This window comes from Streptomyces rimosus (assembly GCF_008704655.1).
GTDB lineage: Bacteria > Actinomycetota > Actinomycetes > Streptomycetales > Streptomycetaceae > Streptomyces > Streptomyces rimosus.
In genome coordinates this window covers 1-57671 of sequence record NZ_CP023688.1, presented here as the reverse complement: position 1 = coordinate 57671, position 57671 = coordinate 1, and the positions used below count along the sequence as shown (strand labels likewise).

Genomic DNA, 57671 nt, shown 5'->3' with positions numbered 1-57671 from the left:
TGACGGGCCGGGCGCGTTGGTCGCCGGGGCAAGGCTGCTCGCCGCGGCCCCCATCCGTACGGTGTGGCTCGGTGCACTGGGATCGGGACCGTCGGAACGCGCGGGCGGGCTGATCTATCAGGCGGTGATGCGGATGGCCGTCGGCGCGGAACTGACGGAGAAGGCCGAGGCCGACCAGGTCGCCTTGGCGGCCGGCGCCACGGTGTTTCATGCTCCGGACCTGAAGGACGGACCCCTCAGCCCCGGACGCCGTCTTGTGCGGCTCCCCGACCTGCGGCGTCCCCTGCTGCCGCCCAGGATCTCCCGCGCTACCGTCGCCGCGCTCATGCTGGACGAGGCGGAGGCGGGGAACCACGGGGGAGAAATAGTCGTACCCCTGAGCTGATCACTGGTTGCGTCGTGACGCTCCCTGGGGCAGTCAGTGGTGCGCATGTGCGGATCGCCGCCCGCCCTGGTCCACGACACTGTGCCCGCGTCCTGGACCAGGGCGGGCCCTTGGTCCAGCACGTGAAAAGGCGTCACCACCGCCTCCTCCTAGAAGCACAGCCCAGCAGTCAGCCCCGTCAGCTCTCCGATGCGCGGCGTGGCATATGCCGATGGCAGCTCAGCGGACCAGCCGGAAGAACGCCCGGACGTCATCGACGAGCAGTTCCGGTACCTCCATGGCAGGGAAATGTCCGCCGCGGTCGAATTCCGACCAGTGCACCACCTTGTGCTCCCGCTCGGCTATGCGGCGGACACCGGCGTCGCCGGGGAAGACCGCGACGCCGTGCGGCACCGTGGACGCCGTTACGGCCGAGCCCCATGCCTGCGCGCTCTCCTTGTAGAGCCGGGCGGAGGAGGCGGCGGTGCGGGTCAGCCAGTAGATGCTCACGTCGGTGAGCAACTGGTCGCGGTCGACGGCGTGCTCGGGGAGTTCGTGGGCGGGGTCGGTCCACTCCTTGAACTTCTCCGCGATCCAGGCCAGTTGCGCGGCGGGCGAGTCGGTCAGCCCGAACGCGAGGGTCTGCGGCCGGGTCGCCTGGATGACCGCGTAACCGCTGCGGTCCTGGTCCTGGTACTGCCCGAGCCGCTTCAGTTCGGCCGCCGACAGTCCGTCGAACTCGGCCGGGTCGCCGGTCGGAAAGCCCAGCGCACCGTTGACGTGTACGCCGACGACGTGCTCGGGATCGATGCGGCCGACCTCGGGCGAGATCACGGCGCCGCTGTCACCGCCCTGGGCGCCGTACCGCTCGTATCCCAGCCGGCGCATCAGCTCGGCCCAGGCCCGCGCGACCCGGTGCAGGTTCCAGCCCGGCTCCGTCGTCGGCCCGGAGAAGCCGAAGCCGGGGATGGAGGGGGCCACCACGTGGAAGGCGTCGGCGGGGTCGCCGCCGTGCGCCCGCGGGTCGGTGAGCGGGCCGATGACCTTCATGAACTCGGCGATCGAGCCGGGCCAGCCGTGCGTCAGGAGCAGCGGAAGCGCGCCGGGCTCGGGGGACCGGACGTGCAGGAAGTGGATGTTCTGGCCGTCGATCTCGGTGGTGAACTGGTCGAACCGGTTGAGCGCCGCCTCCTGCGCGCGCCAGTCGAAGCCGGAGCGCCAGTATGCGGCGAGCTCTCTCGCGTACGTCACCGGGACGCCGTACGACCAGCCGACGCCGGAGAGTTCGTCGGGCCAGCGGGTGCGCGCCAGCCGCTCGCGCAGATCGTCCAGGTCGGCCTGGGGGATGTCGATGCGGAAGGGGCGGATGGCGATATCGGCAGACGTGGTGGCTTCGATGTCGGTTGCGACGTTCCCTGCGGTGGCGATGTTCGTCGTGCTGTTCATGGAAAGAACGTTACGAGCAAGTGAGGACAGTTACGGTCCTAGGCGTGCGAGAGACTTGACCGTATGCGGGAAACTTCTGCACGTCTCTTGAAACTTCTGTCCCTCCTTCAGACCCATCGCGACTGGTCCGGTACGGAACTCGCCGAACGGCTCGGCGTGACCCCGCGCACGGTGCGCCGGGACGTGGACCGGCTCCGTACGCTGGGCTACCCGGTCAGCGCCAGTGCCGGGGTAGCCGGTTACCGGCTCGGCGCCGGCACGCAACTGCCGCCGTTGCTGCTCGACGACGAAGAGGCGGTGGCGGTGGCCGTGGGGCTGCGTACGGCGGCGGGCGCAACCGTGGCCGGGATCGCCGAGACGTCCGTACGCGCGCTGGTCAAGCTCGAAAGCGTCCTGCCGTCCCGTCTACGGCACCGCGTCCAAGCGCTCCAGTCGGCGACGGTACCGCTGGCGCAGGGCGGACCGGTGGTCGCGCCGGACACCCTGACGGCAATCGCGGCGGCCTGCCGGGACCATGAGACCCTGCGCTTCTCCTACCGGTCCCATGACGCCACCGAAACCCGGCGCGAAGCCGAGCCGCACCGGCTGGTGTTCTCCGGGCGCCGCTGGTACCTCCTGGCCTACGACACGGGGCGCGCCGACTGGCGCACCTTCCGCGTCGACCGCCTGGCCCTGCGTACCCCCAACGGCCCCCGCTTCACCCCGCGCCAGGCACCCGCCCCCGACCTCGCCGACTACGCCTCCCGCGCTCTGTCCACCGCCCCCTACCACCACCAGGCCCGCTTCACCGTCCACGCCCCGGCCGCCCAGGTACAAGAGCGCATGCCCGCCACGGCGGCCACGGTCGAACCGCGGGACGCCCAGTCCTGCACGGTGACGGCCGGTGCCCACTCACTGGACGAACTGGCCCTGTGGGTGGGTCTGCTGGGGGTGCCCTTCACCGTGCACGAGCCACCTGAACTGGTGGAACACGTGCGGGGGCTTGCGGCTCGACTGGCGGCGTCGGCGGGTGACTGATGGGCGGGCCCCGCCCCGTCACCCGGTCAGACAGCCGCCCGGCCAGTCGGTCAGGCGTGACCGCCAACGGTGACCGGCCCGAACGTGAGCCGCGGTGTGGCCTCCAGAATCTCGCCGATCCGGGCCACCCGGTGCTCGACCTCGGTGCGCTGCGCGGCGCCGAGCGGCACCAGGGCCTCCACGGTGACGTCGAGCTTGCGGCCGGAGCGCCGCTGATGCCAGAGACCGCCGACCACGCCGTCCACGATCAGCACCTGGAAATTGCCGGGCAGCACCCGTTCACGGGCGCGGCCCGGGTACAGAAGCTCCGGTACCTGGTTGCCGACCCGGTACGCGTAGCCGTCGAAGTAGGGCAGCAGGTGCAGTCCGCGCGGCGGCGCGTCGGGCATGGCGGTGTCACCCGCGGCCACCCAAGCCGGCTTTCCCTCGACCTCGACCGGCTGGAGTTCGTCGGCCAGGGACGCGAACAGTTCGTTGGCCCAGAGGACCGGCGCGTTCAGCCAGTGCGCGAACTGCTGTGGGGTGGCCGGCCCGTAGGCGTGCAGATAGCTGGTCAGAACATGGGTCAGGGCGGCCCGGGGGTCGGCCGGCGCGAGGCCGGGTAGCCAGCGGGCCGGGTTGGTGTAGGTGACCTTGCGACCGCGATTGGGGCCGAAGCACAGCTTCCCTCGCAGCCCGGCCAGGTGCAGCGCCTGACGCCAGCGCGGCCACAGGCCCTGGAACCCGGGTATGACGAGATCGCCGGCCCAGGCGCCGGTCCTGCGGATCACTTCCTCGCTGAGTTCGTCGATGGTGAGCTCGGCGTCCCGCAGGGCGTCGCCGATGGCCGCGACCACCTCAGCGGTCTGTTCCTCGGTGAACCGGATGTGCGCCGGATGCGAGTGCTTCGGCTCGGGAACGGCGGAGAAGGCCGCGATCCACAGCGGCAGGTCGCGGGTCGGGAACAGGTGTACGGTACCCCGTTGTCCGAACGTCTTGACCAGGCTCTGCTCCGCCCAGAGCGCTTTGCGCACGTCCATCCGGGTGGCGTCGGACATCCGCAGCCCGATGGCGAGTTCGGCGGCCGACAGTACCTGGGCATGGGTACCGGCCATGGCACCGACGATGTCGTCGGGCCGGGCGGTTACCGAGGGGGTGCTCAGGCTGTGGCGTTCCAGACGGCGCGCGCATACCTGCGACCAGGTGAAACGCGGGATCTGCGACGAACGTGCGGACATGCGGGTGGGCTCCTTGGGGGATGGGCGGTTCGTGGGGATGCGGGGTGGGATTGGGTCGGGGCGGTGACGGTGGGTCCGGAAGTGGTTGATCTGGCGGTGGTAGGCCCGGTTGTGCCGTGGTTACCGCGTTCAACGGTGACTGTATTGGCGATATAGGTCAGGAACGGTCCTAGGTCGTCATTGGGCCTAGCGGGTCTGGTCCGCGGGGGCACTCCTTTGGCTCAGGTGGAGTCATTTTGTGAGTGGTGCGCGCTGCGGGAATGTGCAGAGTATTGGTGTCCGGTCGGTATGGCTGATGGTTGGTGACCCAGGCGGCTGTGGCGATGTGTACGGCGTCGGCTCATATCCTGAGGAGGCCGGGTGATCGGCGAATTCCCTGCATTGCTGGCGGGTAAGCGGGCGCTGGCTCTGATTGACGGGGAGCATTACCCGGAGGTGGTGCGCGAGGCATTGCGTTCGCTGCCGTGCCGGGTCGCCGGTGCCTTGCTGGTGGGAGGTAAGGAGAAGCTGCGCGGGTCGCCGGATTTTGGCGTGCGGCTGTTGTCGGGTGGTTTGGCGGACGCGGTGGCGGCTTGCGGGGCCGAGTTGGTGGTGGACCTGTCGGACGAGCCGGTGGTCGGTGGGCGTGAACGGATGCATTTCGTGGCCGAGGCATTGGCGTGCGGCGTCGCGTATGCCGGGGCGGACTTCTACTTCGCGCCCCCGCGACCGGCCGCGTACGACCTTCCGTCGATCAGTATTGCCGGGACCGGAAAGCGAATTGGCAAAACAGCGGTCGGCGGACATACCGCACGGTTGCTGGCGCGCCGGTGGAAGGTCGTGGTCGTGGCAATGGGCCGGGGCGGACCGGCCGAGCCCGTGGTGATGACCTCGTCCCCGGATGTGGCCGGGCTACTGGAGCTGTCCCGCTCGGGCCGGCACGCCGCGTCGGACTATGTCGAGGACGCGGTGTTCGCGCGCGTGCACACGGTGGGGGCGCGGCGCTGCGGCGGGGGATTCGCGGCCACGCCGTTGACCTCGAACGTCGAAGCGGCCGCCGCGGTGGCGGCCGGCCTCTCGCCGGATCTGGTCCTGTTCGAAGGCAGTGGCACCGTGCTGCCCCCGGTGCAGACGCGTCGGCGGATCCTGGTGGTCGGGGGCGGCCAGTGCCCCGAACGGGTCCTGGGGTACGCCGGCGCGTACCGGGTGCTCGTATCCGACCTGGTGGTCCTTACGCTCGCCGATCCACACCTCGACGTCCGGCCACTGCGCCAGGCGATCGAGCAGGTACGTGAGGTGCCGCTGATCGCGGCCGCCCTGCGTCCAAGGCCGGTCTCGGACATCACGGGACGGCGCGTCGCCTTCTTCACCACCGCGTCCGCCGCCGCCGTGCCCGGCATGGTCGAGCATCTGACCACGTCCTACGGGGCGCGCGTCGTACACGCGAGCACTGCCCTCGCCGACCGCGGCCGGCTCGGTGCCGAGCTCCGGGAAGTCGATGCGGAGGTCTTTCTGGTGGAGCTCAAGGCGGCCGCCATCGACATGGTGGCCGAGCACGCCGAGCGGCGGGGCGTTCCCGTGGTGCTGTGTGACACCCAAGTGGTTTCCCTGCCGGGCGAGCCCTGCCTCGATCAGGCGCTCCTCGACCTGGGGCAGGAAGCGGTTGCCTCCTGATCTTGCCGGGGCCAGAAAGGGCCAGGGGTGGTGAAGGCGTGTTACTGGTTGGGGGAGTGGCTGTCGATGATGGCGAAGGCGGCGCCGTGGGGGTCGAGGAACATGGCCATGCGGCCCATGCCGGGAACGTCCATGGGCGGGATGAGGACGATGGCGCCGGCTTCGCCGGCTTGGGCGACGGTGCTTTCGCAGTCGCGTACTTCGAAGTACGGGTGCCATTCGGCGGTGGCTCCGGCGTCGAGGTTGGCCTGGGGGAGCTGCATCAGCCCGCCGTGTGCCGCGTCCTGGCCGGTACCCGACGGGTACAGGACCGTATAGGTCAGGCCCGGACCCATCTCCAGGTCGGTGGATTCCCAGGCGAAGACGGAGCGGTAGAAGGCTTTGGCTGCTGGAGCGTCGGTCGTGTACAGCTCGACGCGGCACAGGGTGTGGGGTGCGGCGACGAGTTCCAAACCGTTGGTGTCGCCGGGTTGCCAGACGGCGAAGTCGGCACCGGTGGGGTCGGTGAAGGCCGCCATCCGCCCGTAGGTGAAGACGTCCGCCGGGTTTACGCGGACGCTGCCGCCGGCGTCTTGGACGGCGCGGGCGGTGGCGTCGGCGTCCGGGCTGTGGAAGTACACCGTCCACGAGGGGCTCGCGCCGTCTTCGGCCAGCGGGCCGAGGCCCGCCACCACCTTGCCGTCGTACAGGAAAAAGCCGTAGCCGCCCGCTTGCGGCCCGGCGGACTGGTGGTCCCATCCCAGGACCGCGGAGTAGAAGGCGATGCTGGCCTCGGTATCGGGGCTGCCCAGGTCCAGCCAGTTGGGGGCGCCGGGGACGTACGCGGTCGTCAGCATCAGGTGGCCCTTCGTCAGGGGAGTGCGGATCGGGGGGGGCTGGTGTAGCGCCCCGGCTCGGACGGACCGCGCGGTGGCTCTGCCTCCCGTGCCGGGGAGCGGCATGGGGCCCGGCGGCTGTCACAGCGAGATCCTTGCAGCGGCTCCGGTCTTTCCGCGAGCCTTGGCGGTTCGAGCCTGGTGACCATCACTCGGCTGGGTGTGGTGGCTGCGGGCGCGGACGGTTTCGGTGGGCGGGTGGCCCTTGGCGTTGGCGTTGACGTACTACGGCCGGGATCCACTTTCTCCGCGTACGTACGCCGGCTGTTCGATGTCTGTGAACGGGGCACTTTAGCGCGAGCTTGTTTCTCAGGCATGGACGGTCGCCGTTTCCTGAGCACATAAGGTCGGGGGATGACTGAAAGGCGCGAGAGGCTGGACCCGGCCCGGGCGTTCGGTGCCGCGGCCACCTCGCGAGCGGCGGTGTGGGAGTTCGTGGAGGCGTTCGCGGAATCGTGGATGGCGCCTCTGTCACCGGCGGACGGTATTCCGCCGAGCGAGGTGCGGCGTGCCGAGGAGCGGCTCGGGTATCCGCTTCCGGCGCCGTTGTCCGAGGCGTACGCGCTCTTCGGCCGCCGGGCGGATCTGGTCGCCGTGCACAATCCTTTGCTGGCGCCTGAGGAACTGCTGCTTGATCCCTCAGGTGAATTGCTGGTATTCCGTAGCGAGAATCAGGGATGCGCCGGCTGGGGCGTTCCGCTCGACCGGCTGGGGGACGACGACCCGCCGGTGGGTTTGTTCTCGGACCACCTGCCCGGCGTGGCCTGGAAGCCGTACCTCGATCGACTGTCGCGGGCCTTCGCCGAACTGGTCCTCAGTGAGGCGGTCATGGCTCGCCGGTACGGCCCGTGTGGACGTGAGTGCCCGGCGCCCGCGGAGGTCATCGCGGCCGTCGAGGCGACCTACCAGCCGATCGCATTGCCGCCTTGCCCGGCTTGGTACCACCCAGAGGGAGAACCGACACGTTGGTTCTCCGCGCCAGGGAAGCTGTTGTGCCTGGAGCCGGATCCGGTTGAACCGGTCCTGGTAGTTGTCGGCCAGTCGGAGACCGAGGTGCTGGAAATCTTGGCGGCAGTCCCCGGCGCATGGTCCGCTGTCGAGCCCGTACCGTACGAGTACGAAGAGGACGCGCCGCCCTTCGGCTGATCGGGACGCGAATGTGCTCGCGCGAAGCCGTCCGGTACCGGTACCGCGGTGTCGCTCCGGACTCGCCGGTGCACGGTCAGGCCCGAGGACGACCGAAGCGCGGTGGGTTTTGAGCGGAGGTATGCCGAGCAAAGACCGGCGTAGAGCCTGTTCCAAGCGGTTCCGGAACCCAAGTGGTCGGATGCCGAAGCCCTTCGGGGTTGACGCGGCCAGCTGTTGTCGTGTGCGTGGTCTTGTCAGGTTCAGGGGACGGCGAGATGGAGCGGAACGAGTGCCCTCCCCCTTACGGGTGAGGGGGAGGTACAGATCTCCATCCTGGGCCGGTCGGAAAGCTCATCCCCGGAACCGACGTTGTGACGGCGGCACGCCGACAGGATGGCGCACATGACCACCGCTGTGCTCGCTCCCGCCGTTCCGCCTCCGCCCCGCTGGGCGATTCGGGCCGCCCATGCTGCCGCGCTCGTTACCCTGCCGACCGGGATCTGGCGCCTCCTGCCTGCTGGCGGCCGGCCACCCGGCCGGGTACACCGACGTCGGCTATGCGGCAATGGGTTGCACCGGCTGGAGCGCGGTGTACGTAGTCGGCCTCAGTGTGGCCAGTGAGGCACTCGCACTGCTTACGCTCGGCTTTGTCCGACCCTGGGGCGTGATACTCCCGCGCTGGATCCCCCTGCTCGGCGGACGCCGGATCCACCCCATGGCGGCCGTCGTCCCGGCCGGCTTCGGCGCGCTGACGCTGACCGTTCTGTGGATGCCGTTCGTCGCCTGGTGGGCCACCCCTCACCCTGACATGACCGCACTTGGCAACGTCATCGTCGGATTCCTCTACCTGCCCTTGGTCGCCTGGGGTCCGCTGCTCGGTGCCGTCACTCTCTCGTACCACCGGCGACGTCGCGTGGAGCGGCCGGAGTAGTCGTCGCCCGAGGGCTGGAGAGCGGACACGGCAGGCTATGGGCCTGTCGTGATCTTTGCTCCGGTCGGCCTTCGTCCATGCCGGTTGCTGTAGTCCCTCAGACAGCCCCGACAGCTGTCGAGCACAAGCGACCGAAGAAGATGGCGTACGGTTACCAGATCGAGCACCGCCGGCGCCTGCGTGCACAGACCGTCCTGAACGCGGCGCGCGAATGCTCCCATGCGCGTATCGCCCGCGAGACCGGTCTGCATGTGAGCACCGTGCGCACCTGGCAGAGCCGGTTCGCCGAGCACCCGGCCGAGCGTAGCGACCAACCGCCGGCCTTCGCTCCCGTGCAGGCCGCCCAAGTAACGGCTCTGGTCTGCCAACTTCCCGTCGAGACCGCGGCGTACCGCTATCCCGCTGGTCAGCGCCGGAGCTGGCCTGTGAGGGCCCTGGCGCGAGGCATCGTCACCTTCGTGTCGGCCTCCACCGTGCGCCGATGGCTGGACCAGGACGTGCTCAAGCCCTGGCAGCATCGCTCCTGGATCTTCATCACCGACCCCGGCTTCCGCACCAAAGCCGAACGCATCCTCGACCCGTACGCCCGCACCTTCGACGGCGTCGTGCTGGGTGAGGACGAGTACGTCATCAGCGCGGACGAGAAAACCTCCATCCAGGCCCGCTGCCATCCCACCCTCGTTCTTGGCAAGGCCCGTGCGGTGCGCGCCAACCATACCTAGAGCCGAGGCGGCTCCCTGGCTGCCTATGACATCCACCAAGCGAGGGTCGACCGAACCACGCACCGGCAACGCGCGCCGAACGGCGTCGCGCAAAGCGAGACGCCCCCACGCACCTCGTGGGTCAACTGGCGTAGGGGCAGACCCAGTCGGGCTCCTGGGGCTGCCCGGATGGTGCGCCGAGCCGCGCGTCAGCAGGCTGGTCCCTGCTGCCCCAGCCGCGTACACGAGGAAGGGCTCACCATGCCGAAGCGTTCCCATCGCCGCCGGATCACGGCGGCGGCCGTGTTGGCCGCCACCGCCCTGGCCCTGGCGGGCCCACTCCCCGCGTCCGCCGACCAGGCCCGGGCCGTGGGCCCGGTACAGCGCGGGCTGGACCGGTTGGTGCACGAGGACGGCTACCCCGCCGCGCTGGCCGCCGCCACCGGCCGCGATGGGCGCACCCGTAATGCCGCCGCAGGCGTCGCGGACCTGCGGACCGGGGAAAAGGTGCCGGTCGACGGGCAGGTACGGGGCGCGAGCATCACCAAATCCTTCACCGCCGCCGTCGTCCTGCAACTCGTCGGCGAGGGCAAGGTCGCGCTGGGTGCCCCGGTCGAGACCTACCTCCCGAGGCTGCTGCGCGGCGACGGCATCGACGGCCGCCGCATCACGGTGCGCCAATTGCTCCAGCAAACCAGCGGGCTGCCCGACTACACCACGTACATGGACGACCTGGTCAGCAACCGCCACCGCTACTACGAGCCCCGCACGCTGCTCGACCTCGCACTCCAGCACAAGGCGGGGTTCCCACCCGGCAAGGGCTGGCGGTACAGCAACACCGACTACGTGGTGGCCGGGCTGCTCATCGAGCGGGTCACCGGCCGCCCGGTGGGCGAGGAGATCACCCGCCGGGTGATCGACCGCATCGGGCTGCGGCACACCTACTTCCCGACCGTGGGCGATCAGAACATACGCGGCCCCCATCCGCACGGCTATGTCTCGCTGAAGTCCGGCGCACCGCTGCTGGACGTCACCGAGATGGACCCGTCCGCGGCCTGGGCCGGCGGCGCCCTGATCACCACCCCCAGCGACTCGAACCGATTCTTCGGCGCTCTGCTCGGCGGCAGGCTGCTGAAGCCCGCGCAGCTCGCCCAGATGCGGACGACCGTGGCGATCCCGGCCAACGCCGGTTATCCGAAAGGCACCCGGTTCGGACTGGGCCTGATCAGCCAACCGCTGAGCTGCGGCGGCCTGATGTGGGGGCACGACGGCGACTTCCTCGGCTACGCGACGTACTCGGCCGCGACCGACGACGGCCGCGCCGCCACCATCGCCGCCACCGCCGATCCGGGCCCCGTCAAGAAGGGCCGCCACGACATCGAGCACCTGCTGGACACCGCCCTTTGCGGGTGACCCGCCGAGCCGTACTGGTAGTCGTGCCGTTTGGGGGCGCCGTACGGCTCGATGAGGTCGCACGTGATTGTGGTGCGGTGGTCGTCGGGCGTTTCGACGGTGTTCTGCCCGTTCTGGCATGGGCCGCGCGTGAACTGGTACGCGTACGGTGGTCCGCCGAGCCCATGAGCGGCCTCCCGATGGCGCGGTGCGGGTGGCGCGAGACGAGCCCACCGTGTCGGTGACCGGCCCAGGCCCCGACGGCGTCGCTCCGACGACGGTTCCCCAAGCGCACGCTCTCACCAACCCCGAGCGGCCGAGCCCTTGAATGCCGGTCGCCGTGTTCCCGACGGCGGCCAAACAGGACGACCGACGGACGGGGCGCATCCCGGCGACACAACCACGTCCCCCCTCACAGCAGCGGAGTCCCAACGGGGGAGTGGCCCGGCCACTCAGGGGAGGGCCCGGCCACCTTGCCAGGCCGCCCTGAGGACAACCCCCGCCCGCCAACCGGGCTGTCCCCACCCGAATCCGGTGGCCTGCCCCAGTGCCCCGAAAAGCCACGTGCAGTGGAATACCGCATACCCACCGTCACTCATCACTTGCGGACCACCATGCGCATCTTGCGGCCTGTGCTCACCTCCCTTCTCACCCTCGCGGTCGGTATGCCGGCCCTTCCGGCGTACGCCACGCCCTCGAGCCATACGTCCCAAACCAGCAGCAGCGGGCGTGAACGGATCCACCGGCATCTTCAGGACCTCACCCGCGGCGGCGCTGTCGGCGCCCAGGTGCAGGTGACGGACCAGAACGGCACCTGGACGGCACGGGCGGGGACAGCCCGGGCAGGCGCCAGCGCCCCTGTACCGGAGGGGGCCGCTTCCGCGCCGGGAGCGCCACCAAGATGTTCACTGCCGTCGTCGTGCTGCAACTGGCCGCAGAAGGCCAGGCTGTCGCTGGACGCCCCACTGGACCGCTACCTGCCGTCAGAACTCGTCCCGGGAGCCGTGCACATCACGGTGCGGATGCTCCTGCAGCACACCAGCGGCCTCCACGACCTCGCGCGTGACCTGCCGCAGGGTAAGGATCTGGTCCGCACTCGTTTCCGTCACTACGACTGGGCCGCACTGGTACGTGAAGCCGTAGCCCGGCCCGCCGAATTCCCGCCCGGCACGAATTACGGATACTCCAATACCAACTACCTCATCGCCGGCCTCATCATCGACCGCGTCACGGGTCATTCCTATGCTGACGAAGTACGAAGCCGGATCATCGAACCTCTGCACCTTCGGCACACCATCGTCCCCGGGGACAAGACCTCCATTCCAGGCCCGCACGCGCATGGATACCTCACGCTCCACGGAACGAGCACTCACCGGGGCCACGCACAGCAGGTGGACATCACGCAGCTGACCCCCTCAATGGCAGGCCCCGCCGGAGAATCATCTCGACCACGAGCGACATGGACACCTTCCTCACCTCACTCGCCTCGGGAGAACTCTTGCACCCGGCCGAGTGGAAGGAAATGACCCGCACGGTGGCCACGGACGACCCCGGCACCCGGTACGGAATCGGCCTGAAGCGGGTGCGGTTGAGCTGCGGCCGCCTGGCCGTCGGCCACACCGGCGGCATACCCGGCTACGCGACGCTCGCCTTCACGACACCCGACCGCTCACACCGGGTCGTCCTGTCCGCCAGCCTCGCCGACTGGCCCGCCGACCCGCGCATCGGCGACCCCATCGACAAAATACTGGACGACGCCATCTGCGACTGAGCTCGTACCACCACCTTGGGCAGAGCCCTGCGCCATCCCTCGGGCGGTGCCCCATAAAGCACACGTGTTTACGGAGTACGGACGCGAAACTCTTGCGGACCTGGTGCCGCGTCAGGGCTACAACACCTCGCGCCCGAAAGCGCTCTTCTCGCCACTGCCAAGTCCAAACACCGCGCCGCCCAACGCCGTCACCCGCCCCCGCGCGGATCACTGATCACCCCGCCGGGTTGTACGCCTCCAGACGCATTGACCCACCCGAAGACGATGCGCTTGCATCCTTCTGGCCTCCGGCGCAGGGCCGGGGCACACAGGTCGAGGTCACCCGGGGGAAGCATGTCCGCCGCCGCTCCGTACCGTACGCGTACCTACGAGACCTACCGCACCGCCGCACCTGCCAGGCGCGCCACCGCAGGGCGCGCCGCCCGTCACGGCGTCACCGCGCTGGTCGGCGCACTCGCCCTCGCCCTCCTGTCAGGCACCGCTGCCACCGCGAATCCGGCCAACTCCCCGACCAGGCCCGGCACGGAGACACAGAGACCCCACGCGGAGCAAGCCCCACACACCACATCCAAGCCCCGCATCGAGCGCGCCAGCCTCACCGCCGACGGCACCGAGGCCAACGACGCCTCCTGGGGCGCGGTGATCAGCGCCGACGGCCGGTACGTCGCCTTCATCTCGAAAGCGACCAACCTGACACCGGACCCGAACAACCCCTACCTCCCCGACACGTACGTCAAGGACCTGCGCACCGGCGCCGTCACCTTCCTCCGCGACGGCCTGGGTGGCGTACGGATCAGCGCGGACGGCCGCTGCGTGGGCACCAACGCCTTCGGGGCGCACGACCTCCAGGGCTTCGTCCACGACCTGAAGACCGGCACCAGGCAAGCCCTCGGGTCCGCCCGCGGCGGCAGCCAGATCACCGGGCTCAGCGGCGACTGCCGCTACGCCGTCTACACCGCGAACCCGCTCCACCCCGCCGACCCGCAACGCATCTACCTGCACGACCGCACCACCGGCCAGGACACCCTCGTCAGCCGGCCGCCGACATCCGAGCAGTACGACATGTCCGACGGATCGCTCAGCGCCGACGGCCGCATCCTCGCCTACCGCGCCCACCGCCGCCTCGGCGACGGCCCCGACCGCGACGACATCATCGTCACCAACCTGCGCACCGGCGAACACCGGCAGCTCGACGGCTCGCAGGACGACGCCACCGCCGCTCTCGTCCAGCTCAGCGCCAACGGGCGGACGGTGGCCTACACCGTCGGCCTCGACACCTACGTGCACGATCTGCGCACCGGCCGTACGATTCGGCTCAACAAAATTCAGGGCCGCGCCCTGAGCCCGGACGGCGGGCACCTCCTCTACACGGACGGCAACACCGAAGCCCTGCGCCTGCGCAACCTGCGTTCCGGCGCCGACCACCTGGTCGCCACACAGGGAGGCGCCGAGCCCGGCGCACTGACCGCGCACGCCCACACCACCGTCTTCGCCACCCCCGCCGGCGACCTGGTGCCCTCGGACACCAACAACGCGGCGGACGTCTTCGTACGCCGCGGGCGATGAGCCGCCTCCGGGCACAGCATGCCGTCGTTGCAGTAGGCATTGCTCGGCTTCGCAGAGATCACCGATAAATCGGTGATCTCTGTCTGACCTGATTTCGACCTCAGCAGTGCACGTCTACCTTGATGACCGTGTTGTTGCCGTCCAGCGGTCGTTCGGTCCATGCCTCGACCCGGTCCCACGTGCCATTCACGTAGGTGACGGTGAAGGAGTTGCCGTGGGCCTTACCCCAAGAGTAGCGGTCATTGATGGGGTTGTAGCCGCAGTTGTTCATGTTCCACCACCGCCCTGCGTCCGATGCGAGGCGAATGCAGGCTTTCCCCCAGTCGCACTGAGGCGACCAGCCCTTGGTGCTGACCGAGGCTGCGGCCGGGCCGCTGGCAAGGGTGATGGCGGCTCCGAAGGCGGTCGCCAGGACAGTGGCCCGGGACATCAACCGGGTGATCGACTGCATCTCAGATCCCTTTCTGTACGGACCGTCCTTGCGGTACGAGAGTGACAGATTGGGCAGGCATCGGTAACCGATCCGAGTGCGAATGGCCAGCATGTGACGCCGAACGCTCGTTGCTGTTTCCGGGCATTGAGTGGCGTACGCGGTGAAAATGCAGGTCATGGGGCTGATGCGCGTGAGGTTCAGAATGTTGATGATGGTGGCAGACGTATGGCTCCGGTCAAGATCTGCGGTCAGTGGGCGACCGGCGTACCCCGAGGTCGCTGCCGTGGGCCAGGTGCGCGGCGGTAGCGACAACTGCGGGGCCGGGTGTGAGGGTTTCCGCGCCGACGCTGAGGGGCTGGGCTCGGGCCTTGAGACCTACGACGATCGCAGAAGCTGGAAGCCTGCCCTCGAGGGCCGGGCCGACGGTTTGCGGCTCTTCGCCCCGGCCTTCACCGGAACGAGCGGCGGGGTGCCGGGGGGGGCCGGCGTCCGGTCCTGGGTGTCGGAGGAACAGTAGGCTTCGGCACGTCGGCTGTTCGGCCCGCCACCCGGCGCGGGGGACCAGCCCTCGCCGGGAGTAGAAAAAGGGGGCAGCCGCCCGCCGGACCGAAGTTGTGTCAGACGTTGGCGGTCATCGCTGGTACAGCCCGCTTGAGTATGTGCACGTGAAGAAACCCCTGTTACGAATCGGAAGGCGGAGGCGATAGTGGTGCGCGCCGTTCGAAGGGCTGGGCCATCCCCTGCGTGGTCCAGCCCGCTCTTCGGGCGAGGCGGATTACCGTTCAGGAAGTGCCGCTGTAGGGACAGTTATCCCATGACCGATGACCACGGTGATCCTGGGCATGCGCGACGACGTGCTCGCAATACGTCGGATAAGCGACCCCCCAAAGTCTGGTTCCGAATTCTCTGGCGTGTGTGTAACTGGCGGCCACCGGCATTCGACTTTTTCGGCTTCGCACAGCGCGGCCGTACCGTCAATACCACCGCGTTCCGCCCTCATCTCATTATGGTCCCCCGTTGAGGCCCGGCCGACTCGCGCGGCCAGGCGAGCCAGCCCTTGTCCGATCAAGCACCGATTGGCCCGGGTAAGCGTTCATGGCGTCACCTCGCAAGCTCTACGGGCGTGGAACGTGCCTCGCCCTGCCCCCGTTTCCGCTGGGCTGTGTGCGGGCTGGCCGGCACCATGATTGCTGGCGCGGAGCACTCGTGCCAGGAAATGGAACACTGCTTTCCCGTTCGACGATGGCTCGTAGTAGTCCCGATCTCCGTGCGCGCTGCTGGGGGAGAGGCATAATCAGCCGTCACCCTCGTCATCGCCCCCATCGCCGTCGCCCTCAATGACCCAGGTGGCGTGCTGCAGAGGACTGCCCGGATGCGCCTCGGTCAGTACCTGGGCGCGCGTGACGCGCCCCTCGCCGCGCGGGTCGAAGAAGGATTGATGCCCGCTGCTCACAGCGACATCGCCGTCTTCCCGGATCCATTTCGCCGCGCTTTCTTAGGAGGAGTAGAGGCTGGGGCTCTTTTCTATTTCGCGGAGGATGTGCTGGAGCTCGGGGTGGTCCCGGTTTCCCTGGTACACCGCCGCGAAGTGGGCCAGCGCGAGCGTGCGCCAGTGCCGCTCGTACGCCTCCATGCTCCCGGCTCCCAGGAGTCGGGCGGAATTCGGATGCCGGAGCATGTATAGGACGCCGTTCTCCAGCGGCATGGCCCCAGGAAATACGGGGATACGGGGTCCTGGCGAGAAGAGTTCGCGATATGCCTTGTTGCAGTACACGACGCGCCACCCGATGCCGTACAGGACGGATGGGTGCTTGATGCTGTCCAAGTAAGCCCGGTAGGCGGGCAGGTGGGGAGAGAGCCAAGGGCGACAGCCTTCTTGGACGGGGCGGCGCGCCCGGCGAGCCGGAAGATGGCGGCGCGGATATCGTCCGGCGTATCCAGGGCTTCGGCCAGTTCTCCCAGTACTTCCGAAGACAGTCCGGCAGCGCCCGCCATGCGGTTCGCGGCCGTCTTTTCGTGGATTCCGATACGGTTCGCGACCGCGCGTTTGGTGGTCCTTCGGGTCTTCACCTGGAGTTCGAGCAGACCACTGATCAGTACGTCCGGGTCGTCGTTGTGGTCTTCACCGCACTGCTCCCTCCCGCTGAGGGCCGGGGATAAGGGCCGCTCCTGGGGCGCCGGCCGCTCACGTACCGACTGTTCCTCCTGCCGGGCTGCGGGCCGTGCACGTACGGAGGCGAGGGCGCGTTCGACGCGGCCCAGCTCTGCCTCGGTCATTCCCGACAGGAAGTGCTGCATGGCGGCATCGGGGTCAGGGGCCCGCTTCCATGCCTCGTCCATCTGGTCTCCCGCTCGGGCCTGCGGGGCGTAGACGGGGTGGTAGCCGTCGAGCCGGCCGCCGGCGTTCTCCACTGCTCCCTTGCCCCTGAGGTTCTGCACGACCGTGGCCACCGTGGTGTAGGCATAGGGCCTCCCGCCGCCGAAGGCCCGACACGGATCAATTTCCATCCATAAGTCGCTAATTTGTAGAGATTCATCAGGATTGAGACGTATATGGTCCAGAATGTCTACTTCCTGCTCCGCTAGGTTCATTACAGCGGCGTAGTAAGGGGGGAAGGCGCCATTCCGCCCCATGCCCCTCACCCACCACCCCTCCCACCTGCACCGATGCCCCCTTTCCGGCGAATATGCACCCGCGGCCCCCGTCCACACCCCAGAAGCGGCCTGGACCCCCGTGTTCCGTTTTTGGCGTTGTTGCGGCACGTTGTGGGCAGACTTGATCATCAGTCAGCCCGACCTTCGGTGCTCAGCACCGTCAGCAGCAAAGGACACACGACGTGGCAGTGGACGCCGCCCCCTCCGTCGCAGCGAGACCGATACCCCGTGTGCCGGGCGCCTTGCCCCTCGTCGGGCACGCGCCCGCGCTCATTCGTGATCCCTTCGGCTTCTTCCTGTCGCTGCGGGACCACGCCGACGACCGCGGCCTGGTCCGCATCCGGCTCGGCTCGATGCCCGTCTACATGGCCACCACCCCTGAGCGGCTGCACGAGGTCCTGGTGGACAAGGGGCGGTGGTTCGAGAAGGGCCGGTTCTTCCAGCGCCTCAAGCGGCTGGCCGGCGAGGGGCTGAGCACCGCGGACGGGGAGCTGCACAAACGTAACCGCCGCTTCCTCGCGCCCCTTTTCGGCGCGCAGCGCATCAAGGACTACTCCCTGGTCATGAGCCGCAATGCCCGGCGCCTGTCCCAGTCCTGGCAGCCGGATCAGCAGGTGGACATCTACAAGGAGGCCGCCGCTTATTCCATCGACTCCATCGCCATGTCGCTGTTCAGTACAGACGTCGGAACGCCGGCGGTGGAAACGATCCGTACCGAACTGCCGGTGCTGCTGGACATGCTCCTCAAGCGCGCTGCCTCACCGAAGATCCTGGATCGCCTGCCGGTACGCTACAACCGCGTTTTCGACCGGGCGTCCGCGCAGTTGACCGGGGTGATCGACCAGGTCATCACCACCGCACACGCCGGCGGCCACGCCGAGGAGCACGACGACCTGCTCGCGCAGCTGCTGCGGGCGCAGGTCCACGACGACGTTCCGGTCCGCCTCAGTGACGTTCAGATCCGCGACGAGGTGGCCACGCTGCTGTTCGCCGGGGCCGAGACCACGGCGTCGACCCTGGCCTGGGCCTGGCACTACCTGGCGCACCACCCCGAGGTCGACCGGCAGGTGGTGGACGAGGTCCTGGAGGTCGTGGGCCCCGACCGCGCGGTGACCATCGAAGACGTCCCCCGGCTGACCGTGATCCGCCGGGTGCTGGACGAGGTGATCCGCCTGCACGGTGTCACGTTCCTGATGCGCCGCAGCACCGCGCCGGTGACCCTCGCCGATGTCACGCTGCCCGCGGGCACCGAGGTGGCGTTCAGCATGTACGCCATCCACCGTGATCCCGAGGCTTTCGAGGACCCCCACACCTTCAACCCGGACCGGTGGCTGGACCCCGGGGCCAAACGGTCGTTCATGCCCTTCGGCGGCGGCAACCGCAAGTGCATCGGCGATCAGTTCGCCCTGGCCGAGACCACCATCGCCGTCGCGGAGGTGCTGCGCGACTGGCGCATGACCCCCGCCGGCGGCCACACTCCGCAGCAGGTGATCTCCGCTGTCGCCCGGCCCGACCGGGTACCCATGACCGTACGGCCGCGTAACCCCGCACCCAGCCGGCCGAGCAACTGAACAGCAAGGAAGACCGCCATACAGCCGACTACCCCAGGCAGAGCCACGCCTGACGCCCCGCCACCCACAGGCCCGACTCCGCTGATCACGCGTCCGGTTGGACGGTAGGCTGCTGACAATGCTGATCATCATGCCCTGTGTGCCGTGCCGTCGCACAGGGCGTGATGTGTCCCAGCACCGGGGGAGCCGGAAGCCACAGCGCGACAACGGCGGGCTGGACAGCAGGACCCGCTCGCAACGCCGCTGGGAGGCACCATGACGTATCCAGACCCCCGTTCCTCGTCCGCACCGGCACCGCCTCCCGGATGCCCTGCGCACGCCCAGAATGCCGGCGGTCCCTGGCAGCGGATCTACGGCCCCGACGCCGAGCCCCTGGCCCCGGTGCTGGAACAGCTGCGCAGGCAGTACGGGGACGTCGCACCGGTCCTCGTCCCCGGCGACATCCCGGCCTACCTGGTCCTGGGATACAACGCGACACGCGATGTCATGCAGAGCAACTCCCGCGTGGTCTGCGACTCCCGCCGCGGCCGTGTCTACCAGGACGGCCGGATCCCGGCGGACCACCCCCTGGCGCCGATGACCGCGTACCAGCCGGTCGTGGCGTTCGAGGACGGCGTGCCCCACGCCCGCCTGCGCAGCGCCGTGGTCGACAGCCTGGACTTCAACCGGCACTCCCTGCGCCGCTACATCGGCCGGTACGCCAACCGCCTCATCGACTGCGTCGCCTCCCGCGGCACCGCCGACCTGGTCAGCGAGTACGCCGCGCAGCTGCCGGCCCTCGTGATGGCCTGGATGTACGGCATGCCCGAGGAGGAGAGCCCCGCCCTGGTGGCCGCGGTACGGGACCTGACCAGCGGCAACGAGCGGGCCGCCGAGGGCAACGCGTTCGTCACCCGCACGATGGAGGAACTCGTCCGGCGCAGGCGGGCCGGCGAGGGCGCCGACAACACCATCGGCGGCCGGGACTTCGTCAGCCGTCTCCTGGACCACGAGGCGGGCCTCAGCGATCAGGAGGTCGTCGAGCACCTGCGCATGATCTTCGTCGCCGGCTACACGCCGACGGTCGCGCTGATCGCAAACACGCTGCTGGTGCTGCTGACCCAGCGTCAGTTCAGCCGTGACCTGACCAGCGGCCAGATGACGCTGCCCGAGGCCCTGGAACGCGTGCTCTGGGACCACCCGCCGATCGGGCTGCTGCCCACCCGCTGGGCGGCCGGGGACATGACCATCGCCGGCCAGCAGATCAAGGCCGGAGACATGATCATCCTGGGGATCGAGGCTGCCAACGCGGACCCCGCCGCCCGGGAACCCGGACGCCCCGTAGTCCACAATTCGGGACACCTCGCCTTCTCCACCGGCCCCCACGAGTGTCCCGGCCGCGACATCGGACAGGCCATCGCGGAGACCGGCATCGACATCCTGCTGAGCACGCTCAGGGACCTGGAACTGGCGGTGCCCGAGGCAGAGCTGCAGTGGCAGTCGGCTTGGGTCTCGCGTCGCCTGCTGTCCTTGCCGGTGACGTTCACTCCGCCGCGGGTCAGGGGGGTGCGGGCTCCGCAGCCGGAGGCTGCTGTGGCGGGAGTGGGTAGGTCGGTTGGTACTGCCTAGTAGGGGCACCTTGGGGAGGCGTCCTGGGCGGGGAGGGTGGGGCGTACGGGGTGGGGTGACGGTCCGGAGCGTGCGGAAGCGTTCGTGCTGAGCGCGACGTGCGTCGAGGGCGCGGTGCTCGTGAGCCTGTGGCCGGGCCGGCGGGATGCCGGACCGGTCGCAGCCGGCGCACGCCTTGACGGGACGAAGCCTGGGCGTGCGTCTGGCGGCTCAGCTTGCGGGTCGGAGCCGTGTGGGGGCGCGGCGGTGGGGGCGAACTGCCCCGGCTTCGGGGCGACCGGTGGGGCAGCCGTCGGGAGCACGGCACGTCCCTGCGGGGCGGGGCCTGCGCTGGAAGCCGGACCGATACGGAAACATCAGGCCCTGCCTTGCCGTCGGCGTGGGGTTCGCGCAGCGGGGCCTACGCGGTCACGGTCGAGCGGGCGGACCATCTATACGGTGGCGAAATAAGGGGGCGGTGCTTCACCACCAGGCAATCGCCGACGCTCTCGGCGACCAGGAAAGCTGCCCTTTTGCTGGATGCCGGAGCCCGAGGCCCCGGGGCGTACTCGGACACCGGTATCGGAACGCCGCCCGAATCGAGAATCGGAAGTTAGGTGCGTGCGCTCTGCCAGCCGCTGCATTTCACTCGGGTGTAGGACCCGTTGTTGTGCTTCTTGGTGTAGCACGCCCGGAGGTACACCTTCGTGCCTTCATTGATCCTCTTCAGGCTCTTGTACTTGTAGGTGTTGTACCCGCAGGCCGTGGTGCTCCAATGGTGGAACTTGTTGACCTTCAGTTCAGCCGTCAGGCAGTAGCCGTCTTTCTTGAGGTCGTATGCGTCGATGTAGTCGCCCTGGTGGGTGAAGGACACCTGGCCCCCGGCAACTGTGATGCGCTGGTCCGTCCCTGCGTACGCAGCGGTGGCTGCTGTGAGCGACAACGCGGTAGTAAGCGCGATAACGCCCGTGCGAGCGGCGAGTTTCCTCTTGTTGGACATGTCGTTCCTCCTGGTAGAAATGGCTTAGGAGTTGGGCCCCGAAAGCCTGTCATATTGCAGGCGGAACGATCTACAGCTCGTGGACGACGATCGGCGCACCATGTCAGTCTTCGAGGTCGCGGTCTGCCGCCCAGGACGGCCTCTGCCCTTGCCGCCACATCGACGTCCTGCACGCACGTCGCGGGTGTGACCGTGCTGCTCGGCGACAGCGGCTTCGTACCCCACCCGCCCCACCGTGTCGACGTCGTCGCGTATCCGCGGTAGGCGGCCATCGAGGCGCTGTTCACGTGATGCGGCGCCGACATAGCACGTGGATGGCGGAACGGGCGGGCCGCGGCAGCTCGCCCTTGCGTACGACTGCGCCGGTACGGTCCGCGGCGGACCGGCCGTGTCGGAGCAGCGCACCGTGTGAGGCATGACCGGTGGGAAGCTAGTTCAGTCGCAGTCGACATGGGGACACTGCTTACGGCTGCCGTGTACGAGCAGGCGACGACGCCGGTTCGTCGGGGTGAAGACCGATCGTACGGGTGCCGTGCGCACCGCCAGCGCACCGTAGATGATCGTCAGCCGCACGAAGCGACAAGCCGCACCGACGCCCGGCACCCGTATGCCATCGGGGACGTCGTGGCCGGCCGCGTCGAGGGCGCGGCCGTCGAACCCGAGGGGCGGACCTGAGTGCCGGTGGGTGTATTCACCATTACGGGCGAAGTGCCGCTCTCGCGGCATTGGCAGCGGCTGCCCGGTGTGGGTGAAGACGATGAAGGCCGCGATGCCGGCCACCCGTCCCTCGCCCGCCGCGGAGACCTCATTCCGCTCGGCGCCCGGAAGCACCCGCTTGGAATTCACCTCCAGGGTGAACTTCGCAACCTGCTTCTGCCCCATCCCGATACCTCACTCTCCCAGATTGAAAAACCGGCAGGGTGAGGATCCCCGGGCAGATTCCCGCAACGCCGAAATAATCAGACAGAAGTGGAATCCGTCATTCGTATTATTATCATTGCGTGCTTTTCTCGGTGTGAACCCACACTGTTTCACTGACGTGCCGCGCCGCCACGCACGTAACGGCAAGAGTAGGGGTCCAGCAATCGCTCATGGGCCCAGTGCGAGCCAGACGCCACCGTTAAGTGTGTCATTTTCAGTGACTGCAGCGCCGCAACAGCATCACATGGCCGGATGAAGCGAAATGGCGTGGTGCAGGATGCCGCAGAGGCGCACGTGACGGAAGAAGAATAAGGGCAAATGCGCACACGAATGGCAGGAAAACGGCTAGCCGGGCATCGGGCTGACATGAGAAGCAGGGGTTTCCTGATGCAGCCTCGCCCAGCTCCTGCGCGCCGACCAGCCGGCCGCCTACCGGGCCGCCGACCTCCCGCGCCGTGAGCGCTCAGCCTTCACCACCACCTTCATCCACGGCGGCACCCGGTACGGCACCGCCATCGCCCGAATGATCAACAACGCCCTCGACGACCTCCCGGCGCAGCCCGGCTCCTGGCGCTGACCGCACAGCCCCTGCCCGCACACCCCGCCGCGCCCTGGCGCCGGCCGAACTCCAGCACCTGGTCCTCACCGCCGTCGACGGCGTACATCGACCGCGACGTCCCCGCCCGGCAGGTCACCCGCCAGGACGCAACGTCGCGCCCGGGCCGCCTTCCTGGACGGCTGGGACGCGGCGGCCGGGAAGCGCCCGCGTAGTGCGTTCAGGCCCGGCTCCCGGTCTGCCGCCGACGCCGAAGCCCTGGCCAGCCTCGGCGTACGGCCTTGACCGGCATGGTTTCGGCCACGGCACGAGATTGCCCGGCACGGCCGGGACCGCTGCGGATACGGTCGATCGGTTCGACGGCTGGCGGTGGCCGCCGGTGGGAAGTGCCCGGTCGGCGTGTCGTCGCATCGCGGGTGGGGGTGGTTCGGTGGGCAGCACCGAGCAGCAGATCGAGGAGCAGCTGGCGCAGCTTCAGCACAGGGTCGGCGCTCGCCGTGCGGAGGTGCTGAAATACGACGCCGACGACGACCGGTTCGCGGTGGAGTACGCCCGGCTGGTGAACGTCACCGGCAAGCTGGTGGAGTTCGACAAGACGATCCCCGAGCGTCTGGCCGAACCCGAGCGCCGGCGCAGTGAGCGCATCGTGACGTGGTCCTGGCGCGGCCAGGCGGCCGTCGGCGCCGTGCTGATCGCGCTGGTCTTCGTCCTGGACCGCTCGACCTGGTGGTTGCTCCTGCTGGTCCCGCACTTCGCGGGCACGGTGGCCGGCTGCTTCCAGAAGGTCGACGCCGAGCAGCACCGTGACCGCCGTTTTGGGGCCATCAGCGTGCACGTGGTCGCCCTCCTGGTGGCCCTCACCAGCCTGAGCGTGATCAGCCGGTGGTTCATCATCGCCGCCGCCCTGGGCTGGATGCTGGTCGCCGGGTCCGCGATGGACAGCACGGGCGCTGACCCGAAGGGGGCGCAGCGGTGAGCGACGACTACGGCTACCAGGTCCGCCGTCTGGAGACCCAGACCGGCTCGATGGAGAGCGAACTTTACTCGCTGCGCTCGAAGCTGGGGGAGGTCGAAGACCTCGACGACGAGCTGCGCGACATCCGCGGCGACCTCCGCAGCCTCGAGGACGATCTCAGCACCGTCCGCAACGAGCTGACCGAGCTGGACACCAACGTACGCGGCCACATCCAGGACACCGATCAGGCTCTCAAGCGGCTGACCGGCCGTGTCCAGACCCTCGAAGCCCACCTGCTCGCCGCGGGCGGCGCCCCGCGCGCCGACCTCGACACCATCGACCCGCAGTGGACGAAGCTGGCCAGGACCGCCGACCACGGCTGGCACGTCCGCTCCGGCCTGCTCCCCAGGCACCAGCGCGAGGCCCACCGCCTGAAGATCCGCGAGTACGAAGGCGCGGTCGAAGAACGCAACGAGCACCGCGACAAGGTGGTGGAGGCCGCCGGCATCCTGGCCAGCCGGCCGCGCACGTCCCGCGAGTTCATGCAGGCCGTCATGGACTTCGGCATGTCCCGCTCCCTCGCCAAGGTGGTGGAGGCCGCCGGCATCCTGGCCAGCCGGCCGCGCACGTCCCGCGAGTTCATGCAGGCCGTCATGGACTTCGGCATGTCCCGCTCCCTCGCCGAAAGCCACGATCAGCGCGCCCAGCGCTTGGCCGGCCCCGCCCGGGCCGCGCAGGCCGCACTGGCCCGGGACGACTCGCTGCGGCAGGCCAAGGCATCCCTGATCGAGCAGGGCGACAAGGCGCAGCGGAAACTGAACTGGCTGCTGCGCGGCCGTCTGGCCGACGCGGTCCGTGACCGCGCCCTGCTGCCCATGTGGTTCGTGACCGTGCTCGGTCCGGTCCCGCCGGCGCACAGGACGCAGGAGTGGATGGACCACGCCACCCAGGTTCTGGCCTACCGGGTCACCTACGGGATCACGGACCAGGCCGTCGCTCTCGGCGCGGCGCCCGATGAGTACGTGCCGCGCCGCACCGAGTGGCACCGCGAACTCATCACGAACCTGCGCCGCTGGTAGCCCGTGCCGGTGACGTACGAGACCCCGGGCCCTGTGGCGGGCCCGGGGTCTCACGGCGGCGGGGCAGCGGTCACAAGCCGTCCCCGCAGCCCTCCCGCTCGGAGGGCGGCCCGAACCGCTCGATGGACCAGCAGGTGCAGTTTCCGCCCTCGTACAGCTCCTCGTCACACGCCTCGTGGTGCTGGGGCCGTGCGAGCGGCACTGAGGGGGAGCGGTGTGTGACACCGGCGTTAGATAAACGTTAGGTCGGCAGGAGAGGGTGAAGAACGTCGGCGGTGGCCGTGGTGTTGGCGTCTTCGGCTCTCAACGGTCGGTTCGGGCTGCCTGATCCACTCAGGTAACTGGTACTGACAGGCATGGGAAGCGCTGTCGATATTCACCCACACCGCTAGTTGATTTCCTGTCTCCAAGATATTGCGGAGCCCCGTCACAGGGGATTCGCGCTGAAGCCTAGGGAGAGCTTCGATGCATCCAGCGTCCCCCGCGCGAATCGTCAGCAGACGCTTGTGCGCCCTGCTTCTCGCTCTGCTCGCCATGTGCGGGCTGGTGAACACCAACGCTACTCCGGCCCGTGCGGACACAGGGAATTCGGCTTGGACCGTCTACTCCTGGGACGTCACTGAATTGGAGGGTGCGACCAGTACGGTGGAAGGTGCGGGCAACTACCGCAACCTCATCGCTTCCCTCCGTTACTGGGTTGGGCACCGAATCGAGGGCGCCGACGCGCGTCTACAGGAAACCGAAAGGGTGGCGAACCACTTCATCGAGGTCCAGGTCTTGACCGGGAACCCTAGCCAGCATCATTTGTCACTGTACTTCCGGACGAACGACCTTTACCTCGTCGGATTTGCCGCCAACAGCCAGAGGTGGCAATTCGGTAGTGGCGGCCGAGACCAGACGGCACTGGCTCGGGCGTACCGGGATCACTACCACGAGGCCGGGGGCTTCAACGATCTCGGCTACGACGAAAATTACAACACCCTGGACCCGGACGGGGAACGCGGCGACATGACCTACCGGCCGTGGGCCTTGCACAATCAGCTCATGTCGTTCCGGGGCATTACTCGGCAGAACGCGAACAGCTACCGCGTGCGCCTGGCTTACCTTGCCCAGACCACCGCCGAAGCTGCCCGCTTCCAATGGATTGAGAATCGCATCTACGGGACACTCCGAAGCGGAGTGTCCGACGAAGATGACAGCGGTTACAGGTACGACTTTGTTGGTAGCTTCGGCATGGCTTTGGAAAACCGGTGGGCGGACCTCTCCCGCCTTATATACCGGTTCAGGCGCGGGGCGACGGTGGCTCCGGTCGTCGTTGACAGGCGCGAGTACCGCACCCCCGACGCCATCATCAGGGGGGACATCGGCCTGCCGAGAATCGGCACTTTCCTCGCAGCATCCAGCCAGAGAAACGCGTGATCCCAGCGCGAGGCGACAGCGCCATGGTGCGCCGCAGTCCTGCTCAGGGCGGCGGCGCAGCAGGGTGCGAGGGGCCTGCTGCCAACCCGCAGCTCAGTACCCGTGAGCCTCTCACTCCGGTGTTCTGGCGTCAGGGCCTTGATGTGAGCACATGTCGGACCGTGTTGCGCAGCGAGTGCGAGGCACCCGGAAGACGCACTGCGAAAATGCAGAACACTTTCGTGCGAGTTGGCACCTATCTACAGAACCAAGACGTACGGTTGTAGGAGGTAACGCTCGTCAAAGGGGGATCATGGGCCAGCGATGGAGCATCGCCAAGAAACCGATCTTTTCCGGTGTGGGCTGGGGAGCCCTGGCCTTCTCCGTGTCAGTTCCAGTGCGACGAGCCGTACACGGTGAGGCTCTTTTTTCCGTCGGCAACATCACTTCGTTCGCAGTGATGGCAGCGGCAACAGCGGCGGGAACCTGGTACGGCAACTCGCGCACGTACAGGAACGAACCACCCACCACGTAAGTCGTCCCATGAGGCTTCCCGCCTTGGACTCGAACGCGGCGCACATCCGAGCAGACCGCTGTCGTGACGTCACGGGGTGGACCCGAGGAGCGTAAGCACGGGAGAAACGGACCCGTCACCGGCAGTCGCGACCGACACGGGCCTCCCACTGCTCCTACGCCCAGTCGACGCCCAGTTCGGCGAGCGTCGTCCGCTGCTCGGGGGTGAGCTTGTCCCGTCGGCTCTTGGTGTTGGAGATCCATACGCCGAGATTCACGGTCACTGGCGCCTCTGTGCGTCAGCGACTCGGCTGGTCAGCGGCACCTGCGGCGCGGCCCTGCCGTCTGCGGGAGGGCACCGATGTGCCGCCGGTGCCCATTGCGGCGAGCGCGGGCAGAAACGGTAGGCCAAAGACCATGCTGATGATGCCGGCCGCGAGGATTGCGGCGACGAACCCGCCCAGGGCGGCGAAGAAGTGCTCACCGAAGTGGCAGACGGCCCGCCAGGTGCGGGCGCGCAGCCGTGCAGCGATCAGGCGGTGGCATGGGCATCCGGCGCGGACACAACTGCGTCCGCGCCGGATGCCCACGCACGGCAAGGCGTTGCTCGGGTTCAGCGCGCCACGTGCGAGGTGCCGCTGCCGTCGGTCTCCAGGACGGCCCACAGGGAGCCGACCTTGATCGCCGACATGAACCTCCGCTCGCCGTCAACCTCCATCGTGGCGAGGGTGCGCCCGTCCTTGCCGACGAGGACCGCCCGGTAGCGCTCGTCGCCGAGTTCGGTCACCTGGACGACGGTCTTCCCGTCGGCGAGCGTTTCACGGTGCGGGCCGGTCGGGCGGACCTTCGCGATCCAGGAGGCCACCTCGCCCTTCGAGGAGAGCGCAGTGATCATCCCGTTGAGATTGCCGGCCGCGTACGGCTTGGTGGGGCTCGCTTCGATGGAGCCGAATGACTCACCCTCGAAGAAGCCCTCCGCACGGTAGTGGTCGGGGCCCATCCGGTAGATCTTGGCGATGGAGCCGCCGTCCGCCAGCTTCACCGTACGGACGTAGGCCCCGCCGTCCCCGCCTCCCAACGGATCGGACACCCCTTGGGCAGCGCGGGGAAGTCATCGGTGGGGATGAAGACCACCCCGCCCGCCGGGCGGCGCTGCCACAGCTGGGCCCGGCCGCTGTCCAGGTTGGTGAGCTTGAGCCCGGCTTCCTCGTTGACGGGATGGTTGTAGGTCACACCGCCGAGGACGTTGCCGTCCTTGTCCTTCAGGACCGCCTGCGGCCCTTCAGGGCCGTACTTGGGGATCGGCCGGTTGATGATCTCCACGTACGCACCCTCGACGGGCAGGATCGAGTCGACCTTCTTGGTGACCGTGCACCGCGCAATGTCGGCGGGCGTCGGTCCGGCCACGCGCGCCGGACTGTCGGCGAACGCCGCGGAGGCCGGACCGAGGACGGCGGTCACTGCGGCGCAGACCGCCAGGGTGCGCAAGGCGGTGCGGCGGTGAGGCAGTAAGGCAGACATGCGTGACTCCATCGCTGGCTGGTCGTGTAGAACGGGACGAAAGACGTGCGCCGTACGCCGCCCCTATCGGGTGCCGTCGGCACACGTTCTGCACATCGAACGCTCTTCTCAGCCGGGGGCTGAGAAGAGAAGGAGGGGGCGTCAGCCTCAGCATCATCTCGGGCCTGTGCTACCTGTGCGGGTCGGTCTGGCGGAGGGCTGTTTTGAGGCGGGGTTTGAGCCAGCGGGAGACGGGGCGTTCGACGCAGCGGTGGATGAGGTGGGCAGCGAGGAGCATCGCGGTGACGGTGGCGATGAGCAGGGTGTGGTGGGGGAGCCGGGTGCTGAAGTGGCGGATGATTTCCCAGCCGATGTACTCGTGGAGCAGGTAGAGCGGGTAGGTCAGGGCCCCGGCGATGGGCAGCCAGCGCCAGGTGCACCAGGACAGTTTCCCGGTGGCGACCAGGGCCATGAGGCCAAAGCAGACGGCCAGGACGAGCAGGGTCGGCCAGTAGGGGACGGTGCGGTCCATGTTCTTCAGCGAGAAGTGCCAGACGCGGTTGACGGACGGCTGGGCGGCGCAGAAGCACACCAGGGTGACGCCGGTCAGCAGGATGTTGGGGCCGAAGCGGTGCATGAGGTAGAAGGCGATGCCGGCGATGAAGAACCAGCTGTAGTCGGGCATGATCAGCAGGCGCAGGAGCACGCTTTCGGACCGGGCCCCGAGGGCGCTGGCCGCGGCCCATACGCAGCACAGGGTCAGCAGGTGGCGGTAGGTCAGGCCCCACCAGGCCATGGCGGCGAGCAGCAGGTAGAAGCGCAGTTCGGCGAAGAGCGTCCAGTAGACGCCGTCGACATGCGGGACGTGCAGGGGCTCTTGCAGCATGGTGAAGTTGACCAGGACGTCATGCCACTTGCGCGGCTGGAGCCCGCCGGGGACCAGGGTGACCGTGAGAGTGGTGGCGATGATGGCGATCCAGTAGGCGGGGAAGACGCGGATGATGCGGGAGACGAAGAAGTCGCCCAGCGGCCGGTCCCAGCAGCTCATGCAGATCACGAATCCGCTGATCAGGAAGAACAGGTGGACACCGAGCCATCCGTAGGCGGCGAACGGGAAGAGCCGGGGGAAGCTGTTGCTGCCGTCGGCGGACCAGGGCCAGCTGAGGGCTATGTAGTGGTAGGCGACCACCATCAGGGCGGCGAGCAGGCGCAGGCCGTCCAGGGCGGCGATCCGCTGTGAACGCCGCCCGCTCTTGATCTCCAGCGGTGCGGTGAGCCGGGTCCGGCGTCTGGCCGGTGCCGCATGCCGCGGGCCGGGCGTGGCCAGGACGTCCGCCGCGTTTGTGGAAGTGCTCATGCTGCGTTGGCTCCGAAGGCGGCCGGGGCTGGGTGGACGGGTGCGGCCGGTTCAGCGGTGACGGTGACGGGAATGTCCAGGCGAACGCCCGCGGGTGTGGTCAGGCGCAGGAGGTAGCTGCCGGGACGGCGCCCGGCGTGCAGGGCCGGAAGCGGTATGACGCCTTCGGCATCGGCGGGAGGCAGGACGAGCGTGCGCAGGCGACGGTGCTGGCGGTCCTCGAAGTACGGGCCGTCTTCGGTGGGCGTGCTCCCGCCCGCCGACGACAGGATGACTGCTTCGACTCTGGCCCCTGCCGCCGGTGTGCGGTCCTGGGTGGCCTTGATCCGCAGCGGCGAGGTGGCGGCAGTGTCCACCGGCACCGTGATCTCCGCGGCGTCGAGGGGGATGAGGCAGTCGGCAGCAGGAGTGGCAGCCGGGCGGACGGTGATGGTGAAGGTAACCGCGGGACCGGGTGCACCGGGGGCCGTGGCACGGAGGGTGGCGGTGCCAGGGCTGGTGCCGGTGGTGAAGGCGGGAACGTTCGCGATGCCCTGATGGTTGGTGCGGACGGTGACAGCGAGGGATGCGTCGGCCATCGGCCTTGCGGCCGGGCCCAGGAAGCGCACGGCGGCGTCGCCGGTGAGGGCGAGCCTCAAGTCAATGCCCGGGATGGGAGTGCCGTGGACATCGCGGGCGACGATCTGCTGGAGGGGGCGGAGTGTCCGTTCGGTCTGGGCCTTGATCTCCTCGGGGCCGATGCGGTCGAGGCGAGCGAGGGCGCGCCGAGCAGGGGTGGGCTGAGGCTTGGCCGCCGGCCGCAGTGCCGGCGGCTGAGGGCGGAGATGCGCCGGGGCCCCGGGCGGTACCGGCCGAGGTGCCGTCGTAAGTGAGCGGCGGCCCGCTGGTGCGGGAGTGGTGCGTACGGCTGTGTCGGCCGGGCCACCTGGCCGGGGCAGGCGGGCTGTGGGATCGGGCCGGTGCGGTGTCGTCGGAAGGTTGTCCGGCAGTTTGGCGGCGCCGTTGCTTCGGTAGGTGCGCATCCACTGCAGGACGGCCGTCACGTAGGCGCGGGAGTTGTTGTAGCTGAGGACGGCCCTGTCCAGGTCGGCGGGGTCGCTCAGGTCGCGCTCGCCTGCGCACAGGTAACGGCCGGTGCCCAGCGCGGCGTCGTAAAGGTTGTTGGGGTCCTTGGTGTTGTCATGGTTGCCGTCGGCGCCCCAGGTGGCCCACGTTGAGGGGATGAACTGCAGCGGGCCGACGGCCCGGTCATAGGCGGCATCACCGTCCCAGCGCCCGCCGTCGGTATCGCGGATCAGCGCGAACTGCCCACCGTCCAGACGCGGACCGCGGATAGGCATGGCGGTGGTCCCGTCGGCGCGCAGCCCGTAACCGGAGGCGTGCACGGACTCCACTCGCCCGATACCTGCGATCAGTTGCCAGGGCAGGTGGCACTGCGGCTGGCTGGCCGCGAGGGCCTGCTCGGCCTTCTGGTAGGCGTCGAGAGCCGTGGCAGGAATTCCGTTGACACCCTGATAGCCCGGGCCCCCCGGGAAGCCAGGCCCCGAGTGGTCACCCGCCTTACCCTGGCCGGAACCGTCCCTGAGGAGGTTGGGCAGTTCCAGGTCGGGTACGCCGCGAGGCCGGGCCTGCGGGGCCGAGGGCCCGGGATCGGCGTCGCCGGCACTGGCGGTGGTCGGTTGCACCGTGGCTGCCGTGGTCAAGCAAGCAGCCAGAGCAACGGCGCAGATGCCGTGCCGAAGCAGGCCGCGGCGGGAGGTCGGGGGCAGGGTCATGCGGGAATTCCTCGTGCTGAAAAAGCCCTGGTGGGACCAGCGGTAGCTGGTCCCACCAGGAGAAGGGCGGCCTTGGGCCTGCCGGCGCGCTCGTGCCCCGGTGTGCGGCTGGCGCGTGAGCGGCGGCGGGCTGGCGGCCGCCGAAGAGACAGGCCTGCTCACGTGGTGAGCGCGCATCCGGAAGAAGCGCGCTCACCTCGCCTTGTGCGGACTCCGGTCGGTCAGAAGGCGGTGGGCCACATGGCGGGTCCTGCGGCGAGGGCGCCCTTGCCGTTGCCGGTGTACAGGTGCAAGCTCCGGTCACCCCAGAGGGCGGCGATGTCGGCCTTGCCGTCGCCGTTGAAGTCGCCGCCGAGCAGGGCCCGCATGCTGCTCCAGGACTTGTCGTGCCACAGGTCGGGGGCGCGGGTGACGGTGCCCTGGGCGTTGCCGGTGTAGAGGCGGAAGCCGCCGTCGGGGTCGGTGGCGACGATGTCGTCCTTGCCGTCGGCGTTGAAATCGCCGCTGGACAGGATGCGCATGCCGCCCCAGGACTTGTCGTGCCACAGGTCGCGCTTGGTCCCGCTGAGGGTGCCGTCGGCCTTGGCGGTGTAGGCGTGCAGCGAGCCGTCGCCCCAGATCGCGGCCAGGCCGTCGCGCCCGGAGTTGTCGGCGCGGTAGCGCACGATCTGCTTCATCGTCTGCCAGGACTTGTCGTACCAGGCCGCGACGCGCGGGTTCAGGTTGCCGTTGGCAGTGCCGGTGTAGAGGAACATCTGGCCGTCGTCGCGGCGCGCGATAATGTCGCCCTGGCCGTCGCCGTTGAAGTCACCGCCGATGAGCTGCTGGTAACCGCCCCAGGTGCCGTCGTGGGTCCACAGTTCACGGCCGTACTGCAGAGTGCCGTCCGGCTTGGCGTAGAAGGCGTGCAGATTGCCGTCGTTCATCACGGCGGCGACATCAGTGCGGCCGTCGCCGTTGAAGTCGGCGGAGGTGAGCACATCGCTGACGTTCTGGAACTTCGTCGACAGCCGCACCGTCTGGATCCAGCCGGCGACGTCATCCGTGCGAGACGCGACCGCATCGGTGCGCTTCTCGTCGTCGTGGCCGAAGCAGCCGCCCTGCCAGGACTGGCTACTGACGCCGACCAGCTCGTAACGGCCGGCGATGTCACGCCAGACGGGGGCGCCGGTGTCGCCTTCGCAGACGGCGGCACCGTTGTCCTTGCCCGTGATGCCGACCGTGGTCTCCTTCGCCGCACCTACGGAGAAGCGCCCGTAGTGCAGGCGGTCGGGAACCCATTCGTCCTTGGTGCGGCCGTAGCCGCTGACGAAGACGTCCTCCCCGGGCAGCGGGGCCTTGCTGGTGACTTCGGCGGGCGCGATACCAGTGACCGGCTTGTCGAGCTTGGCCATGACCAGGTCCCGGTCACCGCGCGGCACCAGCTTCTCGACGGTGGCAACGGTGCCGCCGGATTCACGCGACATATCCGTGCGGCCCACCGTGGCAGTGGTCTTCACCTTCGGTGCCCCGGCGGGAACCTCAAGGCTCTGAGCGGGATTGTCGGCGAAACAGCTTGCAGCGGTGAGCAGCCACTGCTCATCAACAAGGGCGGCCGAGCAGCTGCGGGTGCCGCCGATGTCGAGCCTGGCCGTGAAGGGGTAGGAGCCGTCCTTGGTCGCGACGCCGACTACTGCGTTGGCGGAGGGTGCGGTCAGCACGCCGGCCGCGACTGTGGAGGCAAAAAGCCCTGCGACCAGGAGTGCGCGCGAGCGTCTGACAGACATGTGTTGGTTCCTAACTGATAGCAAGTTCAAAGGAGGCCGGGTGGAACGACGGTCACGGGCCGCTGTCGGAACGTGCCACCGGGCCCCGTGTCACGTATGGCCTGAGAAGCGGATCGGCTGCCTGCGTCTTCGCGACGAAACCTCAACGGGTTCCATGCATTCCGATACTTGGTGGTGACTGCACAGCGGTTTGCATCTCACCGCTCGTGGTGCAGGCCGTATCCGCAATGGCGAACTCGTGTTCCGAAGCCTTCGCCGGCGGCGGATGCACGAGACTGGTAGGGCACTTCCGGCTGTCAGGCAGCGCATAGGGGTACGGCCTGCTCGACTGCCTGAGGCGTTTCAGCATTCTCCGGCCCGCGCCCGGAACAGCGGGCCGCCAGCGGTCGAATGGCTTGCCCGTCCTTGCCTCTGCATGCCTCGCTGCGGACGGCATAAGAGCGCCTCCAACGAGCCCCGCGATGCTCAGCGCTTGGAGTGGATGTCTCGTGACTGCGGTCTGCTGACCGCCCGTCCAGCTCACTCCCCGCGCGAATCGCACGGGGCTTGAGAGGCGGTCTGCGGGTTTAGCGCCAGCGCATCAGCCGGCGACTCGGAGTTCGACCAGGACGGCGCGGTCACCAGGCGGGTTGGTGCCTTCTCCGACAGACTTGGTGTCGTTCTTGGGCACCTTGACGTTGGTGGTCTTCTTGTCGGCGGTCAGGCTGGCATGGACCAGGTAGTCTCCGGTGGAGATGGTGACTACCTCGGGGACCTCAAGGGTGAGGTAGCCGGCTTTGCCGGTACCGGTGACCCTGAAGCAGTACCTGCCGTCATCGACGTTCGCCATCTTTGTGCTGCGGACGACGATGTCCTGGGAGACGTTGCAGTCGGCGAGAACGATGTGCCCGTCGCCCTTGCGCAGTGCAATGCCGTGTTCCTTCAGGATTTTTGCTGCGTTCGGATAATCGAAGGTTTCCACCGCATACGGCGGCGGTGCGTCGTCGGCGGTCTGTTGGACAGTGTCGTGCATGGGCTGCGGGGCGGCCTGGGCCACAGCATGGGTGGAGACCCCCGCGATCACAGCAGCGGCGCTGATGACGCCAGCAGTCAGCGTCTTGCGCGCGCGAAATATCACCAGAAATTCCTTCCAGGGGTGTTGTGGCAGCGTAGCAACCACAGAATAGAGCTAGCGAATGGGCAGCCGTGAACTTATCACTTGTGAATCTCGGCGAGTAATCAAGGTGCCTTGTTAACGAAATGGTCACGTTCCGGCGTGCTGTACAACCCTTCCCTTCCAGGGGTCGGTGCCGTCCAGCGATTCTTGTGTGTCCTGGGCCACACCGACTAGCTCATTGCTTTGTTCGGTTACCCGATAAGGCATATATGCTCGCGGCGCCGAGAGGCAGAACATTAGAAACTGAACAGATTGCCAACCAGTGAGAGACAAGCTCTACTTGACGAAGCCCCAGGGAGGGTGGGGGCTCGGCATACGTATGCTGTGCCTGAGCCTCCTGCCCATGGCGCTTCTTATCGGCTTGGCCGGGGCGCCCCCTGCCGTGGCCGCAGAAACACCAACGACCACCGTCCGTGACATGAGCTACCTCTTGTCGACCGAACGCGGCCGCGTGGTCGACTTGTGGGCCGAAGGCGGCCCCGGCGTGAAAGCCGCTGCAGAGGCGGCTCTCATGGGCACCGATGAGGATGTGCGCCGCTTCCTCGATGTCGGCGCGGACCGAGCTGCGCTCCGCGATGATGTCCTTGACGTAAGCCGGATGAATGACGTTGGTGGACCACATCTCCACGAGGCCGCGCACAAGGCGTTGAAGGGCACCTCCGAAGACCTCCGGGAATTCCTGGAAGAAGGCTGGCAGGAGCCGCTGAAATCCGATCAGGTCGCACAGGTCGCACAGATCATCGACGGTGCGGGCCGCCCCCTCAAGGAGGCCGGACAGGCCGCGCTGAAGGGAACCCCCGAGGACATCCGCAAGTTCCTCGATGAGGGCCAGTACACGGCACGAGCGGCCGACGAGCGCCTGAAGCTCGTGCAGACCATGAGCGCCGGCGGTCCTGCTGTCCAAGAAGCCGCCAAGACCGCCCTCAACGGTTCGGCACAAGACGTCCGGGAGTTCCTCAACGTCGGCGTGCTCATCGCCCGGGCCCGAGATGAGGAGCGAACCTCGGTCGCCCAGCTCGCGCAGCAGGCCAAGGACGCCAGCCAAGTCGCCCAGAACCAGACCGCAGCAGCCAAGAAAGCCGCCGAACGCGCCACCGCGGCAGCCGACGACGCCAAGGACTTGGCGGCTGAGGCCCAACGGGAGACCGCAGAAGCCGGCAAGGAAGCCGAAAAGGGGGCTGAAGCCGCCAGCAAGGCGGCAGCCGCAGCCCAGGGCGCAGCCCGCGCTGCTCAGGAAGCCATTGGCGCGGCGCAGGCCGCCAACGCTGCGGCGCGCATGGCTTCCAGGGCTGCCGCGAACGCGGCCGCTGCCGCAACCGGTGCAGCGGCAGCCGCCTCCCGCGCCCGCAATGCGGCCGCGAATGCAGCCACGGATGCCAAGGGAGCCGCTGCCGCACGCAAGGCAGCAGACGATGCGTACGCGGCAGCAGAGGCAGCCGAAAAATCCAAGGTGGCTGCCCAGCAGGTAGAGGTGGCATCCCGGGCCGCCGGTGAGGCCGCGGGTGCGGCCGTCAGCGCGAGCCGAAACGCCGACGCGGCCGCCAGCGCCGCAGACACTGCTGGTGGTCTCTCTGGCCAGGCCAGCGCCGAGGCCACGCGCGCCAAACAGTTCGCGGCAACGGCACGTCGCCGGGCTGCGGAGTCGGCCCGCGCAGCCGGTGAGTCCCAGCGGCTGGCCAACCTGGCCGCAGATAACGCGCGGCAAGCCTGGCAGGCCGCGGAGAACGCCGCCGACCACGCCCGCAAGGCCGGAAAGGCAGCGGAGGAAGCCGCCGAACGCGCTGGCGATGCAAAGACAGCCGCCACGGAGGCCAAGGCGCATGCCGAAGCTGCTCAGCGCGCCGCCGACGATGCTTCCAAAGCTGTTGCAACAGCCCGCAAGGTCCACGAGTTGGCACAAAAGGTCGAAGTCGAGGAAATCAAGGCCCGCACTGCACTCAGAGTCGAACAGGCCACGAAACTGCGCCAGGCCGAAGAGCGTCGCCAGGCCGAAACCGACCGTACCGCTCAAGAAGACAAGGCCCTCGAAGAAGAAGCCGCCCGCTTGGCGACCGAAGCAGCCAGAACCGGTGCCGATATCAAGGAGTTGGCCGCCAAGGGCCGCAAACTGGCCATCCAGACCCTGAAAGCCCGCGGCCCATGGAGCCAGTCCGCCGCCAAACGGGCACTGGCCAGCCCCGACAACATCGTCATCGAGTACCTACGGAGCGACCGGCAGAAAGCCGTCGAGGAGGACGAGCGGGCCCACGTCCAGCAGCTTGCCGACGACAGCGCTCTCGAACCAGTCCGTGAAGCGGCCAAGGAAGCCCTCAAGGGCGACACCCGCCAAATCGCAGAATTTCTGCGCACCGGACAGCACAAGGCAGCAGCGGGTGACTACCTTCGGCGCGTCGCCCAGATCAACGACGGCGCAAGCCCACGGGTCAGGAACGCAGCCGGGGCAGCCCTGAAAGACGGCTCGGTAGACAAGCTCCGCGACTTCCTCGGTGAAACCCAGTACACCGCTCGGGAAGCCGATGAACGTGCCCGCGCCGCCCAGCTCCTGGACGGAGGCGGCCCCGAGATGAAGGCGGCCGCCAAGGCCGCGCTCGAAAGCCCAGCCGAACTCCTGCATGAGTTCATCCAGGTCGGACAGTACTCAGCGGCCCGTCTGGACGACCTCACGGCCACCCATGAGGCGGTCATCAAGAAGCTCATATCAGAAGCCGCTGCAGCCGCAGCCACGGCCCAGCAAGATGCCTCACAGGCAGCTGCTGCCGCAGCCACAGCCAAGAACGAGGAAACCAGGGCCGCCAAGTACGCACAAGACGCCCGAGACTTCGCAGGACAGGCGAACACATTCGCCAGCCAAGCACGCCTGGATGCCCAAGCCGCAGCAGAATCCGCAAAAGAGGCGCAGAAGTCGGCGCAGCAAGCTACCCAGGCAGCTGCAGCAGCAGCCCAGGACGCCAAGGACGCACAGGCTTCCGCAGACCGCGCGCAAGCCTCAGCCAACTGGGCGCACAATTCCGCCAGCTCCGCATACTCGGCGGCAGCCGACGCGCGCTACTCAGCCGACCGGGCAGGGAAAGACGCTGCAGCCGCTCAAACTGCGTCGGACCAGGTGAAGAACCGCGTCGCAGAACTGAGCCACAAGGAATACCTTGAAGAAAAGGCTCGCAAGGAAAAAGAGGAGCAGAGATCCCGCGAGGAAGCGGCCCGCCAGAAGGCAAAGGAAATAGAAACGCAGGCCCGCAAAAAGAAGTGTCCCTGGTACGACCCGCGCTGCTACGGGGGTATAGTTGGCGCCGCTCTCGACCTGGTCGGAGCGAAGGATATCGCCGAGTGCATCGCTGACCCTTCCATCGGTGGCTGTGCCCTGGCGGCAGCCCAGTTCCTTCCCGTGGGGAAGGTACTGAAGGGGGCGAAAGTTGTCGAAAAACTCGGAAGCAAGGCGCGTAACCTCAGGCGGGCCTGCAAATGCTTCCTTCCTGGTACCAAAGTCCTCATGGGGGACCGGACCAAACGGAACATTGAGGACATCAAGAAAAACGATGTGGTCCTCGCGACCGATCCGGTCACCGGGGAGACATCTAACCGAAGAGTTGAGCAGCGCATCGTCACCGAAGATGACAAGCGCTTCAACGAGCTCACTATCGCCACTCGAAAGGGCCCGGCGAAACTGACGGCCACTTATGAGCACCCGTTCTGGAGCCCGTCAGAGCAGCGCTGGCTACGGGCAGGCCAGATCAAGCCGGGTGTCAGTCTCCTGAGCAGTGATCGCACCACCGTCAAGGTAGAGGGCAACCGGGCGTACACACAGCACGCACGCACCTTCAACCTGACAGTCGAAGGCGTCCACACCTACTATGTGCTGGCAGGGTCCGCGCCTGTACTGGTCCACAATACCGGCGAGTGCCCCATCGATGGATTGCGTCACGGTGACCTGGGCGAGGCTGCCACCCACCAGCGCCTCAAGTCAGAGGGGTACACCAACATCACCAGGGAAGTTAGATTCCTGAACAGCAACGGTGACATATTCCGGGCTGACTTTGTAGCGCAGCACCCCTCGGGAAAGTGGAAGGCAATCGAAGTAAAAACCGGTAAGGGTGCAAGCCTGACCGGCAATCAGGTAGTGGGATACGCCGACCTGGGGAAGACCGGGGCTGAATTGAGGTCGGGACGGCTCCCCGGCTTCAAGAAGGGATCCACGGTTAAGATGGACGTAGAGATCGACCTGTGGCGGTGCGGAGCATGCAATCCGTAGCTACATGTAACTGCGCCTATAGAAGGGACAGGAGGAACTGATGGGATCGAAAGCTGCCATCGTGGCATTTGCGGATGAGCATCCGCGAAATATTCTTCGGCGTGAACCGGAAATTGATCTGCAGAAAGCCAGGCTGTTGGCGGAGGAAGTCCTCGGGGCGACAGCTAGCGAAACGGAACTGCTGCCGCTCGACTTGGCGGCCTGGCCCAGTCCGGGGACTGTCTGCACGGCGTCCTTCCCCGGCCTTGAAATCGTCTGTTCTCGTGACCTGGCGAAGGCCAACCCCAGTCAGCTTACTGAATACGTTGCCCGACGGGCAGCCGGACGGACTGCTTATGGCGTGTTCATGCATAGCGCAGAAGACTGGGCATCCTTCGCTATGTGGTCAGGCGGTGAGCTCCTGCGTTCAGTAAGCATGAGCCCAGATTCCGGGATCACCGAAGACCTAGGGGAGCGCCTCTCCTTCGAAATTCCCTTCTGGAATGGCCAGCGCCCGGCCAGCGACTCGGGCTACTCTCTGCCTTTCCATCCGGTGGAACTGGGTAACGAAGCGCTGAGGGAATTCTTCGGATTCATCCTCGAAGGGCACGAAGACTCCTCATGTATCGATCCTGAGGAGATCGAGATGCCAGCTTTCTGCGCTGGCGGGTAGCCGGGATACCGGTGACCGGGTAGCCAGAATGCGGTGAGTTTCTGCGAGTACGTTTCCTACCGCAGTCTGCAAGAGGGGCCTGTTGATTCTCACAGGCTCCTCTTGCAGTCAAACAGCCGGGTAAGGGAACGTGTGCGGCGATGAGCCCGCTACCTCCCCCCACTTGCTGCTGCCCTTGGTCATGTTGCCCATTCGAGCCCGTGGTGGGCGAGAGCGCTGCGCTGCTTTACCCCGCCCCGCGGCATCGACGAGGTGGTCGCCGACCTGGAGCGCATCCTGGCCGTTCTCTCCCTGGACATCCCGGCCGTCCGCACGGTGGCCACCACGCTGCTCCTCGACGGTAAGCGTGACGACGCCTTCCGTCGCGCGCGCGATGAGCTGTTCGCGGCGTGGCGGGCCGCCGGCCTGTCAGGAATCCCAGGCCCAGGCGCCTCGTCTTAGACGGTAGTCACGGGCTGTCACAGATCAGCGGAGCTGACGCAGCTCTCGTCTAAGCCCTCGTCAACGACGGGGTCGTCGGGCTCGCCGATGCCCGGGAGGTGCTGCGCCTGCTGCCGGGCGTGGTCACCGACGACGACACGCACACCTGTCGTGGCGAGCTTGCGTGACACCCGAGGCTGTGGAGGACGCCTTGTCCGTCTGGGGTACCAGCTCACGGCCCTGCTGCCGGAGCTGGCCGACCGCGGCGAACACCTGAGCTGGCAGCGGGCCCGCGACTGCGGACGCGGCGCCGCCTGCCAGCACGATCACCGTCAGCCCGTACCGGCCCTGGGCCTGGAGACGGGCCGGGCCACCGTCGTTGAGCTGGGTGTGCGGTTTCCGTACGACGCGCCGCGGCGATGAGCGGTGGGGCGCGGTAGAGGTACGGCATGGTGGGGCAGTGGGCGCGGTGACCGGCCGGAGCGACATGCCGGCTGCCGGCCAGGTGCGGCCCGGCTGCTACGGCAGGAGCAGGAATGACCTACATGGAGCGGTTGAGGCAGCAGCTGCTTGCGCAGGCGCGCCCCCGGGATCACTGGGACCGTCCCGGCGGGGACTGGGGAGGACACCCGCGCCAGCCTCCCTCTCTGGTGTCCCCCTTGCGGTCCGGCGCCAATTCCCACTACCGGATCGGGTCCAGGGCACTGCACCGCGGCGAGACCGAGACCGCCGAATCCCTGTTCCACTGCGCCCTGTCTGACGCCGGGCACCCGGGAGCGGCCTTCCGCGTGCTCGCCGCTGCCGCCCGCCGCAGCACCGCGGCCCACCAACAGGGGCGCGGACACCTGCTGGGGATGCGCGCCGCCGTCCGCTACCTGCAGCGTGCAGCCGCGTGGGGACACGGCGACGCCCGGCAACTGCTCGACTGGATCAGCTCCTCACCCGCCGGCCCGGCCCGGCCGGAAGACGGGGAAGCACAGGACGCCGCCACCGGCTACACCCCCCAGGACCCGGACTTCTACCCCGAGATCCGTCTGTTCCTGTACTGCCTGATGGGCGCCCGCCCTGCTGCGCCCGCCCGGTGCACGACAAACAGCGCGCCCTCGTCCTCTTGACCGTGCTTACCGTTCGCTGAACCTGCGGACACGAGGGGATAGGGGCGGGATCCCGTTGTTCTTCGCCCACTGCCGACTCGCGGCTCAGCGTCCGTGGGCTTCTCATCGCGGTGTCCTGACGGCGGGGCCTTTGACGTGCGTATATGTCGGGCCGTGTGGCGCAGCGAGTGCGATATGCCCGGAACATGGATTGCAAAATCGCAGGCCACTTTCAGGCGAGTCGGCACCTGGGGTCCTGGACATCTGAGCCCACCGCCGTCGCCGACCGCGTCCTGACCACCGGCGACCTCTCCGCACTCCCTGGCCGACAACACCCCGCGGAATGAAGCGTGCGGTATTGGCTGTCCGGCGGTTGAGGTCCCCGACGGCCACAGCCGGTATCGATGTGGCGTTACCAGCTGCGTGCGGTGCGGTGCAGATCCTCGAAGCTCGTGTGTAGGTGATGCCCGAGCGTGCCGTACTGCGGATCGGCCAGCCACCGGGCTGCGGCGAGCTGGTATGTGGTGACGGAGACCGCGGCGGTCAGCGTGGCCGCCGGGTCGGGGATGCCCCGTGTGCGCAGCGCGGCGGTGATCGCCTCACTAAGGGCTGCCAGTTTCGCCCATTCGCGTTCTCGCAGATCGGTATGTGCGTCGAGAATGCGCCTGCGGCGCTGTGCTGCCTCCCGGCGCTGGTCGAACCAGTCACTGCCGGCGATGAATGCCGCGTTGACCGCGTCGAGCGGGGACTGCTTGGCGGGTGCCGTTCCCACCGCTTCGCGGACCTTGGCGATGAACGAGTCCTGCTCGGGGAAGAGCACCTCGCGTTTGTCGGCGAAGTGGTTGTAGAAGGTGCGCTCGGTCAGGCCGGCTCGCGTCGCGATCTCGGCGACGGTCGTGCGTTCGTAGCCGCGCTCGGTGAACAACTCGATCGCGGCTTCCTGCAGTCGTTCCTGCGTGTCGCCCGGCCATCGTCCCATGACACGCAGAGTAGTGACTACAGAAACTGCAATCAAACTGTACGGTGATTGCAGACCCTGCAATCACTGTGGTGCTGCGGGACGATGGAGGCCGCGGTGGTGCAGACGACGTGAGTCATGTGAAGCGGATCACGAAGGAGCTCGTGATGGACACTGCCGGAACGAGGGTCGGAGTGTTTCTGGGAGGCACGTTCGCGCAGGAACCTGGCATGACCAACCTTGTGGACCGGGCTGTGGAGTTCGCGCACGAGGTGGCCGACGCCGGGGTGCGCACCGTGTGGTTCGGACAGGCGGCGGATTACGACGCGCCCCAGCTCGCCGGGCTGGTGGGTCGGGCGGAACCCAGGGTCTGCGTAGGTACCTCGGTCGTGCCGATATATCCGCGCCATCCGCTGCTGCTCGCGGCGGCGGCGAAGACGGCGCAGGCGGCTGCCGCCGGGCGCTTCCGGCTCGGCGTCGGACTCGGCGCGCGCACTGTTCTCGAGCCGCAGTTCGGCCTGCCGTATCCGCCGCAGATCCAGCACCTGCGCGAGTACCTCACCGCACTGCGCCCGCTGCTGGACGGCGACGACGCCGCCTTCGTGGGACAGACGCTGACATCGCGTCCGGTCGGCGCGACGGCCGTGGCCGGGGCTTCCCCGGCGGTCCCGGTGCTGGTGGCTGCGATGGGGCCGCGGGCCCTCGCGGCCGCGGGCGAGCTGGCCGAGGGAACGATTCCCTTCCTCGCCGGGCCTCGTACCCTCGCCGAACAGATCGTGCCGGCCATCGCCGAAGCCGCCGCCGCGGCCGGGCGGCCGGCCCCGCAGATCGTGGCCGGGGTGCCCGCGGTGGTCACCGACGACGCCGCAGCCGCCCGCGACCGCGTCTCGGCCGCCCTCGGCTTCTACGACAGCATCCCGTCCTACCAGAAGGTCATCGCGACCGAGGGGCTGTCGAACGCGGCGGACCTGCTGATCGCCGGCGACGAGGCCACTGTCACTGCCGGTCTGCGCCGCTACTTCGACGCCGGGGCCACCGAAGTCATGATCACCCACACCGACCTCTTCGACGCGCAAGACCGCGCTCGGACCTGGGCTATCGCCCGGCTTCTGTGACTCGGGACCGAACCGGCCGCACCGCCTCCGGCTTCTCCCGCCGTGATCCCTGTGCGGTTCTCGACCGCCCGGTCTACCGCCCCCGCGGAAAGGCAGGACCACCGACCAAGCTCCGGCGGTTCCTGGTGCGAGTCGGCACCAGGCGCAGCTGCGCCGACGAGGTGGCGGGGGCGTCAGAGTGCGGCATAGTCGAAGAGGGCCACAGTGGCGGCCAGCAGGTGCCCGTTGCGTGCCGCGTGCTGCAGCAGGCGGTACTGGGCGCCGGTGTCGGGGTCCTGGGGGTCGAGGCAAGGCTGGTCTGGGCTGGCCGGAAGGGGTGTTGTGGTCATCGGTTGGCGCGGCGGCCGGGGCGGGCCCGGTTGGCGCGGCGGGTGGGGTGGTGGGCTAGGAGGAGGCGGAGGACTTTGCGGGCGTCGTCGCGGCGGGCGGGGTCGCGGGCCAGGAGAGCGACGGCTGTGGCCAGCAGCCGGCCGACGGCGGCCAGGGCGAGGGTTGCGCTGGTGCAGGTGAGTGCCGTCATCACGACAGGGGCCTCCTCGTTGCGGGGCGGTACGGTGCCGCGTGGATGTGTGGTGGTGATGACCAGTCAGCCACGGTCGGCGTTCGGCGAGGGGGACGGCGAATGACAGCGAACGACAGCGAACATGCTGGTGAGCCGTCCGACGCGGTCGCGGAGTTCGCCCTGTGGCTGCAGGAGCTGCGCCGGCAGGCGGGAAAGCCCAGCTACGCCCAGGTGGTGCGGCGCAGCAGGCGCCGCTACCCGCATGCCACCGTGCGCGAGAGCACGATCTCGGACATGCTCAACGGCAAGCGCCTGCCGCGCTGGGAGACGGTCGAGCCGGTCGCCTGGGCGCTGGGTGGTGAGGAGGCGGTGGCGGCGTGCCGTCAGCGGTGGATCGAGGCCGACATGGCACGCACCCCGCCGGTTCCGCTGGCCCCGCCGGTGCCCCCGCCGGCCCTGGAGGTGCCGTCGGCCCAGGAGGTTCCGCAGGGCCAGGCGGTTGTGGAGCCCTCCCGCTGTCCGGACACTGAGCCGCTCCCGGCGGCCGTCCCGGAACTGACCGGCGGCGCTCCGGTGCAGGCCGGGGCCGCCAAGGAGCCGGCCGTGCTGGTCCGGCGCCGGCGGTGGCCCTTCGTGGCCGGTGGGGCGGTGGTGGCCGCCGCGGCCTTGGCGTGCGTGTTCCTGCTGCCGGGCAACGGACACCGGCCCCACCCGGGCGCCTCGGCAACGGGCCTCGCTACCCCAACCCGCTCGCGCACAGCAGGACAGAACACGGCGAAAGCTTCCCTTTCCCCGTCTTCCGTGCCTCAGCCGGCGTGGACACCGGGAACAGCGATGCTGACCGCTCATTCCTCCCGCCCGGCCCGTACCCGGGACGGCCTGGTCACGATCAGTGTACTGTCGGTCGACGGCAACAACATCCCGGGAGTCGTCTACTCCGTCATTACCCCGTGGACCACCTGCCAGGTCTCAGGGGGCGACGTCGGCCAGTCCGTCGTGATCAAACGCTCCTCCGACACCTGGATTCGCCTGGTCATCATCGACTTCCCGGAAACCACACACACTGACGCCGCATCCACCGACTTCGACATTCCCATCGACTTCCAGATCACCCGCGGCCAGGGCCCCGCGCCCCGGACGACCCAAAAATGCACCTGACCCACGGGGTGGGGGATGCCGGACCGTGTTCGGCGAACAGGCCGGGACCGCGGTCGCTGGCCTTCGCCGGCACCAACAGGGCGGCTGCCGCGTGGCTTCGCAGCCCCGAGCTACCAAGAGGCCCTGCCTTCATGCCCGCAGTCCGCCGCGATCACCCGATCGAGACTCCCGTTCGACACCCGCCTCTCGAGATCGGAACGACAACAGTGGGTCCAGCGCACCGGGTGCTGGAGCCGGGTCACCCGCGTGCTGCTCACGTACGAGCAGGTGCGCGCGTACGGTCTGCCGGCGGCCGAGGGCAAGCGCGGCGACCCGCGGTGGCCGGCCTTCGCCCGCCGCCACGGCCTCGACCCCGCCCACCCGGTGCAGTGGGAGGTCGAGGCCCTCGAACCGCACGAGCTGCAGCGCCTGGTCCTCGCCGCTGTCGACCCTTACGTCGACCGTCAGGTGCTCGCCGGGCAGATCGCCCGCGAGGAAGCCCAGCGCCGCGTCCTGGCCGACTTCCTCGGCGGCTGGGGCACGGCGAGGGGGTAGAGCCCGCGGTGCTGGCCCGTCGGAATGTGCGGTCGGGCCAGCAGCGTCGTCGTCAGGTTACCGGCGGCGGGGAACATCCCGGATGCCGATGTTTCCTGCGAATGCGCTGAGCTGGTCGAGCACTTCGAGGAAGGACAGTACGCAGATGACGGCGGCGAAGAGCGCGAAGGCGGTGAGGGTTCCCAGCGTGGCGAGGAAGGGCTTGCACCACCCGACGTTTTGGGGAAGGAGCCGCCTACCGAAACGGCGGTAGTGGGGCTCGGGTATTGCGCCGAAACCGCTCCACGGCCGCCGACCAGTTGTCCTCGACTGCATGTACGCCGCCTGCATCTTCGCAGCCGCGAGCCTCGTCATCGTCTTCGTCAGGCTGCTCACCGAGGGCGTGAGCAAGCATCTCGCGTTCAGCGACACGATCGGCGGCGGGCAGGGCCAAGAACAGCGCTGCCGCCTGCCGCAGGAGAATGCCCGCACCCTCCAAGGCAGCGTGCGCGCGTCCGATCTCGTGCCAGCTGACGCCGGCCTTCCGCGCCGTGCCGGTAGCTCCGCACGATGCCGAGTGCATCCCCATCACGAGCCGATCCACCGTCTCCAGCGCCGACTGCGGATCTGCCACCACCTGTTGTTGGAACTCCTCCAGGAGTACTTCTTCGGCCAGCGCCAGCACCGAGGACGCCGGTGACTCCGCCTTCTCGTTGTTCACGTCTGCTCAACGATTTGGAAGAGGCCGAGGACTCGGCTGCCTACGCAAGGGCCGAGTTTGCGGTTCTTGCAGGCATGTCCCCATTTCGGTAACCGGCTTTCGGTTTTCGTCGCCGAAAACGTCGGTGGCGCGACAGCGGCGGCCCGGGCCTTGGCGGATGTCCCGGGCTGCGGGTGGTCGTTGTCTGGGTATGAGTGATGCTTTGTCCGCCGGTACGGCGGGTTCGAAGAAGCCGGAGACGGTGCGCGAGGGAAAGCCCGGGAGGGCGTGGGCCCTGCTGCGGGAATTGGACACGTCCGTTTGGGACGTCATCGAGGAGGCCGCAGCCCCAGGAGCGCCGCCGCTGGTGCTCATTGACAGCTACGTGCAGTTGAGGACGGAGCTGAAACGGTTCCTGGCCGCTGCGGACTCCCGGAACGCTTCGCTGGCCCCTCCAGCGGATGTACCCGCGCAGCCGCAAGCCCCACCAAAGCCCTCCAGTACCGCTCCGAGACCTGTTGCGGCGCGGCAACCCGCCCGGCCGGTCGGTGAGCCAGCCGTACTGGTGGCCAAGTGGCTGCGAGCCGACCCCGATCTGAAGGGGCCGCAGGCCGCCCAGCGGCTGACCGAAGCCGGGCACCCGGTGGTGACGCGTACGGCCCAGCGGCTGCTGAAGAAGGCACGCGGATGAACCGAACTGGGCACGCCCTCTCTGCGACCTCAGCGATCCCGCCTTGATGCCAGTAATGACCGCCAAATCAGCGCCTAATTATCGTCCAATGGTGCTATGGTGAGGGTATGGCTGACGACAAAAGTCCCAGTGTGGAGTCATTGCTGGAGGAGGCGCGGCTGACGGCCGCGATGCCGTCTCCGGAGGAGCGGTTGCGGTTGCGGACGGCGGCGAAGCTGTCGCGCACCCAGGTGGCGCAGGCGTGCGGGGTGGGGCGTCAGACGGTGGCGAACTGGGAGGCCGGGACCAGCGAGCCGGCGCCTCCGGCGCGGTTGGCGTACCTGCGGCTGTTGGAGGGCCTGGCTCAGCTCCACCCTGCTCCGGCCGAGGCGCCCGAGGCTCCTGCCGCGCCGGTGCCAGCGGCGGCTGTGGCGCCGGTGTTCGCCGAGGCGTACAGCGCTTTCGGTCCCGACGGTCTGGTCGTCCAGGGCGAGATGGCCCCGTGTCTGCGCTGTGGTGCCCCCACTCCGTACAAGGCGACCGACGGCCGTTCCCTGCACCCGGGCGGTTTCTGCCCGGCTCCCGCCGCCACCCCGGTCTCCGCTTCGCCGCCCGCGGCTGCTCCGGCCACGGAGCCGGCCGCGGGTGCGCCGGCTGCCGCTGTGCCGGCGCCGACCACCTCCGCAAGCTCTGCCCCCGCCCCGGGGCCGGATTCGAGCCCGGCCGCGCTGGCGGCACGCAACGCGCAGCGTCACCAGTCCCAGCGCCGCGCCCGCTCCGCCGCCCGCGCCCAGGCCGACACCGAGCAGCTCATCGTCCGCGCGGTGCGCACCGAACTGGACAAAGCCGAGGGCGACGCGGATGCCGCGACGGCCGCGCTGATCAAGCGGGCCATCCCCGACGTGATGGCCCTGTTCGACGAGACCCGCGTCAACGCCCGCTACGACTACACCGCCTACCCGGCCCTGCCGGACATCCTGCACAAGCCGAAGAAGGGCGATCCCGATCTGATCTGGGAGGCCCGCCCGAACTGGCGCCACCCCGACCACCGCCGCCACCCCGACGGCCCCCTTCACGTCACCGCCCTGGACGTCAATGCCGCCTACCTCTCCGCGATGAAAACCTGGCTGCCGATCGGCAAGCTGGAGCACTCCACCGACGGCACGCATGACCGCAAGCGCGCCGGCGTCCACCTGATCACCCCACCCCCGTGGGACCACCGCGACCTGCCCAACCCCCTCGGCGACCGCGACGAACCGGGCCCCCTGTGGGTGACGGAGTCCACCCTGCGCCTCCTGCTGCGCCTCGCGGGCCCCAAGTACCGCCTCCTGGACGAACCGCCGCACATCCACGAGTCCTGGACCTCCGGCGCCACCGAGAACTTCCTCGACGCCCTGCGCGTCCTGCTCGCCGGCGCCCGCACCAAGGCCATCGAGGCAGGCGATGACGTCACCGAGGCGTATGTGAAAGCGATGTACGCCAAGTTCGTCTCCACCCTGGGCGAGTCGGTCCACAACCGGGAGATCATGCGGCCGGACTGGATGCACCTCGTGCGCTCCCAGGCGTTCGCGAACCTGTGGAACCGCGCCTACAAGGCCCACCAGGCCGGCCTGACCGTCATCAGCGTCATGGGCACCGACGAGCTGCACGTCGCCGGCGACTGGCGCCCGGTCTTCCCGAGGGCCGGGGCCTGGGGGAGATGAAGGTCAAGACCGACCGCGACGGCGAACCCGTCATCTACACCGTCACCGCGCCTGACGGAGCCCGCTGATGGCGGGGCGGTGGATGGAGCTGGGCCGCTACAACGCCCAGGGTATGGGTGGCGGTGACGCCCTCGGCTACGGCATCGAGCGCATGGTGACGGGCCTGCAGTCCTCGCCCCACTCCGAGCGGGGCATCGCCGCCCGCCTGCGCTACCTGACCGCCTCCGAGGCCGGCTACGCGGCCATGGAGCGCGCGGGCATCAGCGTGACCACCCGCACCCTGTACGCCTGGCTCGCGGAGGAGCGCTCGCCGAACGCGGCCAACCGCCTGAAGCTGGACGTGGCGTACTGGGACCTGCGGCGTCGCAACGTGGCCGCGGACCTCAAACGCCGCCTGACGTCCCGCGGCGGCACCCGCATCGAAATCAACCCGGTCGACCAGACCCGGGTCGAAGGCCGCCACCAGCGGGACCTGGCCACCCGACGGCTGTCCGTACGCCCCCGCGTCTGGGATGCGGCGGTCGATGCCTGGCTGGCCGACGACGCCGAGGCGTTGGACCGCATCTGGGATGACCTCATCACCGACCTCGGCTCCGACTACGACGCGTACAGCAACGTCTCCTCCGTCGGCTGGGCCGCCTGACCACAATGCCATCCCGCATCACATGGGCGGCATGGTCGGTCGAAGCGGCCTTCTCGGGCATTCTGCATCTGTTGCGCCGCTATGCAGTGCCCGGGAATGCCGCTGAGCACACCGGGCTGGCGCAACAGTGGGGTTATTGCTTCAGAGCTCCGCGTTTGATGCCTTCAAGACAGGTGGTGACGGCTGTCTGGAGGGCCTCGAGTTCGCTGACTACGTCTGCTTCGTAGAGGTCGGCGACGTCGTCCAGGGCGAGTTGCTGGAACGTCTTGGAGGCTTTGGTCACCTGACTGTGGAACCGGGCGCGTCGTTCCTGGAGGCTGATTTCCGGGTTGGCCTCGATGGTCTCGGTGATGAGCTGCTGGACGGCTTCGTAGGCTTGCGCGACCGACTCGGCCGGGCCGTCTAGCGCGGTGTTCTCCAACTGGGTCAGGTAGCGTTCGGCCTCGGCCTTCACCTGCGCGGGCGCCTCGATGCATCGTCCCGCCAGGGTCTTGACGGTGCCCTCTTCGGCGATCTTGCGGACGTAGTCGAGTTGGTCCGTACGCCGTGCCTCGGTCGCCAACGCTTTCTTCAGTTGGGGAGCTTCGGCAAGAGCACGGGCCATTGACCTCTGGAGTTCGCTGTCGTCCTCCAGACGGTCCATCAGCGCCTCGTGTGCTGCTGTGGCGGCTTTGGGATCGGCGAGGATCGCGGTGCGCAGGGCGCTGGGGTTTGTCGCGATGTCGAGGGCCTTGCTGTAGCTGGTGCCGGATGCTTCAGCTTGCTCGGCGATGGCCTCGCGCCGGTCTGTGGATCGTTCGAAACTGGTGAAGTAGGTGCTCCACAGGCTCGTGTCGGGCAGTTCGACAGTGTCGCCGGGCCGCAGTTCGTCGCAGGCGGGTACCAGGCCGGCTGTGGCAGCCCGTTCCCACGCGTTGTAAAACCGGGAAACCCGGTCGGTGGAACACCGCGCAGCCGCGGCGAAAGCGGTCAGAGGGATCTTCTGGGATGGTCCGGCGAGTTCGCCGGCCTGAGCTACCACCGTGCCGGGTCGTTGACCACGGTTCTTGTGGACGCTGCGGGCCACCATGAGGCCGAAGAGCCACCCGCCCGACGTTGCGTAGGTGCCAAAGCGCTGCGCGTCTTGGAACACCGGATCCGCAGAGAGATCAGGGCCGAGGAGCTTATTCACCACGGCCCGCATCTCGTCCATCTCCTGACGGATATGGGGGACGCCTTCATGCGGGTGTGGGATCTGCAGGAGAACGCGGACATGCTCGACCTTGGTCCCCAGCCCGAACGGGGGCTTGGCCTGCAGGAAGTCGGTGAAGTCGGCGAAGGGCTTCTCCCCATTGACTCCGGAGGGTACCTTGCGCCACGTGTCGGCCTTGACGACTGCGGCCAGCAGCCCCAGAAAGCCGACCGGGCTGCCGCCGTTGCGTTCCAACGACTCCCGAAGCTGGTATACCTGCTGCTGCTCTTCGGTGAGGTAGCTGTTGGAGTCAGAACGAACAGACATCTGATCCCTTCCTAACCGAGATACCTGCTTAGAGCCTTGGCCGCTCTAAGCCTGCGGTCAGCCTTGTCCACCGTGTCGGCCTCGGCCGAGGTGTAGCCAGCAACCGAGTTCACCCGGCCGGTCGCATTCGTCACCGCCTGCTCATAGCCAGGTGCCTTGACGCTCACTCCGCGGAGGTGAAGGTAGCTGGTGATCTCATCCTTCACCTTGGCGTTGATCTCGGCGACCTGCTGGCGCTCCGTCTTGGGTACCTGCGGTGGGGGCGCTGGAGGTGCCGATCGCGGGTCGGGTACGACCTGCTCTTGTACCGCCAAGCCCGCCAGGTCCAGGAGCCTCAAGAGTTTGGTGGCATCTTCGCCGGAGTCCACCGCAACCTTCAGTCCCTCGATCATCGTTAGCGTGGAGGCCTCCATGTTGCGTTCGTTGTCGGACGCCCGGGTATTCGTCGCGTAGGCCTTGTCGATGTAGGAAATCTCCTCCTGGACTGTCCCTCCAGGCCCGTCCGGCTCACCGGGCTCCCGTCGCTCGATGATTGCCAGCCCCTGCTGCTCCTCCTCTCGCAGGTACCGCAGGAACTCCTCCATCTTGGGGTCGTCCGGTGCGACGATCACACACGACTGCTCTCGTGGCGGCGGTCCCTCCTTCCACACCCGAAGGCCCCGTCCCACCAACTGGCTGAGGTGCCCGCTGTGCCGGTAATTGGTAAGAATCCCCACCACAGTGATCTGCGGACAGTCGTAGCCGATGAATGCCATTCGAACGGTGACCAAGATGTCCATCGGTTGGTGCTTGAAGTCTTCGAGAGTCTGCGCCGCGTCGGTCTCGGACGACACCGCCAGGCCGACACGTAGAGCGGGATACCGCTCCTCAAGGTACTTCTTCACCTTTTTCGCGTCACGCTGCTCGATGCAGGAGATGAGACCTCGGTAGGACGCGTGAAACTTCTGCTTATCGCGCACCTTGGCCACGACGCGATCCACCAGAGGCTTCCAAACATCCTCATCGCGCAGCACTGGAACCAACTCGCTGCCATCATCGGACAGGTTGTACTCCAGCACTCTGTCTCCCGCTCCGCTGCAGGGATCCCCGAGTGTGCGCTTCGATACACGAGAATCTGTACGATGCAGCTCGAACGTGCGCAAGTACCCTCAGCGATGCCGTCCGAGTACTTCGCCTGCGCGTGAGACACCAGAATCCGCTTCTTCGGATCGTCTGGATCCGACTCATAGTCGGCAAGGATCAACGGCTGCCCGTCAGCTCGGTACGGCGTCCCTGTCAGCAGAACCGTGTGCAGCGCATACTCGTGCAACTGCTCGACCAGAGCTCCCGACTTCGTGCCGCCATCTTCCCTGTCATCGGAATTTGATCCGCAAAACTGCGCCTCGTCGGCGACCAGCAGGAAGCGCCCTCGATGTTCCCGCCCCACTCCATGAAGACACTTTCGTTGTGGACCAGCGAGCAGTACGTGGCGACGAACCCCGTGCCCGGTTCACTCCACTTCGTGAGGGGAGTCTCTTTGATCTTGTGCCGGATTCTCCCGAATCGCTTCGCCGGGTCGAATAGATGACACATGCCGTGGACCTGTTTGTTCAGGTCCACCCACATCCAGGTCGTCTCACACTGCACGGCGAGAGCAATACGCGGCGCGAAGACAGCTACGTAGTCGATCAGCCCAAGCCGGAACAGATGGGTCGCAAGAGCCTGGTATGCGAGCGTCTTGCCCGAGCCAGGTGAGGCTAGAACAACCGAAAAGCGCTGCTTTTCCTGAATGCGCTCAAGCGCCTGAAACAAAACTTCGCGCTGAAAGGGGCGAGCTTGGAACTCGTCCGCATACTGCGACCCGGTTCCTTTGCTTGTATTGCAGGGGCCGCATACTGCCTGACCGTTCTCGATCGTGGTGGGGCCGCCCTCTGACCATGGGATTCTGTGATCGGCATTCCAGTCCTCACCCAGTTCCGCGCTGCAAATCTGGCAGCGCCCCTCGGCCAGGGAGAACAGCACCTTCCGCTGATCTTGTCTGAAAAGCCGTCGGGTATCACGCTCGGTCACTACATCTCCGCCCTTCACCGCATGACACTTAAACAACGCATCAGAAGCCATTTCGGCACGGAACGTACTGAAATTGTGTAAGACGCCTACCCAAACCGTCCCGGCGGATCGGCGCTGACAACGTCACGACCGGTGGAGATCGACGCGACGATCGCCCAGCAGGCCCGCGACAAGCTGAACGCGCTGGACCTGGCCCCGGCCGTCGTCGTCGGCGACGGGGAACAGGGCCACCGGGCCGCGCCCCGTATGACCGGCTGATCTCCACGGCCGCCGTCCAGCGGATCCCCCCGGCCTGGCTGGACCAGATGAGCGCCGGCGGCACCATCCTTACCCCGCTGGCCACCCCGTTCGGTTCGGACGCCCTGGCCCTGCTGCGCTGCGACGGCCACGGCGCCGCCGAGGGCCGCCTGGTGGCCGCCGTGAACTTCATGCCCGTACGCGGCCAGCGCGGACACCGCCAATGGCGCGACCTCGGATGGTTCCGCTTCCCAGACCTGCGCGTCATCGCTGACCACGACAGCCAGACATCCAAATTCGGAAGTGACCCCTGCCAGGCCGCTTCATGACGGTGCGGTGCCGACGTTACAGGCTCTCAGCATCCTCCGACCGATACCACTGATCACGATGCTGGAGAGAGCGTCGCGCGGCCGCCTACCTTCGGTGAAAGATGCATCGGGCTGTTTGTGGGCGGGTCACCGGATAGGGAAGTGATACCCGAACAGAAGGTCAAGGTAGGCGAATGCTGTGGAGTGATCATTCTTCTGGTAGGCATCGAGCGCCTTTCTGGCGCGGGTCGCCGCCGTACTGAGCTTGGACAGTGCGTCTCGGCGGGTTGCCTCGCTGGAGCAGGCGGTAAACCGTCCCGCCTTGTTCTTCGGATCGTTCATGGCAGCGAGCTGGTGGCCGCTGAGCTTCTCCAAGAACAGGCACATATCCCAAACCGGAATAAAGTTTGATATGCCCGCCACGTACTGGGCGGCGCGCATCTCCAGGTAAAAGGAGGAGATCGGTACGTTGTTGTAGTACTTCCATGCCTTGGCCAGCCGGGCGAGCCTTTTGGCGCCGCCGGCGACAGCAGGGATCTGGTTGACCTCGTTCACGTAGCCCAGGTGTGCGGTAGGCGCGGAGTCCAACCATCCCCCGGCGGCTCCGGGGATGTCGTAGACCGGCGTGTCACCGCCCCGGAGGGTGACGAACCCGGGAAGCACCTCCCAGGTCTCTGCCCCGCCGTTGAACCTGACTTGGACTGTGGGGCGCCGGACCACGACCTCGGTAGACGGGAAGCTTGCCTGGAGCGTGGACTTCACCCAGCCCAGGGCGGTGTCCGAACTGTTGGGGCGGCTGGCTTTGATGCTGACCAGAAGGTCCACGTCGCAGTGCCCCCGGACACCAGTGCCATGGGTGAACGATCCCGTCTCCCGGAACAGGAAGACTCCGAATGGTGAGGCTTCCAGCGAAGCCTCCACACTGCGCCGATGGCGCGCCTTCGCGTCACGCTCGCCGGCCGTAGGTACCAACTGCTGCAAGAAGGAGTCGAACCCCTGGTGCACGGAAAGTGCCATGTTTGCCCCTTTACTGTATTTCGGACTGGTCTGGTGATGCGTCGACGGCGTAGGTCTGCCCGCCGCCTTCGATGTTCTTTCGGCCGCGCAGGTAGGCGCGCCGGCCAGGTGGCTCGGCGGTCTTGTTCTGCTCATCGCGCCGGGCGGTGAGCTCGGCCAGGACCGTCCGCGCTTCGTCCACCGACGAGTAAGGAAGATCGATCTCGCGGGCCTGGCGGGCGGCGGTCTGGATCTCCAGATAGGCGTTAGCCGCTGCCGCGGCCTGGTTCATCCGGTGCGAGGCGTTGGTGGTCGTCAAGATGGCTCCCAAAACGGCGGAAGCCAGGGCGACGAGGCCAGCCACCACTCGCCCAGTGGTCGTCACCAAGGCCGTGGCGCCGGCGACGGCGGCCAGGCCACTGGCCGGGACACCCAGCAAGAGATTGATGGCACGCCAGCGCTTGGACTGCTCGAACTGGGACTGCGAGCTGAACTTCGCACTCTCCTCCAAGCGCTCCAGCTCACTTGCGATGGCCATGCGACGTTCAGCATCGGTTGACTGGTGGCTGATTTCCGGCATGGAACAACGCTAGCGTCGCGCACTGACAATCAGACCCTGTCGTTCACACAGCCAACTCTCGTAACTGAGCTCTACTCACGTTGCTGCCCATTCCAGTCCGAGGTCGGCCAGCACCGTGTGCTGTTCGGGCCGTAGTTTGGCGCGCCTGGATCGAGTGTTGGATAGCCATACGCCGAGTCGCACCAGCACTTCCTCGCCACCGTCCTTACCGTCCCCGTCGGCTTCTGCGGGCCGCAGGGTTTCGGTGTGTTTGCGGGGCACGGTGAGGGTGTTCTCGCGGGCCTGATACTGGGTCAGCGCGGCGACACCACGCTCGAAGGTGTTCATGCCGGCGAGGCCGGGCACGCCGTTGGGGAACGCCTCGGTACCAACCGGGCCGTCCTCCACCACGTCCTGGTCCTCGTCCGGGGAGGCGGGCCCGATGCCGAGAGCGGCCAGGCGTTCGCGTTGCCCGTCGTGGAGCTGCTCCCAGCCCTCGCGCTGCGCCTTGAGCCAGCGTCCGATGTCCTCGCCGTCCACGACGACCCCCGGCCGGATCTCGCCCGGGGTAGCACCGTCGTCTTCCAGCAGCCGTCGCACAAGAACGTAGCGGCGCTGCCAGTCGACGGGCCAGGACGGGTTCCAGTCCGGATCCAGGGCTTCCAGGAGCCGGCGGCGCTCGGTGGCCCGTTCCTCGTTGGCGCCGAGGCCGCCGGTCTTGCGCAGGTTGGCGAGCCACTGCCCGACCGCCACGTCGTCGGCGACCGCGTCCTTCGGGGCGGCGAGCGTCCCGTGCACCGCGTAATAGGTGCGGGCCGCGGACAGGTTCTTCATGAACTTCGCGTCGGCGACCGACCAGACCATCCCGAGTTCGTCCAGCAGCTCGGCGCGCCACGCCTTGAGCGTCCCGGCCCGAAACGCCCTGCGCTGCTCGCTGATCCACGCCCCCAGGGCGTAGATACGGTCGCCGTCTTCACCAAGGGTGACGGTGCCGTCCAGCGGTACCTGCGCGTTGCCGTTCTCCTCGACCCAGATCCGCAGGGCGTTCAGGCCGGCCAGCCACACCTCCGAATCCGGCTGCAACACCCGGGTACGCAGAAAGGCGGCGATGACGTCGGGGTTCTTCGGCAGCGAGAACCGCAGCAACGGCGTCTTTGTCTTCTTGCGCGCCTGTCGCCCGCCGACGTCGGCCCCACCGTCCTCCAGACCGCCATCGGCATCCTCCTCCGGCCCCGGAGCCTGACCGTCAGCGGCCTGCGACTCCGCGGCGCCCGGGCCCGCACCGTCACCCGCGCTGTCCGCGCTGACACCGCCTTCGCCTGCCTCGGCGGATTCCTCATCGATGTCGGCGTCGGGGTCAAGACCGACGACGCTGGTGGCGCGGCCGCGGGCGGTGCGGGTGGTGAGCAGCAGCCGCTGCGCGATCCGCTCATCGTGCGCCCGCAGTCCTTGGAGGACGGCGACCAGGGGCCGGTAGGAGGCCGAGGCCATCATGTCCTCGGGATTCTCCCCCGGCTTCAGAAAGATGGGCACGATCAGCCGGGCGACTTTGCCTTCGCCGGGGTTCTGGCGCAGTCCGCGTCCGGCGATCTGCACGATCTGCACCGGCGAGCTGCGCGTGTCCGCGAAGATCACCCCGTCCACACCCCGCCGGCCGCGGATGTCGATGCCTTCGCTGAGGACCTGACAGCTGTGCAGGATCTGCACATCGTTGACCCAGCCCTCGGCGTCCAGGCCGTCGGCGAACCGCCCCAGCACCTGACGCCGGTAGACGGCCGGATGCTCCCCGCACAGCCACTCCGAACCCACCCGCTTCGGGTAGACCGCGGGATCCATCGCGTACAGCTCCGCAGCCGTCTCCGGCAGCGCCCGCGCGGCCGCCATCGCCTCGATGGTGCGCCAGTGGAACGACAGCAAGGAGCGCGTTCCCAGGGCCTCGGTGCTCAGGTGCTTGAGCAGGGCGGCCTGCAGTGCCGCGAGACGCCGGCCCCGCACCTCTTCGACCGGAGCGCCTTCTCCGGGCATCTCTGGGTCGCGGATCTCCAGCACGTCGATCTCGAAGCTGGCGAGGACGCCGCGCTCGATGGCCTCCATCAGCCCGAACTCGAACAGCACCGGCCCGTACAGCGCTTCGTCATCCATCGAGGCGACCAGCCGCCCCACACCACCCGCATCGCCCTCCGCGGCCTCTGAACGCTCCTCAGCGCCCTTCTCACCCTTCCTCCGGCGGGTGCCGCCGGGGCCGGGCTGGACCTCCCACAGGCGGGGTGTGGCCGTCATGAAAAGCCTGCGCGCCGCGGGGATGCGCTCGTTGTCCAGCACCGACGCCCACTTCTTGCCCAGGTCACCGGACGTGCGGTGTGCCTCGTCGATGATCAGCAGGTCGAAGGTGCCGAGGCGTTGTCCGTAGGAGCCGCGCATCGCCCGCTCCAGCGCCCCCGGCGCCGAGTCGCCGGCCTGGCCCGGCCCGCCGGCCTCGACCGCAAGGTCGGCGCCTTCGTCCTCCAGTCCCTGCGGCACCAGCGACGCGTACGTCGCGAAGATGGTCACCGGTCCGCTGGCCGACGCCCACAGGGCCAGCTGTGTCGGGTTGGTCGTGCACCGCACGCCGAGCGTCTCCAGGAGAGGGTCGGCGCCGAGGGAGCACACGGCGATCATCGGCTCCTGGTGGCCCATGGCTCGCCAGGTTTCGACGGTCTGTGTGAGCAGTTCGAGCGTCGGCACCATTACCCCCACGCGCCCCCGGGGCACCAGGCGTCGGGCCGAGACCGCTGCAAGGCGCGTCTTGCCGGTACCGGTCGCCATCACCACCGTCCCCCGCAGGCCCCCGGCGGGCACCACCCCGTCCGGAGGTACGGAAAGGCCCCGGAAAATCGCGTCATCGGCTTCTGCCTGATGCCGCCAAAGACCGCTACTAGTCACTGACCGACTCCCAACCGACGATTTTTGCAAGCGAGTTCTCGCGCATGAATTCCCTGAGGCGCGTTACATAATTTGTCTGACTCGAAGAACCAGACGTCTCCGTCCGCTCCGGGGGTGACCAGTTTTTCCAGACTCTACCCGCCCTTGCATCACGCTGCATCAGTTTTGGAGAAACGTAGACACGAGGAGTTGTGTCCCGTAGCATAGGGGCATGCGGCGCGAACCGTGGAGGCTGGCGGCCCCTCAACGGGTCCGTTCACGAAGCACTCAGCAGCGGAAGGGGTCAGGGCGCCGCCGCCGCCGGTGCAGACCCCGGGCCGCATCGAGTATCCGTCTGCCCTCGGCAAGTAGCCCGCTGATCTTTGGCCTGATCCACAGTGACAGGAGCCAAGCGCCGCGAACGCTGCACCATAGAAAAGCGGCCCGCATTGAATTGCGGAGCAAT

General features: G+C 68.0%; 54 protein-coding genes and 1 pseudogene (1 of these 55 running past the window's edge). 29 read left to right on the top strand and 26 right to left on the bottom strand.

Features of this window, described 5'->3' with window-relative positions; genetic code table 11:
- On the top strand, window positions 1-385 hold the 3' portion of the coding sequence (locus CP984_RS00250; protein WP_003980042.1) for an NAD(P)-dependent oxidoreductase. 227 nt of this gene lie to the left of the window's left edge; only the last 385 of its 612 coding nucleotides appear in the window; its start codon lies off the left edge, out of view; the stop codon is at window positions 383-385.
- A 219-nt stretch (window positions 386-604) separates the two neighbouring features.
- Here the strand turns inward: CP984_RS00250 and CP984_RS00245 are convergent, their stop codons facing one another.
- Window positions 605-1810 (bottom strand): epoxide hydrolase family protein, encoded by a 1206-nt coding sequence (locus CP984_RS00245; RefSeq protein WP_003980043.1) that lies wholly within the window; start codon window positions 1808-1810, stop codon window positions 605-607.
- Window positions 1811-1873: 63 nt separating this feature from the next.
- On the opposite strand from CP984_RS00245, the gene CP984_RS00240 reads away from it, so the two are divergent.
- On the top strand, window positions 1874-2827 hold the full coding sequence (locus CP984_RS00240) for a helix-turn-helix transcriptional regulator (protein WP_030190799.1): 954 nt from the start codon (window positions 1874-1876) through the stop codon (window positions 2825-2827).
- 50 nt (window positions 2828-2877) lie between these two features.
- Here the strand turns inward: CP984_RS00240 and CP984_RS00235 are convergent, their stop codons facing one another.
- Window positions 2878-4044 carry a winged helix DNA-binding domain-containing protein gene (locus CP984_RS00235; RefSeq protein WP_003980045.1) on the bottom strand — a complete coding sequence of 389 codons (1167 nt, stop codon included), beginning with the start codon at window positions 4042-4044 and terminating at the stop codon, window positions 2878-2880.
- Window positions 4045-4404: 360 nt separating this feature from the next.
- Between CP984_RS00235 and CP984_RS00230 the strand changes: the two genes are divergently transcribed.
- On the top strand, window positions 4405-5697 hold the full coding sequence (locus CP984_RS00230; protein ID WP_003980046.1) for a hypothetical protein: 1293 nt from the start codon (window positions 4405-4407) through the stop codon (window positions 5695-5697).
- Window positions 5698-5738: 41 nt separating this feature from the next.
- Here the strand turns inward: CP984_RS00230 and CP984_RS00225 are convergent, their stop codons facing one another.
- On the bottom strand, window positions 5739-6533 hold the full coding sequence (locus CP984_RS00225) for a VOC family protein (protein ID WP_003980047.1): 795 nt from the start codon (window positions 6531-6533) through the stop codon (window positions 5739-5741).
- A gap of 393 nt (window positions 6534-6926) precedes the next feature.
- Between CP984_RS00225 and CP984_RS00220 the strand changes: the two genes are divergently transcribed.
- The 8 genes and pseudogenes from CP984_RS00220 (at window position 6927) to CP984_RS00190 (ending at window position 14061) form a co-directional block, all read left to right on the top strand.
- Window positions 6927-7718, top strand: coding sequence for a hypothetical protein (locus tag CP984_RS00220; RefSeq protein WP_003980048.1), 792 nt, complete (start codon window positions 6927-6929; stop codon window positions 7716-7718).
- Window positions 7719-8415: 697 nt separating this feature from the next.
- Window positions 8416-8631 (top strand): hypothetical protein, encoded by a 216-nt coding sequence (locus CP984_RS42735; RefSeq protein WP_003980049.1) that lies wholly within the window; start codon window positions 8416-8418, stop codon window positions 8629-8631.
- Between the two features lie 140 nt (window positions 8632-8771).
- Complete coding sequence (locus CP984_RS00210) at window positions 8772-9353, top strand: helix-turn-helix domain-containing protein (RefSeq protein ID WP_003980050.1); 582 nt, start codon at window positions 8772-8774, stop codon at window positions 9351-9353.
- Window positions 9354-9593: 240 nt separating this feature from the next.
- Entirely contained in the window at window positions 9594-10745 is a 1152-nt protein-coding gene (locus tag CP984_RS00205) for a serine hydrolase domain-containing protein (RefSeq protein ID WP_003980051.1), read from the top strand.
- 793 nt (window positions 10746-11538) lie between these two features.
- Complete coding sequence (locus tag CP984_RS42880) at window positions 11539-11790, top strand: serine hydrolase (protein ID WP_351862140.1); 252 nt, start codon at window positions 11539-11541, stop codon at window positions 11788-11790.
- Window positions 11729-12028: pseudogene (locus CP984_RS42875) on the top strand (serine hydrolase domain-containing protein); the annotation flags it as partial. The gene CP984_RS42880 and the pseudogene CP984_RS42875, both read left to right, overlap by 62 nt.
- 38 nt (window positions 12029-12066) lie before the next feature.
- Window positions 12067-12495 (top strand): serine hydrolase, encoded by a 429-nt coding sequence (locus CP984_RS42525; protein WP_078575913.1) that lies wholly within the window; start codon window positions 12067-12069, stop codon window positions 12493-12495.
- A 333-nt stretch (window positions 12496-12828) separates the two neighbouring features.
- Complete coding sequence (locus tag CP984_RS00190; RefSeq protein WP_003980054.1) at window positions 12829-14061, top strand: TolB-like translocation protein; 1233 nt, start codon at window positions 12829-12831, stop codon at window positions 14059-14061.
- Between the two features lie 100 nt (window positions 14062-14161).
- Here CP984_RS00190 and CP984_RS00185 read toward each other — a convergent pair whose 3' ends face one another.
- The 3 genes from CP984_RS00185 to CP984_RS00180 form a co-directional block, all read right to left on the bottom strand.
- Window positions 14162-14512: a hypothetical protein gene (locus tag CP984_RS00185; RefSeq protein ID WP_030190790.1), complete on the bottom strand. Its 351-nt coding sequence runs from the start codon at window positions 14510-14512 to the stop codon at window positions 14162-14164.
- A gap of 1276 nt (window positions 14513-15788) precedes the next feature.
- Entirely contained in the window at window positions 15789-15947 is a 159-nt protein-coding gene (locus tag CP984_RS40975) for a hypothetical protein (protein WP_156100303.1), read from the bottom strand.
- A gap of 42 nt (window positions 15948-15989) precedes the next feature.
- Window positions 15990-16319, bottom strand: coding sequence for a hypothetical protein (locus tag CP984_RS00180; RefSeq protein WP_129820796.1), 330 nt, complete (start codon window positions 16317-16319; stop codon window positions 15990-15992).
- 1060 nt (window positions 16320-17379) lie between these two features.
- Here CP984_RS00180 and CP984_RS00175 point away from each other — a divergent pair.
- Both CP984_RS00175 and CP984_RS00170 read left to right on the top strand, forming a co-directional pair.
- Window positions 17380-18720 (top strand): cytochrome P450, encoded by a 1341-nt coding sequence (locus CP984_RS00175; protein WP_003980056.1) that lies wholly within the window; start codon window positions 17380-17382, stop codon window positions 18718-18720.
- A gap of 255 nt (window positions 18721-18975) precedes the next feature.
- The gene (locus CP984_RS00170) at window positions 18976-20328 is read left to right on the top strand and encodes a cytochrome P450 family protein (RefSeq protein WP_129820795.1); all 1353 of its coding nucleotides are present in this window, start codon (window positions 18976-18978) and stop codon (window positions 20326-20328) included.
- A gap of 592 nt (window positions 20329-20920) precedes the next feature.
- Here CP984_RS00170 and CP984_RS00165 read toward each other — a convergent pair.
- Together CP984_RS00165 and CP984_RS00160 are read right to left on the bottom strand one after the other, a co-directional pair.
- A complete protein-coding gene (locus CP984_RS00165) occupies window positions 20921-21307 on the bottom strand; it encodes a hypothetical protein (RefSeq protein WP_129820794.1) in 387 nt (128 codons plus the stop codon).
- A gap of 435 nt (window positions 21308-21742) precedes the next feature.
- Window positions 21743-22189: a hypothetical protein gene (locus CP984_RS00160; RefSeq protein WP_003980059.1), complete on the bottom strand. Its 447-nt coding sequence runs from the start codon at window positions 22187-22189 to the stop codon at window positions 21743-21745.
- A 1025-nt stretch (window positions 22190-23214) separates the two neighbouring features.
- On the opposite strand from CP984_RS00160, the gene CP984_RS00155 reads away from it, so the two are divergent.
- From CP984_RS00155 to CP984_RS00145, 3 genes are all read left to right on the top strand, one after another.
- A complete protein-coding gene (locus CP984_RS00155; RefSeq protein WP_003980060.1) occupies window positions 23215-23760 on the top strand; it encodes a hypothetical protein in 546 nt (181 codons plus the stop codon).
- On the top strand, window positions 23757-24818 hold the full coding sequence (locus CP984_RS41755; protein ID WP_003980061.1) for a hypothetical protein: 1062 nt from the start codon (window positions 23757-23759) through the stop codon (window positions 24816-24818). The genes CP984_RS00155 and CP984_RS41755 overlap by 4 nt, the downstream gene beginning before the upstream one ends.
- A 546-nt stretch (window positions 24819-25364) precedes the next feature.
- Complete coding sequence (locus CP984_RS00145) at window positions 25365-26237, top strand: ribosome-inactivating family protein (RefSeq protein ID WP_157849113.1); 873 nt, start codon at window positions 25365-25367, stop codon at window positions 26235-26237.
- A gap of 791 nt (window positions 26238-27028) precedes the next feature.
- Here CP984_RS00145 and CP984_RS00135 read toward each other — a convergent pair.
- From CP984_RS00135 to CP984_RS00105, 7 genes are all read right to left on the bottom strand, one after another.
- On the bottom strand, window positions 27029-27319 hold the full coding sequence (locus tag CP984_RS00135; protein WP_129820793.1) for a hypothetical protein: 291 nt from the start codon (window positions 27317-27319) through the stop codon (window positions 27029-27031).
- Between the two features lie 23 nt (window positions 27320-27342).
- Window positions 27343-27771 (bottom strand): hypothetical protein, encoded by a 429-nt coding sequence (locus CP984_RS00130; RefSeq protein WP_003980064.1) that lies wholly within the window; start codon window positions 27769-27771, stop codon window positions 27343-27345.
- Complete coding sequence (locus CP984_RS00125; protein WP_003980065.1) at window positions 27768-28250, bottom strand: hypothetical protein; 483 nt, start codon at window positions 28248-28250, stop codon at window positions 27768-27770. Before CP984_RS00125 ends, CP984_RS00130 begins: the two co-directional genes overlap by 4 nt.
- A gap of 169 nt (window positions 28251-28419) precedes the next feature.
- The gene (locus CP984_RS00120) at window positions 28420-29586 is read right to left on the bottom strand and encodes an acyltransferase family protein (protein WP_003980066.1); all 1167 of its coding nucleotides are present in this window, start codon (window positions 29584-29586) and stop codon (window positions 28420-28422) included.
- Window positions 29583-31271 carry a lytic transglycosylase domain-containing protein gene (locus CP984_RS00115; RefSeq protein WP_031009360.1) on the bottom strand — a complete coding sequence of 563 codons (1689 nt, stop codon included), beginning with the start codon at window positions 31269-31271 and terminating at the stop codon, window positions 29583-29585. Before CP984_RS00115 ends, CP984_RS00120 begins: the two co-directional genes overlap by 4 nt.
- 311 nt (window positions 31272-31582) lie before the next feature.
- Window positions 31583-33061: an FG-GAP-like repeat-containing protein gene (locus CP984_RS00110; RefSeq protein WP_226048577.1), complete on the bottom strand. Its 1479-nt coding sequence runs from the start codon at window positions 33059-33061 to the stop codon at window positions 31583-31585.
- 646 nt (window positions 33062-33707) lie between these two features.
- Window positions 33708-34286, bottom strand: coding sequence for a hypothetical protein (locus tag CP984_RS00105; RefSeq protein ID WP_226048576.1), 579 nt, complete (start codon window positions 34284-34286; stop codon window positions 33708-33710).
- A gap of 415 nt (window positions 34287-34701) precedes the next feature.
- Here CP984_RS00105 and CP984_RS00100 point away from each other — a divergent pair, with 415 nt between their 5' ends.
- The 3 genes from CP984_RS00100 to CP984_RS00090 all read left to right on the top strand — a co-directional run bounded on the left by CP984_RS00100 (window position 34702) and on the right by CP984_RS00090 (window position 39622).
- On the top strand, window positions 34702-38529 hold the full coding sequence (locus tag CP984_RS00100) for a polymorphic toxin-type HINT domain-containing protein (RefSeq protein ID WP_158182446.1): 3828 nt from the start codon (window positions 34702-34704) through the stop codon (window positions 38527-38529).
- A gap of 40 nt (window positions 38530-38569) precedes the next feature.
- A complete protein-coding gene (locus CP984_RS00095; protein WP_030190749.1) occupies window positions 38570-39181 on the top strand; it encodes a DUF6928 family protein in 612 nt (203 codons plus the stop codon).
- A gap of 252 nt (window positions 39182-39433) precedes the next feature.
- Entirely contained in the window at window positions 39434-39622 is a 189-nt protein-coding gene (locus CP984_RS00090) for a hypothetical protein (protein ID WP_003980072.1), read from the top strand.
- A 17-nt stretch (window positions 39623-39639) separates the two neighbouring features.
- Here the strand turns inward: CP984_RS00090 and CP984_RS40970 are convergent, their stop codons facing one another.
- Window positions 39640-39792: a hypothetical protein gene (locus CP984_RS40970; protein WP_156100302.1), complete on the bottom strand. Its 153-nt coding sequence runs from the start codon at window positions 39790-39792 to the stop codon at window positions 39640-39642.
- Here CP984_RS40970 and CP984_RS00085 point away from each other — a divergent pair.
- A complete protein-coding gene (locus CP984_RS00085; protein WP_030190747.1) occupies window positions 39782-40024 on the top strand; it encodes a hypothetical protein in 243 nt (80 codons plus the stop codon). The two genes, CP984_RS40970 and CP984_RS00085, sit on opposite strands and share 11 nt — an antisense overlap.
- Window positions 40025-40251: 227 nt before the next feature.
- Complete coding sequence (locus CP984_RS00080) at window positions 40252-40716, top strand: hypothetical protein (protein ID WP_129820790.1); 465 nt, start codon at window positions 40252-40254, stop codon at window positions 40714-40716.
- A gap of 391 nt (window positions 40717-41107) precedes the next feature.
- Here the strand turns inward: CP984_RS00080 and CP984_RS00075 are convergent, their stop codons facing one another.
- Window positions 41108-41674 (bottom strand): TetR/AcrR family transcriptional regulator, encoded by a 567-nt coding sequence (locus tag CP984_RS00075; protein ID WP_030190745.1) that lies wholly within the window; start codon window positions 41672-41674, stop codon window positions 41108-41110.
- A 146-nt stretch (window positions 41675-41820) separates the two neighbouring features.
- Between CP984_RS00075 and CP984_RS00070 the strand changes: the two genes are divergently transcribed.
- The gene (locus tag CP984_RS00070; RefSeq protein ID WP_030190744.1) at window positions 41821-42768 is read left to right on the top strand and encodes a TIGR03564 family F420-dependent LLM class oxidoreductase; all 948 of its coding nucleotides are present in this window, start codon (window positions 41821-41823) and stop codon (window positions 42766-42768) included.
- Between the two features lie 173 nt (window positions 42769-42941).
- On the opposite strand, the gene CP984_RS40965 is transcribed toward CP984_RS00070, so the two are convergent.
- Together CP984_RS40965 and CP984_RS00065 are read right to left on the bottom strand one after the other, a co-directional pair.
- Window positions 42942-43097 (bottom strand): hypothetical protein, encoded by a 156-nt coding sequence (locus CP984_RS40965; protein ID WP_156100301.1) that lies wholly within the window; start codon window positions 43095-43097, stop codon window positions 42942-42944.
- Window positions 43094-43288, bottom strand: a complete 195-nt coding sequence (locus CP984_RS00065; RefSeq protein WP_003980077.1) for a hypothetical protein — start codon at window positions 43286-43288, stop codon at window positions 43094-43096. Before CP984_RS00065 ends, CP984_RS40965 begins: the two co-directional genes overlap by 4 nt.
- Window positions 43289-43390: 102 nt before the next feature.
- On the opposite strand from CP984_RS00065, the gene CP984_RS40960 reads away from it, so the two are divergent.
- Window positions 43391-44428 carry a helix-turn-helix domain-containing protein gene (locus CP984_RS40960; RefSeq protein WP_003980078.1) on the top strand — a complete coding sequence of 346 codons (1038 nt, stop codon included), beginning with the start codon at window positions 43391-43393 and terminating at the stop codon, window positions 44426-44428.
- Window positions 44429-44674: 246 nt separating this feature from the next.
- Window positions 44675-44962, top strand: coding sequence for a hypothetical protein (locus tag CP984_RS00055; RefSeq protein ID WP_003980079.1), 288 nt, complete (start codon window positions 44675-44677; stop codon window positions 44960-44962).
- Window positions 44963-45197: 235 nt separating this feature from the next.
- Here the strand turns inward: CP984_RS00055 and CP984_RS00050 are convergent, their stop codons facing one another.
- Entirely contained in the window at window positions 45198-45662 is a 465-nt protein-coding gene (locus CP984_RS00050; protein ID WP_129820789.1) for a hypothetical protein, read from the bottom strand.
- Between the two features lie 544 nt (window positions 45663-46206).
- Here CP984_RS00050 and CP984_RS42520 point away from each other — a divergent pair.
- The 3 genes from CP984_RS42520 to CP984_RS00040 all read left to right on the top strand — a co-directional run bounded on the left by CP984_RS42520 (window position 46207) and on the right by CP984_RS00040 (window position 48657).
- Window positions 46207-46332, top strand: coding sequence for a hypothetical protein (locus CP984_RS42520; RefSeq protein WP_255304190.1), 126 nt, complete (start codon window positions 46207-46209; stop codon window positions 46330-46332).
- Window positions 46333-46439: 107 nt separating this feature from the next.
- On the top strand, window positions 46440-48014 hold the full coding sequence (locus tag CP984_RS00045) for a helix-turn-helix domain-containing protein (protein WP_398663969.1): 1575 nt from the start codon (window positions 46440-46442) through the stop codon (window positions 48012-48014).
- Window positions 48015-48081: 67 nt separating this feature from the next.
- Window positions 48082-48657 (top strand): hypothetical protein, encoded by a 576-nt coding sequence (locus CP984_RS00040; protein ID WP_003986479.1) that lies wholly within the window; start codon window positions 48082-48084, stop codon window positions 48655-48657.
- Between the two features lie 133 nt (window positions 48658-48790).
- Here CP984_RS00040 and CP984_RS00035 read toward each other — a convergent pair whose 3' ends face one another.
- The 3 genes from CP984_RS00035 to CP984_RS41745 form a co-directional block, all read right to left on the bottom strand.
- Window positions 48791-50155 (bottom strand): hypothetical protein, encoded by a 1365-nt coding sequence (locus tag CP984_RS00035; RefSeq protein WP_003986478.1) that lies wholly within the window; start codon window positions 50153-50155, stop codon window positions 48791-48793.
- An 11-nt stretch (window positions 50156-50166) separates the two neighbouring features.
- Window positions 50167-51213 (bottom strand): DEAD/DEAH box helicase, encoded by a 1047-nt coding sequence (locus tag CP984_RS41750; protein WP_226048575.1) that lies wholly within the window; start codon window positions 51211-51213, stop codon window positions 50167-50169.
- 217 nt (window positions 51214-51430) lie between these two features.
- Complete coding sequence (locus tag CP984_RS41745) at window positions 51431-52255, bottom strand: HNH endonuclease (RefSeq protein WP_226048574.1); 825 nt, start codon at window positions 52253-52255, stop codon at window positions 51431-51433.
- An 81-nt stretch (window positions 52256-52336) separates the two neighbouring features.
- On the opposite strand from CP984_RS41745, the gene CP984_RS42515 reads away from it, so the two are divergent.
- The gene (locus CP984_RS42515) at window positions 52337-52462 is read left to right on the top strand and encodes a hypothetical protein (RefSeq protein ID WP_263407356.1); all 126 of its coding nucleotides are present in this window, start codon (window positions 52337-52339) and stop codon (window positions 52460-52462) included.
- Window positions 52459-52770 (top strand): hypothetical protein, encoded by a 312-nt coding sequence (locus CP984_RS00020; protein ID WP_226048767.1) that lies wholly within the window; start codon window positions 52459-52461, stop codon window positions 52768-52770. The genes CP984_RS42515 and CP984_RS00020 overlap by 4 nt, the downstream gene beginning before the upstream one ends.
- A gap of 126 nt (window positions 52771-52896) precedes the next feature.
- Here the strand turns inward: CP984_RS00020 and CP984_RS00015 are convergent, their stop codons facing one another.
- The 3 genes from CP984_RS00015 to CP984_RS00005 all read right to left on the bottom strand — a co-directional run bounded on the left by CP984_RS00015 (window position 52897) and on the right by CP984_RS00005 (window position 57226).
- A complete protein-coding gene (locus tag CP984_RS00015) occupies window positions 52897-53766 on the bottom strand; it encodes an SMODS domain-containing nucleotidyltransferase (protein WP_003986473.1) in 870 nt (289 codons plus the stop codon).
- 10 nt (window positions 53767-53776) lie between these two features.
- Entirely contained in the window at window positions 53777-54325 is a 549-nt protein-coding gene (locus tag CP984_RS00010; protein WP_030190736.1) for an SLATT domain-containing protein, read from the bottom strand.
- Between the two features lie 75 nt (window positions 54326-54400).
- Complete coding sequence (locus CP984_RS00005; RefSeq protein WP_030183732.1) at window positions 54401-57226, bottom strand: DEAD/DEAH box helicase; 2826 nt, start codon at window positions 57224-57226, stop codon at window positions 54401-54403.
- Window positions 57227-57671: the final 445 nt, after the last annotated feature.

Bases quoted from the DNA above. Each gene is read 5' to 3' on its own strand.
- CP984_RS00245 (WP_003980043.1), bottom strand. From the start codon at position 1,810: ATGAACAGCACGACGAACATCGCCACCGCAGGGAACGTCGCAACCGAC.
- CP984_RS00240 (WP_030190799.1), top strand. From the start codon at position 1,874: ATGCGGGAAACTTCTGCACGTCTCTTGAAACTTCTGTCCCTCCTTCAG.
- CP984_RS00235 (WP_003980045.1), bottom strand. From the start codon at position 4,044: ATGTCCGCACGTTCGTCGCAGATCCCGCGTTTCACCTGGTCGCAGGTA.
- CP984_RS00225 (WP_003980047.1), bottom strand. From the start codon at position 6,533: ATGCTGACGACCGCGTACGTCCCCGGCGCCCCCAACTGGCTGGACCTG.
- CP984_RS00220 (WP_003980048.1), top strand. From the start codon at position 6,927: ATGACTGAAAGGCGCGAGAGGCTGGACCCGGCCCGGGCGTTCGGTGCC.
- CP984_RS42735 (WP_003980049.1), top strand. From the start codon at position 8,416: ATGGCGGCCGTCGTCCCGGCCGGCTTCGGCGCGCTGACGCTGACCGTT.
- CP984_RS00210 (WP_003980050.1), top strand. From the start codon at position 8,772: ATGGCGTACGGTTACCAGATCGAGCACCGCCGGCGCCTGCGTGCACAG.
- CP984_RS00205 (WP_003980051.1), top strand. From the start codon at position 9,594: ATGCCGAAGCGTTCCCATCGCCGCCGGATCACGGCGGCGGCCGTGTTG.
- CP984_RS00190 (WP_003980054.1), top strand. From the start codon at position 12,829: ATGTCCGCCGCCGCTCCGTACCGTACGCGTACCTACGAGACCTACCGC.
- CP984_RS00185 (WP_030190790.1), bottom strand. From the start codon at position 14,512: ATGCAGTCGATCACCCGGTTGATGTCCCGGGCCACTGTCCTGGCGACC.
- CP984_RS00170 (WP_129820795.1), top strand. From the start codon at position 18,976: ATGACGTATCCAGACCCCCGTTCCTCGTCCGCACCGGCACCGCCTCCC.
- CP984_RS00165 (WP_129820794.1), bottom strand. From the start codon at position 21,307: ATGTCCAACAAGAGGAAACTCGCCGCTCGCACGGGCGTTATCGCGCTT.
- CP984_RS00160 (WP_003980059.1), bottom strand. From the start codon at position 22,189: ATGGGGCAGAAGCAGGTTGCGAAGTTCACCCTGGAGGTGAATTCCAAG.
- CP984_RS00125 (WP_003980065.1), bottom strand. From the start codon at position 28,250: ATGTCTGCCTTACTGCCTCACCGCCGCACCGCCTTGCGCACCCTGGCG.
- CP984_RS00120 (WP_003980066.1), bottom strand. From the start codon at position 29,586: ATGAGCACTTCCACAAACGCGGCGGACGTCCTGGCCACGCCCGGCCCG.
- CP984_RS00100 (WP_158182446.1), top strand. From the start codon at position 34,702: ATGAGCTACCTCTTGTCGACCGAACGCGGCCGCGTGGTCGACTTGTGG.
- CP984_RS00095 (WP_030190749.1), top strand. From the start codon at position 38,570: ATGGGATCGAAAGCTGCCATCGTGGCATTTGCGGATGAGCATCCGCGA.
- CP984_RS00075 (WP_030190745.1), bottom strand. From the start codon at position 41,674: ATGGGACGATGGCCGGGCGACACGCAGGAACGACTGCAGGAAGCCGCG.
- CP984_RS00070 (WP_030190744.1), top strand. From the start codon at position 41,821: ATGGACACTGCCGGAACGAGGGTCGGAGTGTTTCTGGGAGGCACGTTC.
- CP984_RS40965 (WP_156100301.1), bottom strand. From the start codon at position 43,097: ATGACCACAACACCCCTTCCGGCCAGCCCAGACCAGCCTTGCCTCGAC.
- CP984_RS00065 (WP_003980077.1), bottom strand. From the start codon at position 43,288: ATGACGGCACTCACCTGCACCAGCGCAACCCTCGCCCTGGCCGCCGTC.
- CP984_RS40960 (WP_003980078.1), top strand. From the start codon at position 43,391: ATGACAGCGAACGACAGCGAACATGCTGGTGAGCCGTCCGACGCGGTC.
- CP984_RS00045 (WP_398663969.1), top strand. From the start codon at position 46,440: ATGGCTGACGACAAAAGTCCCAGTGTGGAGTCATTGCTGGAGGAGGCG.
- CP984_RS00040 (WP_003986479.1), top strand. From the start codon at position 48,082: ATGGCGGGGCGGTGGATGGAGCTGGGCCGCTACAACGCCCAGGGTATG.
- CP984_RS00035 (WP_003986478.1), bottom strand. From the start codon at position 50,155: ATGTCTGTTCGTTCTGACTCCAACAGCTACCTCACCGAAGAGCAGCAG.
- CP984_RS41745 (WP_226048574.1), bottom strand. From the start codon at position 52,255: ATGGCTTCTGATGCGTTGTTTAAGTGTCATGCGGTGAAGGGCGGAGAT.
- CP984_RS00015 (WP_003986473.1), bottom strand. From the start codon at position 53,766: ATGGCACTTTCCGTGCACCAGGGGTTCGACTCCTTCTTGCAGCAGTTG.
- CP984_RS00010 (WP_030190736.1), bottom strand. From the start codon at position 54,325: ATGCCGGAAATCAGCCACCAGTCAACCGATGCTGAACGTCGCATGGCC.